Genomic DNA, 57671 nt, shown 5'->3' on the forward strand with positions numbered 1-57671 from the left:
TCCGGCAAAGAACAGTCCGTGAATAAATTTACTCTCCAGCGTCGGTTTGAGATCGCGTGGATCGAAGAAGTCATATTCAATGGCATAACCCGGACGCACAATCTTCGCATTTTCCATACCCTGCATCGACCGGACGATCTGAATCTGCACGTCAAATGGCAGACTGGTCGAAATACCGTTCGGGTAGATCTCATTGCTGGTCAGCCCTTCCGGCTCCAGGAAGATCTGATGCGAGTTACGATCGGCAAAGCGCATGACTTTGTCTTCGATCGACGGGCAGTAGCGTGGGCCGATCCCTTCAATGATCCCGGCGTACATCGGGCTGCGATCCAGGTTATTGCGGATCACGTCATGGGTTTTCTCATTGGTATGAGTGATCCAGCAAGGCACCTGCTGCGGATGCTGAGAGGCATTTCCCATAAAAGAGAATACCGGCATCGGGTTATCGCCGTGCTGTGGACTGAGCACTGAAAAATCGATGGTGCGCGCATCGATACGCGGTGGCGTACCGGTCTTGAGGCGGTTTACCCTCAGCGGCAGCGCACGAAGTCGTTTTGCCAGCGGTATGGACGGGGGATCGCCAGCGCGACCACCACTGTAGTTGTCCAGACCGATATGAATTTTGCCGTCAAGGAACGTACCGACGGTGAGGACCACGGTTTTGGCGCGGAACTTCAGACCCATCTGGGTAACGGCACCGACCACACGATCGTTTTCCACGATAAGATCGTCGACCGCCTGCTGGAAGATCATCAGATTGGGCTGGTTCTCCAGTGCCGTTCGCACTGCCTGCCGGTAGAGCACACGATCCGCCTGAGCACGGGTTGCCCGCACTGCCGGGCCTTTACTGGCGTTTAGTATCCTAAACTGAATACCTGCCTGGTCAATCGCACTGGCCATCAGACCACCCAGGGCATCCACTTCCTTCACCAAATGTCCTTTGCCAATACCACCAATCGCAGGGTTACAGGACATTTGTCCAAGCGTATCAATGTTATGGGTGAGTAACAGGGTTTGCTGACCCATTCGGGCTGCCGCCATTGCGGCTTCGGTGCCCGCATGACCACCACCAATTACGATGACGTCAAAAGGATCCTGATAAAACATGAAGTGGTACCTCGGTTGATGAACTTGCAGGATCGTTGTCCTGGGGCGTGGATTCTACTCAAATTCCACCTGGGGTGAAAGCCACGGGATCGTCCGGTTTTAAAAGAAAGGATCTTAGATCTGTATATGATCTTTCTGTTAGATCTCTTATTAGGATCCCGCTTTTCTGTGGATATGTGTCAGAAGCTTTTCATAAACAACAGGATAAAGAGGATCACTACCTGTTAGTGATCGGTGATCCTGATCCGTATAAGCTGGGATCAAAATGGCATGTTATCCACAGCTCAAAAATCATTCTATCGTTGTTATTGGGATAACTACCGGTTATACGCAGTAAAAGAGGGTAGTTATCCACAAAATAAACGAGCGGAAAAGGATAAAATCAGCATCTTTCACTGGGGATCGTCACTATTTCGCGATCCCCAGCCCCTTTCAGATCGCCTTTTTCCAGCTTTCCAGCCAGGCTTCAGCCGGATCTTCAGGGATCTCATGCTCCAGCACGTCAATTTCCAGGCGATCGCCAATCTGACGGGCACCCTGAGCAATGAGCAGCGCTTCGATCTGGCGGATCGCGCCACAAAAGAGATCGTATTCATGATTGCCGAGTCCGATGGCACCAAACCGCACCTGAGAGAGATCGGGCTGGCTTTCTGTGATGGCTTCGAACAGTGGCAGCAGGTTGTCAGGAATATCGCCAGCACCGTGAGTTGAACAGACCACCAGCCAGATACCCTCGTGCGGCACCTCATCCAGCTCTGGCCCGTGCAGCACCTGGGTTGAGAAGCCCGCTTCCTGTAATTTTTCTTCGAGATGTTCAGCCACATACTCTGCGCTACCCAGAGTACTGCCACTGATTAAGGTAATATCGGCCATCTTGCTCTCCCGGACATTAAGGCGAGCATTGTACGCTGTGATCAAGCGGTGATCCACCTGTGGACAACAGGGTTAATAGATCAAGGGAGGCGAACGCAGCCGTTGTCAGCCGCCACATTCGTCAGGGATAAAATTATGCACAAGGCGGGAAGGATCAGGGCTTGATGGTACGCATGATCGGGTTTTGCAGCGAAATAAGGGTTTCTGTCGACTGGATTTCATCAATAGTCTGGATCTTGTTGATCAGCACCTGTTGCAGAGCGTCGATTGACCGGCACATTACTTTAATAAAGATGCTGTAGTGGCCGGTGGTGTACCAGGCCTCAACCACTTCATCCAGCGCATCCAGTTTGCTCAGCGCCGCCGGATAGTCACGCGCGCTCTTGAGGATAATGCCGATAAAACAGCAGACATCAAACCCCAGCTGGCGCGGATCGATATCAACCCGGGTGCCCAGGATAATGCCTGCCTGCTTCATCTTTTCCACACGCACATGAATGGTGCCGGGGCTGACATTAAACTGTTTTGCCAGCTCGGCGTAAGCGGTGCGCGCGTTATCCAGCAGGGCATTCAGAATGCCGCGATCCAGGTTATCGAGCTGCAGATGTTCGGCCATGGCCATCCTCGTTATTGGTCTGCTTAAGTAAACAAAGGTGAATGTGCAGCAAAATAACGGTTCAGGCAACTACCGGCAGCGACGGGCGTCGCTGCCGGTTCACTTAGCGTTTGCGCCAGACGGTGACCTGCGCCAGCGTGTGCTGGAACTTGCGGGCCGTTTCGCGGATCACAAACGGTTTATCCTGCGGCTCATCGACCAGGTCGAAGTCCGCCGCCAGCAGACGCTGCAGAGCCTGCAGCGTCGTCAGTGCTTCACCATTTTCACGCACGCCGCCCAGCCAGTTCTCTTTCGGCGTGAAATCTTCCAGCCAGGTATAAGGCGATGAGAGCAGCAGAATGCCGCCCTGACGCAGCATCGGCGTGACATCACGCAGGAAGCGAGCAGGCTGACGCAGACGATCGATCAGGTTGGAGGCGAGCACAAGGTCATAACGGCCAGGCTGCGGCTTGAGGTTACAGGCGTCGCCCTGAACAAACTGAATCCGCTGCGCCAGTTCGCGCTCCAGCGCGAAATCTTTCAGGCGAACCTGACGATACTCAACCAGATCGCCTTCCTGCGGCAGCAGATAACGGAAGTCTTCGCCGCTGGCCAGCTGCAGCGCCACATCAATGAAGCGCGCCGAATAGTCCATCCCGGTAACGCGTTCAAAGTGGCGAGCCAGTTCAAAACTGGCGCGCCCGGTGGCACAGCCGATATCGAGTGCGTCGCCATGTGCAGTGGTGTAGTTCAGCGCCAGCTTCACCAGGCTTTCGGCATAGTTATCTACGCCGAAATAGCGCGGGCCATACTGGAAGTCGAGGTACTGCGACACCATCGCGTCTGATTCATACGGGTTCGGCGCCATCGTCTCCTGATGGCTGGAAACCACGTAGCGGAAACCGGCATGCTGGAAGAAGTGGCGGCGGAACGCATAGCGTGCAGATTTCAGCGCTTCGTTGCCGGTCGAGATCCAGCTGCCGCCTTTGATCAGCGAATGTTTACCATCAAACGTCGGGGTAGAGAAATCATCGTAAAGCGGGTGAACTTTGAACCCTTCAAAGCCATTGGTCGGCGTAGTCGTCCACTGCCAGACGTTACCGACGATATCGAAGAACTCGCCCTGAGCGAAGAGATCGACCGGCGACGAGGAAGCCCAGTACGCCAGGTTGATGTTGCCTGGCGCCCGATCCCAGTCCGGCTGATCGCCCGCGACCTGTTCGCGTAGCTGAGCCCACTCTGCTTCACAGGGGAGTTGAATGTTCATGCCAGTCTGATCTGCTTTCCAGCGACAGAAGGCTGCGGCTTCCAGCTGATTGACCTCAGCAGGCCAGTCCCATGGCATCGCGACTTCTTCACTCATCACACGCAGTTTAAGCTGATCGGGCATCGCAGGTGTACCGACCCAGAAAGTGGGCATCTCTGCTTTGGCAAACTGACACCAGCCCCAGCCTTCATCATCCCACCAGCGGGCGTCCTGATAACCGCCCGCCTCAACGAACGCCAGAAATTCAGCGTTGCTGACCAGCATTTTGCTCGCCTGGAATGGCTGCAGCTTCACCTGCTGGCGGCCATATTCGACATCCCAGCCGTAGGTATCGTCGGTTTTACCTAGCGTGACGGTGCCGCCGGGCATGGGCAGCAGCGTATTGGCCGGCACAGCCTCGCGCTGGTGGCGTGCCATCGGGCATGCCGGCCACGCGGCTTGTGGTCTGACCCACTCGATCGGTAACTGGCGGAGCAGCACACTGGAGGTTTCCAGATGAATACGCTCATGTTCAATGCCCATCAGGATCACCCAAGCCGGGCTCTCCCAGCTGATCGGCAGCGTGATCGGAATGGTCTGGATCAGATCGCTGACGAGCGCTTTAACACGCCCGCGGTATGCACGGACTTCTTCGATGGTGGGCCAGTCATAGTGACTGTCATTGAGATCGTCCCAGCTCATCTCATCCACACCAATCGCCATCATCGCTTCGATATGATCGTCAAGACGTGCGTCGATAAGGCGTCCGGCCATCAGCTTATTAATGTAGAAGGTGGCGGTGTGGCCAAAATAGAAAATTAATGGATGGCGCAGCGGAATGGCTTTAGTAAACCAGGCCTTTGAATCGGCCAGACAGGTGAACAGACTTTCATACTGTTCCCAGGTCTGATGAAAATAGGCCAGCAACTCGGCACGTTTTTGTTCAATGTTCTGGCCGGAGAGCAATAACGTCCGCGTTGGTGCAGGCAAATCGCGGTGAGGTTGAGCAAGCGTCACAGGAAGCTCCAGATTGCTGAGTAAGTGAAACGGTAATTTACTATAGCAAAGAAGCTTTTCTGTCAGATGACTTAACGGCGCCAGTGCCGCAACAGGCGGCTTTTCATGCCGGTATCGAAACGCCAGATATGGTCGAAGATGCGCAGAATGCCTGGTTTCCCGTGGACCGACATGGCGACGGCATGAAAACGTTGCTGATTGTGTCGCTGGCGTTTTTTAATCGCCCCGATCACCTCTTCTGGCAGACGCTGGGCGATAAAATCGGAGACGATCACCGCATCAGCTTCCTGCCACAATGCGCCTTCCATCCGGGTTACAACGGAAGAGAGACAGGCGGCCAGATCGGTGCCGCCGCGAAAACGCTGGCTCAGAAAGCGAATCGCCTGTTCCAGCCCGTCGTCACCGGTCAGCTCATAGCCAATCACCTCATGGGCAAACAGCATAATGTAGCAGCGACGGCGATCGGCCAGCGCGACCTTTAGCAATGCCAGACACAACGCTTTGGCGCAGCGCTCATTGAAGCCACCCATCGAACCGGAGGTATCAACGCAGACGATGAATGGCCCGCGCGGCTGCTCTTCATGCTGCTGGTGGCTGGCCGGACGCATTGTCACCTTTTCATGCCAGGCATCGCCCTGCAGCTTGTAGGTCAGCAGCCGTTTCTCTACCAGCCGCCGGTAAAACTCCAGCTCCAGTTCGCTGATGCTTAGCGCAGCTAACTCCGGTGGCAGCAGACGCAGCACGTCATCGCTTTGATGAATACCGCTGACCTCTTCCGGCACGGACGCAGGCTCCTGCACCAACTGATGAAAAGCCTCCATCGGGGCATCCTGCGACGGCACCGATTTTGCCTCGCGGCTGCGACCCAGCTGTTGGGCCAGTTTCAGCAGCTCTGGCTGCTGCGCCAGAAAGTCGCCATATTGCAGCATTAACTGATAGTCGCCAGGCTGCAGTGACGCTTTGCTCATATCCCACAACCGGCCAGCGGCGGCTTCATCATCGTCGCCGAGAATGGGGGTCAGTTGACCGCTCAGCGCCATGCGCTGCTGCAGTTCGGCCAGCAGGCGTTCGCGCTGCTGCTCCAGCAACTGCTGATTCAGCGTCAGGGTCTGTAAGGTCAGGCTCAGCCGCCAGCGCTGCAAAAAAAGCTGGTGCTGTGCGCTGCTGAGATGGCTGATATCGGTATGCTGCAGCAGCCGGTTAGCTTCATCAAGAAAGGGGGACGGCAGGCTTTCAAGTGCCTGAAGTGTGGCATTCAGCTGGTGGCTGAATTCACGATCGCTGAGGAGTTGTACCCGCTGGAAAAGCTGAAACTCTTCGGCCAGTGTCGACGGAACCGGCGTGGCTTTGAGGTCGGCATTGATCTCCGCTCGCCAGCGCGGCACATCGCGCAGCAGCGCTTTTTTCAGGCCGGGAAACTTTTCAAAAAACAGCGCCAGCTGTGGCGACGCCAGCAAGGCAATAATCAGCTCTTCAATCAGTTCGGTCTCACCCACTGAGAGCAGCGTACTGAGCGTCTCCACTGAGATCATTTACGCGCCTGTTTCAGCTGTTCCGCCACATCCTGCAGGCTGGTTTCCACCCGCGCCAGCCAGTCATCACTGATGAACAGGCAGCGCTGATGCTGACTGAACTGGTGTCGCTGCGACCGCAGTTCACTCTCCAGTGCATCCAGCGCTTCGGTGATCTCACCGGGCAGCGGCTCGCTATTGCTGACGCCTGGCAGTGTCAGGCGCGACGATTGCAGGCTCACATCCCGGATCGCCAGGCAGTGCTGCGCATCGACCTGTAAATCCAGGCTCTGCGCAAAGCCAATCCCATTGAGCTTGCCGCGCACTTCGCCGCCTTTTTGCAGCCACTGATTCAGTGCATCACGCGCAATCACCAGATGGCTTACCTGCATATCATGCAGCATCAGCGGCTTTTGCAGCATCAGTGTCAGTTGCTCATCGGTAAAGCTTTCCGGCAGATCGTAATGGGGTTTGCGACTGAACATGCCGCTGTGTTTTTCCAGGGTGATCGCCTGCGCGATGCTCTGCTGTTGCTGCAGGGCCATACGACGCGCTTTTATCTGATGCAGTTTTAGCAGCATCGGCTGCTGCTGCCAGGCGTGCTGCGTCATCAACTGATCGATTTCGCGTTCCAGTAATTGCATGGACGCGACGTCATGCCAGAGACAATCTTTCAGCAGAATCAGGTCAATCGGCGCAATCACGTTGCGCCCGCTGTAAAAGGCGCTGGCCTGCAGCAGATGAATCGCTTTCTTCCAGCGGCGATCGGAAATGTAAGGCGCGGCGGGCTGGCTCTCCAGCTGCTGACGCAGCTGATAAATCAGCTCAAACACTGCATCGGGCAGACTGACCTGACTGATGCCGAGCTGCCATTGCGCATATTCTTCATCGCTGATGCGCAAGGATTCTGCGACCGGATTAGTGTGCTCATCCTGCTGGTGGGTCAGCATGCTGCGAAAGTTCTGCTTCTCATGCACATTATCCAGCCACAGGCGGATCAGCATCCGGTCGTAGAGCGCTTCAAGGCCGCTATCCGCTTCCGGCAGTTCATTTGAGGCCGTGACCAGCAGCCGCATCGGGATGGTCTCTTCGCTATCGCCATTGCGGAAGCGGCGTTCGTTGATAGCCGTCAGCAGGGTATTCAGAATCGCCGGGCCGGCTTTCCAGATCTCATCCAGAAAAACAATCTCCGCGTCGGGGAGATACCCTTTGGTCAGACGCTGATAGCGCCCCTCATCCTTCAGCGCCTGGATGGAGAGTGGGCCAAACACCTCTTCCGGTGTTGAAAAACGCGTCATCAGATATTCAAAGGCGCGGGCATGCTGAAAAGCATATTTGAGGCGGCGGGCAATCAGGCTCTTGGCAATGCCAGGTGGTCCCAGCAGGAACACGCTTTCGCCACTCAGCGCTGCAAGCAGGCAAAGACGAATGGCATGATGCCGCTCATACAATCCTTTTTCTAACGCGTTGCTAAGGCGAGAAATTCTTTCTGCCAAAAGATGGGGTTGAGCCATAATCACATCAATGTCCTTACGATCGTCGGGCCGCCGCGCTTAAGCAAGCGCTTTACTCTATAGATCATCATGCGTGAAAGCGTTGATAGCTGTCAGCTTTTTTGTTTCAGAAGGTTTGCCTGATTTTAAAACGACGCTAAATAACGCTTTATCGTCAGAAACGACCCCGTTACCCTGCCAGACAGGCGAAGCGGCTATAGGAATTTTTGGTAAACCGTGCATACTGTGCGCTTTTTGATGGCCTGAGCGAGAGGTTTTTGCGCCTCTTAGACTCCAACAAAAGATAACTCTATGAGCTCGGATAATAAGCAGTCACTTCGCGGATTAACGCTGGCCGCGATTGGTGTTGTTTACGGGGATATCGGCACCAGTCCGCTGTATACCCTGCGTGAATGTCTTTCAGGACAGTTCGGCTTCGGCGTTGAGCGGGAAGCGGTGTTTGGCTTTCTGTCGCTGATTTTCTGGCTGCTGGTGCTGGTGGTTTCACTGAAGTACATCAGTTATGTGATGCGCGCAGACAACGCCGGTGAAGGCGGAATACTGACATTGATGTCGCTGGCGGGCCGCCATACTGGTGCTCGCGCTACGGCGGTGCTGGTGATCATGGGCCTGATTGGCGGCAGCTTCTTCTATGGGGAAGTGGTTATCACGCCGGCCATTTCGGTGATGTCAGCTATTGAAGGTCTGGAGATTGCCGCGCCGTCGCTGGATCCCTTTATTGTGCCCATGTCGATTGCGGTGCTGACGCTGCTGTTTGCGATTCAGAAACATGGTACCGGCATGGTGGGCAAACTCTTTGCACCGGTCATGCTGGTGTGGTTCCTGGTGCTGGCGATCCTTGGGGTCAACGGCATTATGAAAAACCCGGAAGTGCTGCATGCGCTGAATCCCGCCTATGCGGTCGAATTCTTCCTGCACTATAAATCCGTCTCCTTCTTTGCGCTTGGCGCGGTGGTGCTGGCGATTACCGGGGTTGAAGCGCTCTATGCCGATATGGGGCACTTCGGTAAAGTGCCGATTCGGCTGGCCTGGTTCTCGGTCGTGCTGCCGTCGCTGGTGCTGAACTACTTTGGTCAGGGCGCGCTGTTACTTAGCGATCCCAAATCAATTAAAAACCCCTTCTTCCTGCTGGCGCCAGACTGGGCGCTGATTCCTATGCTGATTCTGGCGACGCTGGCCACGGTTATCGCCTCGCAGGCGGTGATCTCTGGTGTCTTCTCGCTGACGCGTCAGGCGGTACGACTGGGCTATCTGCCGGGGATGCGCATCATCCACACCTCTGAGCGCGAATCGGGCCAGATTTATATTCCGGTGATTAACTGGGTGCTCTACTTCGCGGTACTGATTGTGATTATCAGCTTTGAGCACTCAAGTAATCTGGCTGCAGCCTACGGTATTGCGGTGACCGGCACCATGGTGCTGACCGCAATGCTCTCCTGCACCGTGGCGGTTAAAAACTGGCACTGGAACAAACTGGCGGTGGCCGTCATTCTGGTATTAATGCTCTGCATCGACGTGCCGCTGTTTACCGCCAACCTGGTAAAAATCTTCTCCGGTGGCTGGTTGCCGCTCTGTCTCGGCCTGGTGATGTTTATCATTATGACGACGTGGAAAAGCGAGCGTTTCCGCCTGCTGCGCCGTATGCACGAACACGGCAACTCTCTGGAGGCAATGATTGCGTCACTGGAGAAATCGCCGCCGGTTCGCGTACCAGGCACGGCGGTTTATATGTCGCGTGCGCTGAATGTCATTCCGTTTGCCATGCTGCATAACCTTAAGCACAACAAAGTATTGCATGAGCGGGTTGTGCTGCTGACGTTGCGAACGGAAGATGCGCCTTACGTGCACAACGTGCGTCGCGTCACTATTGAGCAGCTGTCGCCGACCTTCTGGCGCGTGGTGGCCAGCTACGGCTGGCGCGAAACGCCAAACGTCGAGGAGATTTTCCACCGCTGCGGGCTGGAAGGGCTTAACTGCCGCATGATGGAGACGTCGTTCTTTATGTCGCATGAGTCGCTGATCATCGGCAAACGTCCTTGGTATCTGCGCCTGCGCGGCAAACTCTTCCTGGCGCTGCAGCGCAATGCGCTCCGCGCGCCAGACCAGTTTGAGATCCCGCCAAACCGGGTGATCGAGCTGGGCACTCAGGTCGAGATTTGATCTGCAGCGCCCGCCTTACGGGGCGGGCGCTGACCAGTGCAGCATGACGCATAACCCGCCGCCGGATCGCTGACTGAAGGTGACCCGCATTCCGTGCAACTGGGCAATGTTGCGGACTATCGACAATCCCAGCCCGCTACCACTCTTCTCCTGACCTGGCGGTCGCCAGAAACGCTCACCGAGCCGTTGCAGATCCGCTGGACTCAGCCCCTCGCCGTTATCCTCCACCGACAGACTATTTGCCTGCAACCGCACATCGACTTCGCTGCCCGCAGGTGTATAGCGAATGGCGTTATCCAGCAGATTCCTCACCAGCAGTGACAGTAACAGCGGATGCCCCTGAATCTGCGGATCGGCCTCTGCATGCAGTCTCAGCGTCACACCGGCTTTGTCCGCCAGCGGCAGCTGTGCGGCGAGCATCTCCTGCACCGTGCGTTTCAGTGCCACCGGTTCGAAAGCGCTACGCGCATCGTCGGCTTCAACCCGCGAGAGCGTCAGCAACTGATCCACCAGCCGTGTTGCGCGGACAATCCCGGCATTCAGTTGCTGTAGCGCATGGGTTCGCATCACTTCATCATCCGCAGTCAGCTGGATCACTTCGCTTTGCACCTGCAGCGCCGCCAGCGGGCTGCGCAGCTCATGCGCGGCATCGGAGGTAAAGCGTCGTTCACGCTGCATCATGGCGCTGATGCGGCTGAACAGACCATTGAGCGCGACCATCAGCGGTTGAACCTCTTTTGGCACGCGGTCTGCCTGCAGCGGCGTATCATCATCCGGTGCGCGCTGTGCGAGCTGCTGTGCCAGCGTCTTCAGCGGCCGCAGTTCAGACCAGACCAGACCGATTAGCAACAGCAACATAAAGGGCAGCGCGATCAGCCAGGGCAGCACACTGGCTTTCATCACATCCCGCGTCATGTCATCACGGTATTCCGACTCCTGACCCACCACCACCCGAAACTGCTTATCGGGTGTGGTCAGCCAGACAAATCGCCAGCGATCGTCATCATTGGTGAGCTGACCCTCATGAAATCCCTGATACTCCGCCTCAAACGGCAGATAACGACCATTATCGCCATCATTCATCACCTGCCTGCCGTCACGCGTGAAGACAGCAAAGGCCAGTGCATCATCATCCTGTTCACCGCGATGGTGGCGCAGCATCTCTTTGGTTCTGGGCAGCGTGGTCTTGTCCAGCGAGGAGAAATCCAGCGTCAGCAGACGCTTGGCCAGCAGCATCTGCTGGGTATCAAAGAGCTCATCAAGCGTTTCACGCGTCTGATGCCAGGCACTCAGGCTGGCACTGGCCCAGCATATGCCGAGCAGCAGCACAAAACCGATGCCCAGCCGCAGAAACAGGCTCATTGATCGCATTCGGCGGCCCCCAGGATATAACCGACGCCGTGGAGTGTGCGGATAAACGCGCTGCCCAGCTTTTTACGCAGATGATGGATATGCACTTCCACCGCATTGCTGGAGACGTCGGCGTCCCAGCTGTAGAGCTTTTCTTCCAGCTGGCTACGCGTCAGCACCCGACCCGGGTTTCGCATAAAGAGTTCCAGTAGCGCCAGTTCACGGCTTTTCAACTCAATCGTCTCACCCTCGCGCATTACACTGTGGCTGCCGGGGGTCAGCACCACGTTACCGTGGCGCAGTTCGGGCTGCAGCTGACCGTGACGACGGCGAATTAGCGCCTGTAAGCGAGCGGCCACTTCGGTTAAGGCAAAGGGCTTACACAGATAGTCATCCGCGCCCATCTGCAGGCCTTCGACCCGCTGATCGAGCGCATCGCGGGCGGTCAGAATCAGTACCGGCACATCGTTGCCCTGTTGTCGCCACTGTCGCAGGATATCGAGTCCATCCCGCTCTGGCAGAGAGAGATCCAGAATGACTGCATCCCAGGGCGCAGCCTCCAGCGCGTTAAAGCCCGACTCACCCGATGTAAACCAGTCAATGCTGAAGCCCAGTTTGCTCAGTCCCGCTTTAATACCGTCGCCAATTAAGCGATCGTCTTCAATCAGTAAAATACGCATCACGTCTCCCTGTTCCGATAGCGCTTTATACGAAGCAACTTCCTTACTGTACAGCTGATTTCGGCGAAAATAGCTTATTTTTACCGCTTAAGAAGCTGTTAAGAACTCTATGGTCAAATGGGCATGTTCAAACCGAAAACACCACTGAGAAAGGGGTACACCATGAAAAAGCACGCTGCAATTCTGGCCGTCGTTATGCTGGCTTCCGCCCCGGTTTTCGCTGCACAGCAGGGCGGATTTGTTGATCCCAGCGCGCCAGCCGCACAGACGCAGTCAGCAACCGGTCAGGGCGGCTTCAGTGCTGATCACACCAGTGTGGTGACTGTGAAGCAGGCTGAAGAGATGAAAGATGACAGCTGGATCACGGTGCGCGGCAAGCTGGAGAAACAGATGGGCAAGGAAGATTATCTGTTCCGCGACCAGACCGGCACCATGAAAGTCGAGATTGACCACAAGCACTGGAACGGCCAGACCATCACGCCCAAAGATAACGTTGAGCTGACGGGTGAACTGGATAAAGATTTCAACAGCATTGAGATGGACGTTAAGCAGGTTAAAAAACTGCCTTAATTTTTTCCTTCAGGGCCGCATTCGCGGCCCTTTTTTCTGCCCGTTCCCCGCCTTAATGCAAATTTCCCCCCGCGTGAGCGAAACGTTTCGATGGCGATCACAGATTTCTGTTTTGCCCGTTGAGTTGATGGCGGCTTTTCATACACTCCCAGCAGCGAAACGTTTCGCTGTGGAGTGAAAAGATGAAAAAAGGTCGCCTGTTAAACGCTGAACTCTCTCATGTGATTGCCCGCCTGGGACACACGGACACGCTGACAATTGCTGATGCAGGCTTGCCCATTCCGGCAGGACCGCAGCGCATCGACTTAGCGCTCACGCCGGGTACGCCCGATTTTATGCAGGTGGTTAATGCTGTCGCACTGGAGATGCAGGTAGAGAGCGCCCTGATCGCGGAGGAGATTAAGCAGCATAATCCGCAACTTCATAGCGCACTGGTCGCCGTGCTCGAAGCCTTGCAACAGCACCAGGGGAATATCATCACCATCAGCTACACCAGTCATGAACAATTCAAACAACAAACGCAGCGTAGTCAGGCAGTCATTCGCAGCGGAGAGTGTTCTCCGTTTGCGAATGTCATCCTCAGCGCCGGTGTGACCTTCTGAGGCCGCTATGCAACCTTTACTGCAACTCGACGGCATTGAAAAATCCTTTCCGGGTGTAAAAGCCCTCAAGGGAGCGTCGCTGAATGTCCGGGCAGGACGCGTGATGGCGCTGGTGGGCGAGAACGGCGCAGGCAAGTCCACCATGATGAAAGTGCTGACCGGGATCTATCAATATGATGCCGGTACGCTGCGCTGGCTCGGCAAAGAGACCCGTTTCAGTGGACCGAAAGCGTCTCAGGAAGCGGGCATTGGCATCATCCATCAGGAACTGAACCTGATCCCTCAGTTAACCGTGGCGGAGAATATTTTTCTCGGTCGTGAATATGTGGGGCGTTTTGGCCGTATTCAGTGGCCGCGTATGTATGACGAAGCGGATGCGCTGCTTAAACGTCTTAATCTGCGCTTCAATAGCCACAAGCTGGTGGGGGATTTGTCGATTGGCGATCAGCAGATGGTCGAAATCGCCAAAGTCCTGAGTTTTGAGTCGCAGGTCATCATCATGGATGAACCGACCGATGCGTTGACCGATACCGAGACGCTGTCGCTGTTCCGGGTGATCAACGAACTGAAAGCGCAGGGCTGCGGCATCGTCTACATCTCGCATCGCATGAAAGAGATCTTTGAGATCTGCGATGACGTCACGGTGTTCCGCGACGGTCAGTTTATTGCTGAACGTCCGGTCAGCGAGCTGACCGAAGAGAGCCTGATTGAGATGATGGTCGGCCGTAAGCTGGAAGATCAATATCCTCATATTGATCAGGCGCCGGGCGACGTGCGGCTGAAAGTGGATAACGTCAGCGGACCGGGCGTGGACAACGTCAGCTTCAGCCTGCGCAAAGGTGAAATCCTCGGCGTATCTGGTTTGATGGGCGCGGGCCGTACTGAACTGATGAAAGTGCTTTATGGCGCCTTGCCGCGTCGCGAAGGCAGCCTGTGGCTCAATGGTCGGGAAGTGGTGACACGTTCGCCGCAGGATGGACTGGCTAACGGCATTGTCTATATCTCCGAAGATCGTAAGCGCGATGGCCTGGTACTGGGCATGTCAGTGAAAGAGAACATGTCGCTGACGGCCCTGCGCTATTTCAGTCATGGCAGCGGCACGCTGAAACATGCGGCAGAGCAGCTGGCTGTAGGCGATTTTATCCGGCTGTTCAACGTTAAAACGCCTTCCATGGAACAGCCAATTGGCCTGCTTTCGGGCGGTAACCAGCAGAAAGTGGCAATTGCCCGCGGTCTGATGACCCGGCCCAACGTGCTGATACTGGACGAACCGACACGCGGTGTGGATGTCGGTGCGAAGAAAGAGATCTATCAACTGATTAACCAGTTTAAAGCCGAAGGGCTGAGCATCATCCTGGTCTCCTCGGAAATGCCGGAAGTACTGGGCATGAGCGATCGGATTCTGGTGATGCATGAAGGCCGTATCAGCGGCGAATTTACCCGAGAAGAAGCCACTCAGGAAAGCCTGATGGCAGCCGCCGTAGGCAAGCAACACAGCGAGGATTTAGTGGTATGACGACCCAAACTTTACCGGCCAGCCGTCGCTGGTTTAGCAAAAGCTGGCTACTGGAACAGAAGTCGCTGATTGCGCTGATGGTGCTGATCGCCGTGGTGGCAAGCCAGAGCCCGAACTTCTTTACTGTGGCAAACCTCTTCAACATTCTGCAGCAGACCTCGGTTAACGCCATTATGGCGGTCGGGATGACTCTGGTGATCCTGACCTCCGGTATCGACCTCTCTGTGGGGTCGTTGCTGGCCCTGACGGGCGCGGTCGGTGCATCGCTGGTGGGCATGGAAGTCAATGCCCTGGTTGCGGTGGCGGCTTCGCTGGCGCTGGGGGCGGCAATCGGTGCCCTGACCGGGACCATTGTGGCGCGCGGCAAGGTACAGGCGTTTATCGCTACGCTGGTCATGATGCTGCTGCTGCGCGGTGTCACCATGGTCTACACCGACGGCAGCCCGATTAACACCGGCTTCAGTGCCAATGCCGATCTGCTGGGCTGGTTTGGTATTGGTCGCCCGCTGGGTATCCCTGCGCCGGTCTGGCTGATGGCGCTGGTCTTTATCGCCGCCTGGTACATGCTGCAACACACCCGCCTGGGCCGCTACATCTATGCGCTAGGCGGCAATGAAGCGGCAACGCGTCTCTCAGGCATTAATGTGAACCGCGTCAAAATCATCGTCTATTCACTGAGTGGCATGCTGGCAGCGCTGGCGGGCACCATTGAAGTGGCGCGTCTCTCTTCGGCACAGCCGACAGCGGGCACCGGCTATGAGCTGGATGCGATTGCTGCGGTCGTACTGGGCGGAACCAGCCTGGCAGGCGGCAAAGGCCGTATTTTCGGCACCCTGATTGGCGCGCTGATCCTCGGCTTCCTGAACAACGGCCTGAACCTGATGGGCGTCTCTTCGTACTACCAGATGATCGTTAAAGCGGTAGTCATCCTGCTGGCGGTGCTGGTGGATAATAAAAGCAGTAAATAACTCTGACCTTACACAGGATAACAAGATGAAAAAGTTAACCGCACTGGCCATGATCCTCGGCGCAACGCTCAGTACCAGCGCTATGGCAAAAGATACCATCGCGCTGGTGGTTTCAACCCTTAACAACCCGTTCTTTGTCTCCCTGAAAGAGGGTGCACAGAAAGAAGCCGACAAGCTGGGCTACAACCTGGTCGTGCTGGATTCACAGAACAACCCGGCGAAAGAGCTGGCGAACGTGCAGGATCTGACCGTTCGCGGCACTAAGCTGCTGCTGATCAACCCGACTGACTCTGATGCCGTAGGCAACGCAGTGAAGATGGCTAACCAGGCGAACATTCCGGTTATCACTCTGGATCGCGTTGCTGCACAGGGCACCGTGGTCAGCCACGTCGCTTCTGATAACCGTTTCGGCGGTAAAATGGCCGGTGACTTCATCGCCAAAAAAGTCGGCGAAAACGCCAAAATTATTGAGCTGCAGGGCATTGCTGGTACCTCTGCTGCACGCGAACGTGGCGAAGGCTTCAAACAGGCCGCTGATGCGCATAAATTCCAGATCCTCGCCAGCCAGCCTGCGGACTTTGACCGTACTAAAGGTCTGAACGTCATGCAGAACCTGCTTCAGGCGCATCCGGATGTTCAGGCGGTATTCGCTCAGAACGACGAAATGGCACTGGGTGCACTGCGTGCACTGCAGACCGCCGGAAAAACAGGTGTGATCGTGGTTGGTTTTGACGGCACTGCTGATGGCGTTAAAGCCGTAGAAGCTGGCAAACTGTCTGCGACCGTGGCACAGATGCCAGACAAAATTGGCATGATCGGCGTGGATACCGCTGATAAAGTGCTGAAGGGTGAAAAAGTGAAGGCGATCAATCCGGTCGACCTGAAGCTGGTCACTCAATAACTCAAAGAAAAGCAGGGCACCGCGCCACCCTCCCGGTGGCGCACTTATTCCGGACTCCCCTAATGAGCAAAAACGCAAAACTGGCCGTTCTTGGCAGTATTAACGCTGACCACATCCTTAATCTGGCGCACTTCCCTCGTCCCGGTGAAACGGTGATCGGGCAGAAGTATCAGATTGCGTTTGGCGGTAAAGGTGCAAATCAGGCAGTAGCCGCTGGTCGTGCTGGTGCCGATATCGCGTTTATCGCCTGTGTAGGCGCGGACGACATTGGCGAACGTATTCGCGAGCAGCTCACACAGGACAATATTGATACCTCGCCGGTCGAGGTCGTCGAGGGTGAGTCGACCGGTGTCGCGATGATTTTCGTCAACGGTGATGGTGAGAACAACATCGGCATCTACTCGGGTGCAAACGCGGCGTTAACACCCGATTGCGTAGCGCGTCATCAGCAGGTTATCGCCGATGCCGATGCACTATTAATGCAGCTGGAATCGCCACTGGAAAGCGTGCTGGCCGCCGCGACCTTCGCCCGGCAGCATCAGACGCAGGTTATTCTCAATCCGGCACCCGCTTCCCGTCTCTCAGATGAGCTGCTGGCGCTGATCGACATTATTACGCCGAATGAGACCGAAGCCGAGAGTCTGACCGGCATTGCGGTCAACAACGATGAAGATGCGGCTCGCGCTGCGGAAGTGCTGCATGCCAAAGGCATCGGCACGGTACTGATTACGCTCGGTCGACGCGGTGTCTGGCTAAGCGAGCAGGGTGACGGTCAGCGCATTGCGGGCTTCAGCGTTAAAGCTATCGACACCATCGCGGCGGGTGACACTTTTAACGGTGCCTTTATTACCGCGCGACTGGAGCAGAAACCCATGTACGACGCGGTGCGATTTGCCCATGCCGCCGCCGCTATTGCCGTTACCCGCTCGGGTGCGCAGCCCTCCGTGCCGTGGCGCGCGGAGATCGATGATTTTTTGCAGCAACAGGGCTAAGCACTTGAGCACCATGAAAGATGTCGCTCGCCTGGCGGGCGTATCTACCTCCACTGTCTCGCACGTGATCAATAACAATCGCTTTGTCAGTGAAGGCGTGCGGGAAAAAGTTGAGCAGGCCATCCGCCACCTTAACTACGCCCCTTCTGCGCTGGCGCGCAGTCTGAAGATCAATCAGACGCACACCATTGGTATGCTGCTGACCACCAGTAGTAACCCCTTTTATGCCGAAGTGGTGCGAGGCGTGGAGGAGAGCTGTTATCAGCGTGGCTACAGTCTGATTCTTTGTAACACGGCAGGTAATGAGGAGCGGATGAACCGCAGCCTGGAAACGCTGATGCAGAAGCGCGTCGATGGTTTACTGATCATGTGTACTGAAAGTCACCTGCCCTCGGCAGACATTTTGAACCGTTATCCTTCTATACCTGCGGTGATGATGGACTGGGCTCCCTTTGAAGGCCGCGGTGACATTATTCAGGATAACGCGCTGCTGGGCGGAGAGCTGGCGACGCAGCATCTTATCGACAGCGGTTATACCCGCATCGCCTGTATCGCCGGTCCGCAGGATAAAACCCCGGCACGTATGCGTCTGGAAGGTTATCGCAACGCCATGACAAAAAGTGGCCTGGAGATTCTTCCCGGCTATGTAGTCAATGGGGACTTTGAATTTCAGGGGGGTTACAACGGGATGGTCGAGCTGCTGGCGCTGGAAACGCCGCCGGAAGCCGTATTTACCAGTAACGATGCGATGGCAGTCGGCGTTTATCACGCGCTCTATCAGGCCGGGATGCGGGTTCCGCAGCAGATGGCGGTCATGGGATATGACGATATTGAACTGGCGCGTTATCTCACTCCGCCACTGAGTACCATCCATCAGCCGAAAGATGCGCTGGGTGAACTGGCGATAGACACCTTAATTCATCGTCTCAGCGATCCCGACGCCAGCCAGCAAACGCTGGTGCTGACGCCGGAACTGGTGGTGCGGGGTTCGGTTTAGCGCTTCTTCTTGTCGCGATTACTAATCAGGTTACGTCCATCCCCGTTTTTCAGCAGCATAAAGGTCAGCGCCGAAAGTACGGTGACGATACCCATGGTCAGAAACGTAGCGTGGAACTGTGAAATGGTGCTGGTTTCAAACTCCTGATAGAAGCGCAGCACCGCAGCGCTCACGGCTACACCAAAACTGATCGCTAATTGCTGTGTCACGGCCAGCACGCTGTTACCCCCGCTGGCGTTATCATCATCCAGGTCGGCCAGAGTAATGGTATTCATGGCAGTGAACTGTGTAGACATGGCCATACCGAGAACAAATAGCGGAAGTAGTAGTACAAAGATACTTTCAGCGGGTGACTGCAGGGAGAAGCTGGCGATCAGAATACCAATAATAGCGGTAATGCCAATCAGCAGGCGGCGATAGCCCAGCCAGCGGAGCAGCTGTGTCACCGTGGACTTCGCCAGAATTGAACCCACAGCGATAGGTGCCATCATGCAGCCGGCGATAATCGCTGAATAGCCAAAGCCAACCTGCAACATGAGCGGCATCAAAAAGGGCACGCAACCGGTGCCGAGACGAGAGGCAATGTTGCCGCCGATGCCAACGGAGAAAGTCCGGGTTTTAAACATCGGCAGGTTGATCAGTGGTGAAGGGTGATTTCGGGCATGCACTATATAGAGAAGTAAAAGCACAATTCCGCTGACTAATATCCCGCCAGCCAGCCAGGCGGAAACAATCCGCTCACCGAACAGTTCAATCCCAATCGAGATCATCACCAGTCCAGCTCCGAATAATATGAAACCGAAAAAGTCGAAGCGGCGCTTGGGTGTGGTGAAGTCGGGCATATATTTGCGTGCATAGATAATGCCGAGAATGCCAATCGGGATATTAATCAGGAAGATCCAGTGCCAGGTTGCGTAGGTGACCAGCACGCCGCCCAGCATCGGTCCCAGTATCGGGCCAACCAGTCCCGGCATAGTGACAAAGTTGAGCACCGGCAGCAGTTCACTGCGCGGATAGGCACGTAACAGCGCCAGTCGCGCGACCGGCATCATCATTGCGCCACCGACGCCCTGTACGATGCGCGACATGACGAGCACCGAAAGCGTCGGTGACAGCGCACAAGCCAGCGAACCCAGGGTAAACAGCGAAACCGCAATGATAAAGACTTTGCGCGTGCCGAAGCGATCGGCGAGCCAGCCGCTGACCGGAATCAACATCGCGACAGTCAGGGTGTAACTGATGACGGCGGATTGCATGGCCAGGGGAGAACGATCGAGGCTGGTGGCGATAGCGGGTAAGGCAGTATTCAGTATCGTGGCGTCGAGTGACTGCATGAAAAAGGCCATTGCAGCTATCCATGGCAAACCAGCCATGCTGCGCGAGGATTTTATCATTGAGTGTCCTTCCTGGGTTATCCTGCGAGAAGAAGCAAAATAATAGCATCCGTAATTGGCAACGGCAGGCCTCTTTACAACGTTTAGTAGCCACTTTTGTGCGTTATTCGGCCATGAAACGTCTCTTTTTAAGCCGTTCGTTTAAAAAAGATGCGCTCAGTAAATTAATTCGAAGAAACACTTGTCAGGCTGAGGAAACTCCCTATAATGCGCCTCCATCAACACGGAACACCGGCAACGGGAAACGGGCTGAGAGGCGCAGGAGACTGGGCCGCCGGAGAAAAACTTCTGAAAAAGAGGTTGACTCTGCAGGAGGGAAGCGTAATATACGCCACCTCGCGACAGGACGCTAACGCACTGTTCGCACTGCTCTTTAACAATTTATCAGACAATCTGTGTGGGCACTCGCAGGATTGATATCAGCGTCTCCGGACGTAAAAAATATCAAGCCTCACGAGTGAACACATAATGAAATTCATTATGACGTTTTACAGATGAGCACAGCTTAACTTGTTTAAGCAAATCAAACTTAAATTGAAGAGTTTGATCATGGCTCAGATTGAACGCTGGCGGCAGGCCTAACACATGCAAGTCGGACGGTAGCACAGAGGAGCTTGCTCCTTGGGTGACGAGTGGCGGACGGGTGAGTAATGTCTGGGGATCTGCCCGATAGAGGGGGATAACCACTGGAAACGGTGGCTAATACCGCATAACGTCGCAAGACCAAAGAGGGGGACCTTCGGGCCTCTCACTATCGGATGAACCCAGATGGGATTAGCTAGTAGGCGGGGTAATGGCCCACCTAGGCGACGATCCCTAGCTGGTCTGAGAGGATGACCAGCCACACTGGAACTGAGACACGGTCCAGACTCCTACGGGAGGCAGCAGTGGGGAATATTGCACAATGGGCGCAAGCCTGATGCAGCCATGCCGCGTGTATGAAGAAGGCCTTCGGGTTGTAAAGTACTTTCAGCGGGGAGGAAGGCGATGCGGTTAATAACCGCGTCGATTGACGTTACCCGCAGAAGAAGCACCGGCTAACTCCGTGCCAGCAGCCGCGGTAATACGGAGGGTGCAAGCGTTAATCGGAATTACTGGGCGTAAAGCGCACGCAGGCGGTCTGTTAAGTCAGATGTGAAATCCCCGGGCTTAACCTGGGAACTGCATTTGAAACTGGCAGGCTTGAGTCTTGTAGAGGGGGGTAGAATTCCAGGTGTAGCGGTGAAATGCGTAGAGATCTGGAGGAATACCGGTGGCGAAGGCGGCCCCCTGGACAAAGACTGACGCTCAGGTGCGAAAGCGTGGGGAGCAAACAGGATTAGATACCCTGGTAGTCCACGCCGTAAACGATGTCGACTTGGAGGTTGTTCCCTTGAGGAGTGGCTTCCGGAGCTAACGCGTTAAGTCGACCGCCTGGGGAGTACGGCCGCAAGGTTAAAACTCAAATGAATTGACGGGGGCCCGCACAAGCGGTGGAGCATGTGGTTTAATTCGATGCAACGCGAAGAACCTTACCTACTCTTGACATCCACGGAATTTGGCAGAGATGCCTTAGTGCCTTCGGGAACCGTGAGACAGGTGCTGCATGGCTGTCGTCAGCTCGTGTTGTGAAATGTTGGGTTAAGTCCCGCAACGAGCGCAACCCTTATCCTTTGTTGCCAGCGAGTAATGTCGGGAACTCAAAGGAGACTGCCGGTGATAAACCGGAGGAAGGTGGGGATGACGTCAAGTCATCATGGCCCTTACGAGTAGGGCTACACACGTGCTACAATGGCGCATACAAAGAGAAGCGACCTCGCGAGAGCAAGCGGACCTCACAAAGTGCGTCGTAGTCCGGATCGGAGTCTGCAACTCGACTCCGTGAAGTCGGAATCGCTAGTAATCGTGGATCAGAATGCCACGGTGAATACGTTCCCGGGCCTTGTACACACCGCCCGTCACACCATGGGAGTGGGTTGCAAAAGAAGTAGGTAGCTTAACCTTCGGGAGGGCGCTTACCACTTTGTGATTCATGACTGGGGTGAAGTCGTAACAAGGTAACCGTAGGGGAACCTGCGGTTGGATCACCTCCTTACCTGAAGATACCTTCCCGCGCAGTGTCCACACAGATTGTCTGATAAAAAGTAATGAGCAGGACGGCTGCGAAGTCGTGACACGATCGTGTCCCCTTCGTCTAGCGGTTAGGACTCCGCCCTTTCACGGCGGCAACAGGGGTTCGAATCCCCTAGGGGACGCCACCTGCTTGGTGACAGGTGAAAGGTGTCTCCATACAGTATCTCAAAACCGTTCTGGTTGCGTAAGCAGCCGTGGCGCGTTTGAGATATTTGCTCTTTAACAATCCGGAACAAGCTGAAAATTGAAACGACGCGTCGTTTTCATTCTCCGTAATAAGAATGAAAAGCACGATGCGTTCGAGTCTCTCAAATGCTCGTGACTTACAAGCGTTGTAAAACGCCTGTGGGTTGTGAGGTTAAGCGACTAAGCGTACACGGTGGATGCCCAGGCAGTCAGAGGCGATGAAGGACGTGCTAATCTGCGTAAAGCGACGGTAAGGTGATATGAACCGCTACAGCCGTCGATGTCCGAATGGGGAAACCCGGTGCACTCTGTGCATCATTGCAGCATGAATACATAGTGCTGCAAGGCGAACCGGGGGAACTGAAACATCTAAGTACCCCGAGGAAAAGAAATCAACCGAGATTCCCCCAGTAGCGGCGAGCGAACGGGGAGCAGCCCAGAGCCTGAATCAGCATGTGTGTTAGTGGAAGCGTCTGGAAAGTCGCAGGGTACAGGGTGATACTCCCGTACACAAAAGCACACGCGCTGTGAGCTCGATGAGTAAGGCGGGACACGTGGTATCCTGTCTGAATATGGGGGGACCATCCTCCAAGGCTAAATACTCCTGACTGACCGATAGTGAACCAGTACCGTGAGGGAAAGGCGAAAAGAACCCCGGCGAGGGGAGTGAAACAGAACCTGAAACCGTGTACGTACAAGCAGTGGGAGCCTTGATTTATCAGGGTGACTGCGTACCTTTTGTATAATGGGTCAGCGACTTATATTCTGTAGCAAGGTTAACCGTATAGGGGAGCCGCAGGGAAACCGAGTCTTAACTGGGCGTTAAGTTGCAGGGTATAGACCCGAAACCCGGTGATCTAGCCATGGGCAGGTTGAAGGTTGGGTAACACTAACTGGAGGACCGAACCGACTAATGTTGAAAAATTAGCGGATGACCTGTGGCTGGGGGTGAAAGGCCAATCAAACCGGGAGATAGCTGGTTCTCCCCGAAAGCTATTTAGGTAGCGCCTCGTGAACTCATCTTCGGGGGTAGAGCACTGTTTCGGCTAGGGGGCCATCCCGGCTTACCAACCCGATGCAAACTGCGAATACCGGAGAATGTTATCACGGGAGACACACGGCGGGTGCTAACGTCCGTCGTGAAGAGGGAAACAACCCAGACCGCCAGCTAAGGTCCCAAAGTCATGGTTAAGTGGGAAACGATGTGGGAAGGCACAGACAGCCAGGATGTTGGCTTAGAAGCAGCCATCATTTAAAGAAAGCGTAATAGCTCACTGGTCGAGTCGGCCTGCGCGGAAGATGTAACGGGGCTAAACCATGCACCGAAGCTGCGGCAGCGACACTATGTGTTGTTGGGTAGGGGAGCGTTCTGTAAGCCGTCGAAGGTGGCCTGTGAGGGCTGCTGGAGGTATCAGAAGTGCGAATGCTGACATAAGTAACGATAAAGCGGGTGAAAAGCCCGCTCGCCGGAAGACCAAGGGTTCCTGTTCAACGTTAATCGGAGCAGGGTGAGTCGACCCCTAAGGCGAGGCCGAAAGGCGTAGTCGATGGGAAACAGGTTAATATTCCTGTACTCGGTGTTACTGCGAAGGGGGGACGGAGAAGGCTATATCGGCCGGGCGACGGTTGTCCCGGTTTAAGCGTGTAGGCGGAGGGTCCAGGTAAATCCGGTCCCTTATCAACGCTGAGGCGTGACGACGAGGCACTACGGTGCTGAAGTGATAAATGCCCAGCTTCCAGGAAAAGCCTCTAAGCATCAGGTAACACAGAATCGTACCCCAAACCGACACAGGTGGTCAGGTAGAGAATACCAAGGCGCTTGAGAGAACTCGGGTGAAGGAACTAGGCAAAATGGTGCCGTAACTTCGGGAGAAGGCACGCTGGCGCGTAGGTGGAGGGACCTGCTCCCCGAGCCGAAGCCAGTCGAAGATACCAGCTGGCTGCAACTGTTTATTAAAAACACAGCACTGTGCAAACACGAAAGTGGACGTATACGGTGTGACGCCTGCCCGGTGCCGGAAGGTTAATTGATGGGGTTATCCGCAAGGAGAAGCTCTTGATCGAAGCCCCGGTAAACGGCGGCCGTAACTATAACGGTCCTAAGGTAGCGAAATTCCTTGTCGGGTAAGTTCCGACCTGCACGAATGGCGTAATGATGGCCAGGCTGTCTCCACCCGAGACTCAGTGAAATTGAACTCGCTGTGAAGATGCAGTGTACCCGCGGCAAGACGGAAAGACCCCGTGAACCTTTACTACAGCTTGACACTGAACATTGAGCCTTGATGTGTAGGATAGGTGGGAGGCTTTGAAGCGCGGACGCCAGTTCGCGTGGAGCCAACCTTGAAATACCACCCTTTAATGTTTGATGTTCTAACGTAGGCCCGTTACCCGGGCTGCGGACAGTGTCTGGTGGGTAGTTTGACTGGGGCGGTCTCCTCCTAAAGAGTAACGGAGGAGCACGAAGGTCAGCTAATCACGGTCGGACATCGTGAGGTTAGTGCAATGGCATAAGCTGGCTTGACTGCGAGAGTGACGGCTCGAGCAGGTGCGAAAGCAGGTCATAGTGATCCGGTGGTTCTGAATGGAAGGGCCATCGCTCAACGGATAAAAGGTACTCCGGGGATAACAGGCTGATACCGCCCAAGAGTTCATATCGACGGCGGTGTTTGGCACCTCGATGTCGGCTCATCACATCCTGGGGCTGAAGTAGGTCCCAAGGGTACGGCTGTTCGCCGTTTAAAGTGGTACGCGAGCTGGGTTTAGAACGTCGTGAGACAGTTCGGTCCCTATCTGCCGTGGGCGCTGGAGAATTGAGGGGGGTTGCTCCTAGTACGAGAGGACCGGAGTGAACGCACCACTGGTGTTCGGGTTGTCATGCCAATGGCATTGCCCGGTAGCTAAGTGCGGAAAAGATAAGTGCTGAAAGCATCTAAGCACGAAACTTGCCCCGAGATGAGTTCTCCCTGACTCCTTGAGAGTCCTGAAGGGACGTTGAAGACTACGACGTTGATAGGCCGGGTGTGTAAGCGCAGCGATGCGTTGAGCTAACCGGTACTAATGACCCGTGAGGCTTAACCTTACAACGCCAGAGGCGTTTTTGAGAGACACGATTTTCAGCCTTGTACCGGATAATCTGCGCGGCCTTAACGGGCGGCGCGGAGACAGAATTTGCCTGGCGGCTTTAGCGCGGTGGTCCCACCTGACCCCATGCCGAACTCAGAAGTGAAACGCCGTAGCGCCGATGGTAGTGTGGGGTCTCCCCATGCGAGAGTAGGGAACTGCCAGGCATCAAATAAGTGAAGAAGCCCCGCACGGAAGTGCGGGGCTTTTTTACGTCTGCAGATCGTGAAAAAAAAATTCTAATTACCTGATTCAGAACTTTTTCAGCCAGCCAGCAATGAAATCTGCAACGCTATCCGGACGATTTATATCCAGTACCGGCACGCTCAACGCTAATTTCTGGTCGCTGGCGACGGCGATCACCTGCTCATCCAGCAACTCATCGATCCCTCCCTTGATCCCGGCACGCCATAGAACAATTTTAGGCACCGGTTCCTCTTTAAAGCCCTCGACCAGCACTATCTCCAGCGTAGAGTGATCCATGCGGCTGAGCAGATAAGGCAAATCAATCGACGTTTTTTCCGGCGTTTCACACATCAATGCCCATCGCTCTGAACTGGCTACCATCACCTGACTGGCCCCGGCTTTTCTTAGCAGATAGCTGTCTTTACCTGGCGTATCCACATCCATCTGATGATGCGTGTGCTTAATCAGTCCGGCGCGAATACCCCGACTACTAAGAATTGGTATAACCTGCTGCAACAACGTCGTTTTGCCGGTTCCACTCCAGCCAGCAATCGCGAGTAAGGGGACTGACATATTAACCTCTCTCATTCAGATCATCAGGCGTATTGATATTGCGGAAGGCGGCTTCATCATCATCGAGCTGAACAGCATGACCGCCGTGATCGCGCAGGAAGTGCATCAGACGTCGTTCACCAGCCTCAAGGTATTCATAAAGAGGTGCAGCCAAATCACGGTGAATCAGAGCAAGCGTCGGGTGATCACGCAACTGTGAGCGAACCCAGACGGCCGGTGCTTCTCCGCGTTGTTCGACCAGTTGTTCAACGAAGTTAAGAGGAATGGCAGGCGTATCACAGGAGCAAAAAACAGCCCATTCGCCGTCGATGGCGAGCAACGCACTGTAGATACCAGCCAGCGGACCCGGATAATTATCAAAAACATCCTGAACAACCCGATACCCGCTTAACTGATAACGATCAATATTGCGATTGGCGTTAATCATGACAATGTCGACTTGTGGCCTGAGCCGTTCAAGGACATGCTGATAAAGCGGCCTGCCCTCCAGTTGCACTAATCCTTTGTCCTGACCACCCATACGGCGGCCCAGACCACCGGCCAGAATGATGCCGGTTAATATTGTCATGACTATACCCTCGCTGATGACACACTGTGAATACGGGAGAAACCTGAATGAAATGCCATCGTTTAAACGAATTGATCGAGTTGCTACAACCCGCCTGGCAAAAAGAGCCTGACCTGAATCTGGTCACATTTTTACAGAAACTGGCTCAGGAATCTGGATTCCGTGGCCCGTTAAGTGAATTAACTGACGATGTATTAATTTACCATCTCAAAATGCGTGACTCAGCCAGCGATGATGAGATCCCTGGGCTGAAAAAAGACTATGAAGTTGATTTCAAAACAGCCCTGCTCCGCGCAAGGGGGGTCATTAAACAGGACGAGTAGTGTTATCCTTGGCTACTATTTGCAAGGGCAACCACAGGTAACATGATGAGCGACGCTGCTTTTAACTTCCAGACATTGAATCCCGACGTATTGCTTGATGCGCTGTGGGATACAGGAATTCGCGTCGAATCAGGTCTGACAGCCCTGAACAGCTATGAGAACCGGGTTTATCAATTCAGCGATGATGAAAAACGTCGCTATGTTGCGAAATTTTATCGCCCGCAGCGCTGGCGTGCTGAACAGATTGCTGAAGAGCATCAGTATGCACTCGATCTGCTAGCTGACGAGGTGCCCATCGCGGCGCCACTGCGGCTAAAGGGCGAGACACTGCACAGCCACGCAGGCTTCTTCTTTGCCGTATTTCCCAGCCTGGGTGGACGGCAATATGAGACAGACAATGAAGATCAGATGGAATGGGTAGGCCGCTTTCTGGGCCGCATTCATCAGACCGGGCGTAAAGCGCTGTTTAGCCAGCGGCCGACGATGGGACTGGATGAGTACCTGCATGAGCCCCGGCAGGTGCTGGAGCAATCACTATTAGTGCCTGCATCGCTTAAGGCTGCATTACTACAGGCGATTGATAAGCTGGGTAACGCGCTGCAGCAACAATGGCACACGACGTGGGAGCCGCTACGATTACATGGCGACTGCCATCCGGGTAATATCCTGTGGCGTGATGGACCGCTGTTCGTCGATCTGGATGATGCCCGTAATGGCCCGGCGGTACAGGATCTGTGGATGCTGATCAGCGGCGACAGACAGGAACAGCGTATTCAGTGGGATATTCTGCTGGAGGCTTACAGTGAATTCAGTGATTTTGATATTAATGAATTGTCACTGATTGAACCTTTACGCGCTATGCGCATGGTTTATTATCTGGCCTGGGTTGTCCGACGCTGGCAGGATCCCGCTTTTCCTCGCGCTTTCCCCTGGATGACAGATGAAGATTTCTGGCGCAGGCAAATTTCACTCTTTACCGAGCAGGAGAAGCTGTTGCAGGAACCTCCTCTGCAGCTGACACCGCAATATTAATGACGTAGTCAGGAGAATTTTTCACGATGAAAAAAATTTGGTTTGCACTGATGGGTTTAGTGCTGGCATTCAGCGCGTCTGCTGCCCAGTTCACTGAAGGTAAACAATATGTAAGTCTGCCGAAACCCGTGGCCGGCGAACCTCAGGTGATGGAGTTCTTCTCTTTCTTCTGCCCGCACTGCTATCAGTTTGAACGTATTTATCACGTCAATGACGCGGTGAAAAAGAATCTGCCTGCTGACACTAAACTGGTGAAATACCACGTCGATTTCCTCGGTGGTGACCTGGGACCGGTTGTGACTCAGGCCTGGGCTGTGGCGATGGCGCTGGGCGTTGAAGATAAGGTGACAGTACCGATCTTTGATGGCATTCAGAAAACACAGACCATCACCGATCCTGCCAGTCTGAAGGAGACCTTTGTCAAAGCGGCCGGTATCTCCGCTGCTGACTACGATGCGGCATGGAACAGCTTTGCTGTAAAAGCGCTGGTTGCACAACAGCAGAAAGCCGCTGCGGATGTTGATCTGCGCGGTGTGCCAGCGATGTTCGTGAATGGTAAATATATGGTGAACAACGGCGGCCTCGATACCAGCTCTATGGATAATTTCGTCGCAGACTATGCCAACGTGGTTAAATTCCTCGTAAGCCAGAAGTAATCAGCCTTACCATCCCATTTAACGCCAGCTCTGCTGGCGTTTTTTTATGCCATTGAACAGAGACGCAAATTTTGTCCATCTCCAGGGCATAAATTTAATATCCACACAAGGGATCACGTAATTAAAATTGCCGATCGGGTCACGGAAATTAAATAAGCATATGAAAAATATAGACTTTATCCGGGGTTAAAATCTTTAAGATCCTGAAATACAGCGCGTTATAATTTTTACGCACAAAGTTATCCACAGAATGATCGTTGCGATCTTACCTCCAGAACCGTCAAAAACGCTACATATCCTGCGCCTTAGTTCACCATTTCCGCCAGCTTGTGGCATCCTTATAGACCAACCCATAGCAACGAAGACTACACAGACTTATGGCGCAAATAGCAGAAAATCCCCTCATTCTGGTTGATGGCTCATCCTATCTTTATCGCGCGTATCACGCGTTTCCGCCGCTGACCAATAGTGCAGGTGAACCCACTGGCGCCATGTACGGCGTGCTTAACATGCTGAAAAGCCTGCTGGCGCAATACAATCCGAGTCACGTTGCTGTGGTGTTCGATGCCAAGGGCAAAACCTTCAGGGATGAGTTGTTCGAGCATTACAAATCTCACCGTCCGCCGATGCCAGACGATCTGCGGGCGCAGATCGAGCCGCTGCATGAAATGGTACGGGCGATGGGGCTGCCGTTGCTGGCTGTGAGCGGCGTTGAAGCCGATGATGTCATCGGTACGCTGGCGCTGGAAGCGGAGAAAAAAGGCCTCTCAGTACTAATCAGCACCGGCGACAAAGATATGGCTCAGTTGGTCACCCCAGCCATCACGCTGATTAACACTATGAGCAATACCATTCTGGGCCCGGAAGAGGTTGAGCAGAAATATGGTGTGCCGCCCGCCTTGATCATCGATTTTCTGGCCATGATGGGCGACAGCTCAGATAACATCCCAGGCGTGCCGGGTGTGGGTGAGAAAACCGCACAGGCTCTGCTACAGGGTCTGGGCAGCATGCAGACGATCTATGACAATCTGGACAAAGTGGCCGATCTCGGATTTCGTGGTGCTAAAACCATGGCGACCAAACTTGAGCAGAATCGTGATGTGGCGTTTCTCTCCTATCAGCTGGCGACCATCAAGACGGACGTTGAGCTGGCGCTGCCCTGTGAAGAGCTCACGGTCACTGAACCCAATGTCGAGGCACTGCAGACCCTGTTCAGTCGTTATGAGTTCAAACGCTGGCTGAGTGACCTGCAGGACGGTAAATGGCTGCAGGGCAAAAAGAGTCATACTCAGGCGCAAACGGCGCTGTCCGATGAACCCGTTGCTGTAGTTGAAACCAGCAGCGTGTTACCGACCGAGGGTTATGTCACGATCCTGGATCAGGAACACTTTGATAGCTGGCTGGAGAAGCTGAAAAAAAGCGAAGTGTTTGCCTTTGATCTGGAGACCGACGCGCTGGATACCCTGAGCGCTAACATCGTCGGTATCAGCTTCGCGGTGGCGCCCGGTGAAGCCGCCTACCTGCCGGTTGCTCACGACTATCTTGATGCGCCTGATCAACTGGATCGTGCAGCCGTTCTGGCACAGCTCAAGCCCTTGCTTGAAGATGAAAACGCCTGGAAAGTGGGCCAGAACCTGAAATACGATCGTGGCGTCCTGAAGAACTACGACATTGAACTGGCCGGTATCAAATTCGACACCATGCTTGAGTCCTATATTCTCAACAGCGTGGTGGGTAAGCATGACATGGATAGCCTGGCCGCTCGCTGGCTTAACCATAAAACGGTCACCTTCCAGGAGATCGCCGGTAAAGGCAAAAATCAGCTGACGTTCAATCAAATCGCGTTAGAGCAGGCATCGCATTATGCTGCCGAAGATGCTGATGTGACCCTGCAATTGCATCTGAAGATGTGGCCAGAGCTGGAGAAAGAAGCAGGCCCGAAAAAAGTTTTCGAGCAGATTGAGATGCCGTTACTGACGGTGATTTCCCGGATAGAGCGCAATGGCGTGTTGATCGATCAATCAATTCTGGCGCAGCATTCGAAAGAGCTGACTGCCCGACTGGCGGAGCTGGAGTTAAAGGCGCATGAGCTGGCAGGCGAACCCTTTAATCTCTCATCCACCAAACAGCTTCAGGTGATCCTGTTTGAAAAGCAGGGGATTAAACCCACGAAGAAAACACCCGGCGGTGCGCCGTCAACCAGTGAAGAGGTGTTAGCTGAGCTGGCACTGGATTATCCGCTGCCTAAGGTGATTCTGGAGCATCGCGGCTTATCCAAACTCAAGTCGACCTATACGGATAAACTACCGCTGATGATTAATCCGATAAGCGGGCGCGTGCATACCTCATATCATCAGGCTGTTACTGCCACCGGACGCTTATCTTCTGCCGATCCGAATCTGCAAAACATCCCGGTGCGTAATGACGAAGGACGCCGAATTCGTCAGGCATTTGTGGCGGCCAAAGGCCATCGCATTGTGGCAGCAGACTATTCACAAATTGAGCTGCGTATCATGGCGCATCTCTCGCAGGATAAAGGATTGCTGGACGCGTTTGCTCAGGGCGAAGATATTCACCGCGCCACGGCATCCGAAGTGTTTGGTGTGGCGCTGGATAAGGTCAGCGGCGAACAGCGTCGCAGCGCCAAGGCGATCAATTTTGGTCTGATTTATGGCATGAGCGCATTTGGTCTGTCGCGTCAGCTAAATATCGGTGCGGGCGAAGCGAAGAAGTATATGGACCTCTACTTTGAACGCTATCCGGGTGTACTGCGCTATATGGAGAACACCCGCCAGCTGGCCGCAGGTAAGGGCTATGTCGAAACGCTGGAAGGCCGTCGTCTGTGGCTGCCAGATATTAAATCCAGCAACGCGATTCGTCGGAAAGCCGCAGAACGCGCCGCGATCAATGCGCCAATGCAGGGAACGGCAGCAGATATTATCAAGCGCGCGATGATTGCCGTGGATAACTGGCTGGAACAGCAAAAAGATAAAGACGTCCGAATGATCATGCAGGTTCACGATGAACTGGTATTCGAAGTGAAAACGGAGGCGGTTGAAGAGGCTAGCCAGAAAATTCGTGCGCTGATGGAAGGCAGCGTTCAGCTTGACGTCCCTTTGCTGGTCGAAGTCGGGGTAGGCAACAACTGGGATGAAGCCCACTGATTCACGTCCTGAGGTCGGTTCCGCAGGGCGGGATCGGCCAGTGATCAGGTATAAGAAAATCGTTTGATTAACCGGTTTAGCGTGGTGAAAACGGGCATTGAGAGAAAGTGCTTTTCTAACTACTTATCGTCTAAACACTTTTTTCGTCATTAAACTACATCGCAACGCTATTTTTGTGATGTGCATGGTAAAAAAAGCCCTGTTTGATGTAAGTAAGCAACAAAAAAGCCTTTGTCACGCACAGAAAATCAGGTAAAGTTCGTCGCGTAGGGTACAGAGGTAAGATGTTCTATCTTTCAGACCTTTTACTTCACGTAATCGGATTTGGCTGAATTTAGCCGCCCCAGTCATTCTGTGACTGGGGCGTTTTTTATTGGGCTTTTTGCATCGCTAGCTTCAGCGGCACAGGGCTGCCACTTACTCTTCCGCGTCCTGATCCTCAACCGCAGGTTCAAGCGTATTAAACCAGCTGTCCAGCTTCTGACGAACCTTATCCACACCGATTTTCTTCAGCGATGAAAAGAGTTCTACCTGCACATCACCAACAAAATCGAGTGCGGCTTCACGCACGACATTGAGCTGTGCTTTACGAGCACCTGAAGCCAGTTTGTCTGCTTTAGTCAGAAGCAACAGCACCGGAATGCCGCTTTCTACTGACCACTGAATCATCTGCCGGTCGAGATCTTTCAACGGGTGACGGATATCCATCAGGATTACCAGGCCTTTCAGCGCCTGACGTTTTTGCAGGTATTCACCTAGCGCGCGCTGCCACTTCAGCTTCATCTCTTCCGGGACTTCGGCATAACCGTAACCGGGCAGATCGACCAGACGCTTACCCTCTTTAACTTCAAACAGGTTAATCAACTGCGTACGCCCTGGCGTTTTACTGGTACGCGCCAGACCCTTCTGATTGGTTAACGTATTCAGCGCACTCGATTTTCCCGCGTTCGAGCGGCCAGCGAAAGCCACTTCAATTCCGGTATCGGCAGGCAGATGGCGGATGTCCGGCGCGCTCATGACAAAGTGGGTAACGTGATAATTCAATTCAGACAAGGTGACACTCCAGAAAACGCATTAATGCAATGCGGGCGATTATACGCGTTATGGCGCTAAAGTGCTCAACAGCGTCTCATTAGCCACCTTTGTAAGAGATTTGCCATTGAGGCTGCAGGTTATTTCGCTTTTTACCTGAATTATTAAAAATAAAAATAATTACAATTCAATCCCTTAACATGAATCGTTCTTTTTTCGAACAAACTATTTGCGGCGCTGACTTGAGGCTTTTACCAGTTGGTCTACATTAATGTGCAGTGCACGGCAGCACCCATCAGGATGATGTGCTCAGGGATACCAGGAGGGTTTTGAGCGTTGGAATGGACCAGGTCAGGGATTGCGGACCAGACAGGGATAAGGAAAAGCTCAGGAGTTGAGCAGGCGCGGGATTGACTGGGATGTTACGAGCCGAAAAGGATTTAAAACATGATTCCTTCCTGTGAAGGTATGAAATAAGGCGACAGCTTGAGCTGTCGCCTTTTTTCTTTGTCTACTTTCTGCTAGATTTCGCCGCAATTCTATACTGAATAAAAAAAGCCGGGACCGAATACTATGAAGCAACCTGCACGAGCTGCTCACGGCAAACCTGCCGTTAAAGCCAAACGCAAATCGCGTGACGATATCAACCATGAAGCACGCGATCGTAAACGTGATAAAAAGCATCGCGGACATGCATCTGGTAGCCGTGCTAATCCGACGGCATCCGAAAACAATGGCGGAAGTCAGACGAATAATGTGAAAGATCCGCGCATCGGGAGTAAAAAACCGGTGGCGCTGATTGCTGACGGGAAAACCACAGCCGTTAAGCCAAAGAAAAGCGTTGAAAAACCAGCCGCTGAGAAGAAAGTACGCCTGACGCCAGAAGAAGAACTGGCGAAGCTGGAAAATGATGAGCGTCTGGATACGCTGCTGGATCGGCTGGAAAATGGCGAAACGCTGTCGGCTGAAGATCAGGGTTGGCTGGATGCCTCGCTGGACCGTATCGACGAACTGATGGAGCAGTTGGGCATTGTGATGGATGATGCCGAAGATGAGCAGGCTGAAGAGGATATGTATCGTCTGCTGAAGGGCAACTAAGCAAATTTGATCGGCATGCGGTTTCCGCATGCCGCGCTTATCAGGTAAACGACAATGTTTTGGCCTGGATCAATTTTCGTGCTGCTGGCGACATGTTATCTGCTGTGGTTATTGTTTAAACTACGACGCCTGTCGCGGCTGAAGCAACATTTACGTCGGGTCTCATCCCGCTTACCTTTCATCTCCTCTTCTTCGCGACCTTCTCTCAGACGACGTCACCGGAAGGAGTGAGCATGCCATCGCAGCAGATTGAGTGGGATCAGGCGTTAATTGAAAAGTACAATTACGCTGGCCCGCGTTATACCTCTTATCCCACCGCGCTGGAGTTCAGCGAGCAGTACACGGAAACTGATTTCCAGCACGCCGTCGCGCGTTATCCTGATCGTCCGCTATCGCTCTATGTTCACATTCCCTTCTGCCATCGTCTCTGCTACTTCTGCGGCTGCAATAAGATTGTGACGCGCCAGCGCCACAAAGCAGACCGCTATCTGGATGTGCTTGAGCAGGAGATTATTCAGCGTGCGCCGCTGTTTCGTGAGCGTAAGGTCACACAGCTTCACTGGGGGGGCGGCACACCCACCTTCCTCGACAATGCGCAGATTTCGCGGCTGGTGGGTTTGCTGAAGCAGCACTTCAGCGTAACCGATGATGTTGAAATGTCGATCGAGGTTGATCCCCGGGAAATTGAGCTTGATGTGATCGATCACCTTGGATCGCTGGGATTTAATCGTCTGAGCATGGGCGTGCAGGATTTCAATAAATCGGTGCAGGAACGGGTTAACCGGGTACAGGACGAAGAGGTAATTTTCGGCCTGATGGCGCGCGCGCGTGAACAGGGCTTCAGCTCAACCAGCATCGACCTGATCTATGGTTTGCCCCTGCAGACGCCAGCCAGCTTTGCCTGGACGCTGGAGCGGGTCATGGCGCTGAATCCGGATCGCCTTAGCGTGTTTAACTATGCGCATCTGCCGGCCATGTTCGCAGCACAGCGCAAAATCAAAGAGGATGAACTGCCCTCCGCTCAGCAAAAGCTGGATATTCTGCAGCAGACCATCTCGACCCTGACTCAGCAGGGCTACCAGTTTATCGGAATGGATCACTTTGCGAAGCCGCAGGATGAGCTGGCCATCGCGCAGCGTGAAGGGCAGTTGCATCGCAATTTCCAGGGATATACGACGCAGGGCGACAGTGACTTACTGGGGCTTGGCGTCTCAGCCATCAGCATGATTGGCGACAGCTATGCGCAGAACCAGAAAGACCTTAATACCTGGTATAGTCGTGTGGAACAGCAGGGAAATGGCCTGTGGCGCGGTATCGCCCTAACCGACGATGATTGCCTGCGTCGTGATGTGATTAAAACGCTGATTTGTAACTTCTCGCTGGATTTTGCCGCGACAGAAGCGCGATGGCGAATTCGCTTCAGCGACTATTTTGCTGAGGATCTGGCGCTGCTGAAACCGTTAATCGCTGACGGGCTGGTGGTACAAACGGCTGGCGGGCTTGAGGTGACGGGAATTGGCCGGTTACTGATTCGTAATATCTGTATGTGCTTTGATCGCTATCTGCGTCAGAAAGCGCATCAGCAGCAGTTTTCGCGCGTTATCTGAAGAAACGGGCTGGCAGGTCATGCCAGCCCGAACCGAACCGCTTATTCCATGCCAAGCTCTTTCAGCTTGCGCGTCAGGGTGTTTCGTCCCCAGCCCAGCAAACGTGCCGCTTCCTGCTTGTGGCCTTGCGTATGACGCAGCGCAGTGGTGAGCAGCGTACGCTCCATCTCCGGCTGTGCCTCCGACAGTAGATTCTGATGACCGGAACGCAGGGCGCGGTCGGCCCACTGTGCCAGCAGCGTTGCCCAGCTGTCAGGCAGCGACTGCACCGGATTTTCAGGGGTGCTGGATTCAAACAGTTCGCCGGGCAGATCCTGAATCAGCACTTCCTGACCCGCAGCCATTACCGTCAGCCAGCGACAGGTGTTCTCCAGCTGACGCACGTTACCGGACCAGTGCAGCCGGGTTAAGGCTGTTTCGGTTTCCGGATGCAGAATCTTCGCTTCCACGCCCAGCTCACGTGCCGCCACCTGCAGGAAGTAACGCGCCAGACGCGGGATATCTTCGCGACGCTCACGCAGCGGCGGCAGATGCACGCGGATCACATTCAGGCGATGGAACAGGTCCTCACGGAACTTGCCTTCCTGCACCCGTAATTCCAGGTTCTGGTGGGTTGCGGCGATAATACGCACATCCACTTTGACTGGCGCATAGCCACCGACGCGATAGAACTGACCATCGGCCAGCACGCGCAGCAGACGGGTCTGCACATCCAGCGGCATATCACCGATTTCATCCAGAAACAGCGTGCCGCCATCCGCCTGCTCAAAACGGCCCTGACGTATCTGGTTCGCCCCGGTAAAGGCGCCTTTCTCGTGACCAAACAGTTCTGACTCAATCAAATCTTTGGGTATTGCCGCCATATTCAGCGCGATAAAGGGCGCTTTAGTGCGTGGGCTATGGCGATGCAGCGCATGGGCTACCAGCTCCTTACCGGTACCGGACTCACCGTTGATCAACACGCTGATCGAAGAGCGTGATAACCGTCCGATGATGCGGAACACATCCTGCATCGCAGGGGCTTCACCAATGATATCGGTGGTCGGTCCGCTGACCGGCTGATTACGCGGCTGCTGCTGCTCCTGATAATGACTGATAGCACGTTCTACCAGCGCCACCGCTTCGTCAATATCAAACGGTTTAGGCAGGTAATCAAAGGCACCCTGCTGATAGGCACTGACGGCAGCATCCAGGTCCGAATGCGCTGTCATTATGATGACCGGAAGCATCGGATGACGTTGTTTAATCTGTTTCAGCAGCGCCAGGCCATCCATACCGGGCATGCGAATGTCTGACAGTAAAACGTCCGGGGTTTTGGTTGAGAGGGCATCCAGCACCTCGCTTGCGCTATCAAAAGTCGCACAGCTCAAACCGGCTCCAGTGAGCGCGCGTTCAAGCACCCAGCGGATGGAGCTATCGTCATCGACGATCCAGACTATCCCTCGTTGCATAGAAACCTCACTGGCGAATAGGCAGGTAAACCGAAAATTCGGTGTGTCCTGGCCAACTGTTAAATTCAATTTTTCCTGAATGTTGATCAATCAGGCTACGGGCGATGGAGAGGCCTAAACCGGTTCCGCCTTCACGTCCGCTGACCATCGGATAAAACAGCGTATCCTGCAGCTGGGCCGGAATGCCGGGACCATCATCTTCAATATCTATACGTGCCACCAGGCGATAACGCGTGCCGTGCAGCGTGAGCTGGAAAGCTGTGCGGGTGCGGATAATAATGGTGCCGCCATCGTCTCCCAGCGCCTGAAGCGCATTGCGCACCACGTTAAGCAGCACCTGTTCGATCTGATCGGGGTCGTGCGGCAGTTCTGGCAGGCTGGGATCGTAATCCCTTACCAGCGAGACATTATCCGGCAGCTCCATCGACACCAGATTAACCACCCTTTCAGCGACCTGATGAATGCTCTGCGTGATGTGCATGCCAGGCTGCTGCGGCCCTAAAAGGCGATCCACCAGATTCCGCAACCGGTCGGCCTGTTCAATAATCACTTTGGTGTATTCGTTCAGCGAGGGATCGGGCAGGGCGCGGGATAAAAGCTGTGCCGCACCGCGCAATCCGCCCAGCGGATTTTTAATCTCATGGGCCAGACCGCGAACCAAATCGCGAGCGGCTACCTGCTGGGCGTGCTGTAACTGCTCCTGACTAAGCCGGCGCTGATTATCCATCGGCGCCATTTCCATCAGAATTAAACCATCGGGTAACCGCTGGGCGGTCAGCGACATAATGTGTGCGCGACCATCAACGACCAGCGTAACCTCACTGTCAGTAAATCCCTGGCCAGCCTCAAGACTCTCGCGCATCACCTCAATATTCAGCGAAAAGTAGCCGGTTAACTCCGGTAACGGCGTGCCGAACAGTTTGCGTGAGCTTTGCGCCAGTAATTGCTGCGCCGCCGGGTTGGCGTAATGAATAACCAGATCGTTATCCACCAACAAAATACTGTTGATTAAAGCGTTGAGTATCTGCCCTGCATCGGGCAGAGAGCCAGTTGCCATAAAACGTTCCTCTGCACCAACCCGGTGCATTTTAGTCTTAAAGCCGAAAGGAGGGCGAATGAACGGTGAATTCGCGGAGAAAAAAGCCCATCCGAAGATGGGCTAAAAGTTTCCACGGCAACAAAATCGTTTGACCAGTTAAACGCTGTAGTAAAGCTCGAACTCAACCGGATGAGGCGTCATGCGAACGCGATCCATCTCTGCTTTACGCAGTTCGATGTAAGCCTCGATCGATTCGTCAGTGAATACACCGCCACGGGTCAGGAACTCGCGGTCTTCGTTCAGTGCATTCAGCGCTTCTTCCAGAGAGCCTGCAACTTTTGGAATCTCAGCTTCTTCTTCCGGTGGCAGGTCATACAGGTTCTTATCCATCGCATCGCCAGGATGGATTTTGTTGATGATGCCATCCAGGCCAGCCATCAGCAGAGCGGTAAACGCCAGGTATGGGTTAGCCGCTGGATCCGGGAAGCGCGCTTCGATACGACGAGCTTTCGGGCTGGCAACAACCGGAATACGGATTGATGCTGAGCGGTTACGGGCAGAATAAGCCAGCATAACCGGTGCTTCGTAACCCGGGACCAGACGCTTGTAAGAGTTGGTGGTCGGGTTCGCCAGTGCGTTGATTGCTTTAGCGTGCTTGATGATACCGCCAATGTAGAACAGCGCCATTTCAGACAGGCCGCCGTACTTATCGCCGGCAAACAGGTTCTGGCCACCTTTAGAGAGTGACATATGGCAGTGCATGCCTGAACCGTTGTCGCCAAACATGGGCTTCGGCATAAAGGTCGCCGTTTTGCCGTAAGCGTGGGCAACGTTATGAACGACATATTTGTAGATCTGAATTTCGTCTGCTTTTTTAGTCATGGTATTGAAGCGGGTTGCCACTTCGTTCTGACCCGCAGTCGCCACTTCGTGGTGATGCGCTTCAACAACCAGACCCATCTGCTCCATCGTCAGACACATGGCAGAACGGATGTCCTGTGATGAGTCGACTGGTGGAACCGGGAAGTAGCCGCCTTTCAGACCTGGACGGTGACCTTTGTTACCGCCTTCGTACTCTTTACCGGTGTTCCATGCCGCTTCGATATCGTCGATAGCCACATGTGAACCGGACGTCGATGAACCGAAACGAATGTCATCGAACAGGAAGAATTCTGGTTCTGGTCCAAACAGCACCGTATCCGCGATGCCGGAAGAGCGCAGGTAATCTTCAGCGCGCTTAGCGATAGAGCGTGGGTCGCGGTCGTAGCCCTGCATAGTGCCTGGCTCAAGAATGTCACAACGGATAATCAGCGTAGAATCTTCGAAGAACGGGTCCATGACCGCCGTGGTGGCGTCAGGCATCAGCACCATGTCTGATTCGTTAATGCCTTTCCAGCCGCCAATAGACGAACCATCGAACATTTTGCCTTCTTCGAAGAAGTCAGCATTAACCTGGTGAGCAGGGATCGTAACGTGCTGTTCTTTACCTTTGGTATCGGTAAAACGCAGGTCAACAAACTTAACTTCATGCTCGTTCATCATCGAGAGAACGTGTTCAGCGGACATACTCAACTCTCCTGGAAATGGTCTTTCATTATCTACATGGCGAGGAAACGTCGTTTCCGGAATCCGTGGCAGGAAAAAATTCCCTGACCCACATCTTCCGGCACGCTCTTCAACCGACAACTGACTGGCGTTTACGCTTGATTTAGATAAAGCGAATTCTGTGCCAACTTTCCTGATGTTGCTTAAATCGCCTTGTGCTGCACCTTTATGTCATAACACGGCTGCACCATGATGATTTTTGCGCACCATAATGGTGCTTTTTGATGATCGCCTAGCACCATTTTGGTGCACAAGACCAACTTAGTGCATTTTCTGCACCGGGAATAGGGCAAATATGCATCTATCTAATAAACTTTCAGTGAAAAGTGTGATGGTGTTCAGTCTTCCGCTTAATCAGTGTACAATAACGCGCTATTTCTAATGCCTGAGGCAAAGCTGTGATCGAAAATTTGCGTAACATCGCCATCATCGCGCACGTTGACCATGGAAAGACCACCCTGGTTGACAAACTGCTGCAACAATCCGGTACTTTTGATGCCCGTACCGAAGCAACAGAGCGCGTGATGGACTCCAATGATTTGGAGAAAGAGCGTGGGATTACCATCCTCGCAAAAAACACCGCCATTAAGTGGAATGACTACCGTATCAACATCGTTGATACCCCGGGACACGCCGACTTCGGTGGTGAAGTTGAGCGCGTCATGTCCATGGTGGACTCGGTGCTGCTGGTTGTAGATGCGATGGATGGCCCTATGCCGCAAACCCGCTTCGTGACCAAAAAAGCGTTCGCGCATGGTCTGAAGCCGATTGTGGTTATCAACAAAGTAGACCGCCCTGGTGCGCGTCCGGATTGGGTTGTAGATCAGGTATTTGACCTGTTCGTTAACCTGGATGCCACTGACGAGCAGCTCGACTTCCCTATCATTTTCGCCTCTGCGCTGAATGGTATTGCAGGTCTTGAGCACACCGACATGGCTGACGATATGACCCCGCTGTATCAGGCAATCGTTGACCATGTTGCGCCGCCGAAGGTTGAGGCTGATGCCCCACTGCAGATGCAAATCTCTCAGCTGGACTACAACAACTATCTGGGCGTGATCGGCATCGGCCGCATCAAGCGCGGTAAAGTTAAGCCTAACCAGCAAGTCACTATCATCGATAGCGAAGGCAAAACCCGTAACGGTAAAGTCGGTAAAGTTCTGACTCACCTGGGTCTTGAGCGTATCGACAGCGATCTGGCAGAAGCGGGTGATATCATTGCTATCACCGGTCTGGGCGAGCTGAACATCTCTGACACTATCTGTGATCCACAGAACGTGCAGGCGCTGCCAGCACTGAGCGTCGATGAGCCAACCGTAACCATGTTCTTTAACGTCAACACCTCACCGTTCTGCGGTAAAGAAGGCAAGTACGTGACTTCACGTCAGATCCTTGAGCGTCTGAATAAAGAACTGGTTCACAACGTGGCACTGCGTGTTGAAGAAACCGAAGATTCTGACGCCTTCCGCGTATCAGGTCGTGGTGAGCTTCACCTCTCTGTTCTGATCGAAAACATGCGTCGTGAAGGCTTCGAGCTGGCAGTATCCCGTCCGAAAGTTATCTTCCGTGAAATCGATGGCCGTAAACAAGAGCCATTCGAGAACGTCACGCTGGATATCGAAGAGACGCATCAGGGTTCTGTTATGCAAGCCATGGGTGAGCGTAAAGGCGATCTGAAAAACATGGATCCGGATGGCAAAGGCCGCGTACGTCTCGACTACGTGATCCCAAGCCGTGGCCTGATTGGCTTCCGTAACGAATTCATGACCATGACTTCCGGTACCGGTCTGCTCTACTCTACCTTCAGCCACTACGACGATATCCGTCCGGGCGAAGTGGGCCAGCGTCAGAACGGCGTCCTGATCTCTAACGGTCAGGGCAAAGCTGTAGCGTTCGCGCTGTTCGGTCTGCAGGATCGCGGTAAGCTGTTCCTGGGCCACGGTGCAGAAGTCTATGAAGGCCAGATCATCGGTATTCACAGCCGTTCTAACGATCTGACAGTGAACTGTCTGACCGGTAAGAAACTGACCAACATGCGTGCTTCAGGTACCGATGAAGCAACAACACTGGTTCCACCGCAGAAAATGACGCTGGAGCAGGCGATCGAGTTCATCGATGATGACGAACTGGTAGAAGTGACGCCACTGTCGGTGCGTATCCGTAAACGTCATCTGACTGAAAACGACCGCAAACGTGCTTCACGTGGTCCTAAAGAGGCATAACTGTCTCTTTAAATGATAAAGAGCCCCGCATGCGGGGCTTTTTTTTGCCTGAAATTCGGGCTTCTCAAGCCGGGCCAGCCAATATTTGTGCGAGTTGCTGCGCGCTTAACCCACCTCCTGCCGTTTGCGCTTTTCTCTCCCCGAGTGCCTGTTCAGCCTGCACTTTTGCCGCTAGAGTGAATACTCCAGGGAACAGAAGGAGAGACACCATGCTGTATATCTTTGATTTGGGCAATGTGATTATCGATATCGACTTTAACCGCGTGCTGGGTGTCTGGAGTGACTTTAGTCGTGTACCGCTGGCTTCGCTGCAAGGCCATTTCCAGATGGATGAAGCGTTTGAGCAACACGAACGTGGCGAGATCAGTGATGAAGATTTCGCGCTGGCGCTGTGTGAGAAGCTCGAAATCGCGCTGAGCTATGAGCAGTTCGCGGCGGGCTGGCAGGCTGTCTTCGTTGACGTGCGTCCGGAAACCCTGGTGCTGATGAACCGGCTGCGGCTGGAAGGTCATCGCGTGGTCATCCTCTCTAACACTAACAAGCTGCATTGCGAATTCTGGCCGACCCAGTACCCGGATGTGCAGCAGGCGGCAGATAAAATCTATCTCTCTCAGGAGTTAGGCATGCGTAAACCGGAAGCCCGGATTTATCAGCATGTGCTGGACGCAGAAGGTGTGACTGCCGATCAGGCGGTGTTCTTTGATGATAATCCACAGAATATTGAGGCGGCCCGCGCTCTGGGTATTGAAAGTGTACTGGTTACTGACAGTAAAACGGTACCCAACTGGTTTGCAGGTTTACAGTAACTCATGATGTCACGTAAATTTCGTCCTGGGCTGCACGCGTTCTGGTTATGGCTCAGGTTGTTGTGGAAACGCATTGATGAGGATGGCATGACGACCCAGGCCGGTAATCTGGCTTATGTCTCACTGCTGGCGCTGGTACCACTGATTGCAGTGGTATTTGCCCTGTTTGCGGCGTTTCCGGTCTTCTCTGATATCAGCGTGCAGTTAAAGCAGTTTGTCTTCAACAATCTGATGCCCGCTGCCGGTAACACGCTGCAACGCTATCTTGAGCAGTTTGTGGCTAACGTAAACCGGATGACAGCGGTCGGGGCGGTTGGCCTGATCGTGACCGCCTTACTGCTGATGCATTCGGTCGATACCGCGTTAAATACCATCTGGCGTAGCAATAAGAAGCGGCCAATGGTTTACTCCTTTGCGGTCTACTGGATGATCCTGACGCTCGGCCCATTGCTGGCTGGTGCCAGCCTGGCGATCAGCTCCTATCTGCTGTCGCTACGGTGGATTAATGCGACTGGCGTCACCAGCCTGGTCGATCAGATGCTGCGCATTTTCCCGCTTCTGCTGTCGTGGCTCGCCTTCTGGTTGCTCTACAGTATTGTTCCTACCCAGCGTGTGCCGCCGCGGGATGCGCTGATTGGCGCGCTGGTAGCCGGTGCGCTGTTTGAGCTGGGTAAAAAGGGCTTTGCGCTCTATGTTACTATGTTCCCTTCATATCAGCTGATCTACGGCGTACTGGCCGTGATCCCTATTCTGTTTCTCTGGGTCTACTGGACCTGGTGTATTGTGTTGTTAGGCGCTGAAATAACCGTCGCGCTCGCCGACTATCGGGCGTTAAAAAAACAACACAGAGAAGAGCAACGCGAGGAAACATGATTGCATTGATTCAGCGCGTGCAGCGCGCCAGCGTCAGCGTTGACCAGACAGTGATTGGCGAAATCGGTGGCGGGTTACTGGTTTTGCTGGGCGTGGAAAAGGGGGATGACAACGCACGTGCGGAGCGTCTCGCAGAACGCGTACTGGGCTATCGCATCTTTAGTGATAAGCAGGGAAAAATGAACCTGAGTGTTCGCCAGGCGGGCGGAAGCGTGCTGGTGGTGTCGCAGTTTACGCTGGCCGCAGATACGCAAAAAGGGATGCGCCCCTCATTTTCGGGTGGCGCTGAGCCTGCTGAAGCCGAACGTCTGTATAACTATTTCAGCGACTACTGTCGTCGTCAGCAGGGGATTACCACGGCGAACGGCCGTTTTGCTGCAGACATGCAGGTCTCGCTGGTGAATGATGGTCCTGTGACGTTCTGGTTGCAGGTGTGAGATCGTCAGCTGAGCGGCAGGGAACGGGCCACATATCCGAGCGGGAGAAACATTACATGTATCACCTTCGCGTGCCACAGACGGCGGAAGAGCTGGATATCTATTATCAGTTCCGCTGGGAGATGTTACGTAAACCTTTGCGTCAGCCACAGGGATCGGAACGTGATGCCTGGGATGCCCTGGCGCATCATCAGATGGTGGTTGATGAACAGGGAGATCCGGTTGCCATTGGCCGTCTCTATATCAATGCCGATAATGAGGCCGCTATCCGTTTCATGGCCGTTCACCCTTCGGTGCAGGGGAAAGGGCTGGGTACGCTAATGGCGATGACCCTGGAGTCCGTGGCGCGTCAGGAAGGGGCTAAGCGGGTGACCTGCAGTGCCCGCGAAGATGCTGTCGCGTTCTTTGCTAAACTCGGCTACATCAACCAGGGCGAGATTACCGCGCCACAGACGACGCCGGTACGCCACTTTCTGATGATCAAGCCGGTCGTCACGCTCGATGATATCCTGCATCGTGCCGACTGGTGCGGGCAGCTGCAGCAGGCCTGGTATGATCACATCCCGCTCAGCGAGAAGATGGGAGTCCGTATTCTGCAGTTTACCGGCCAGAAATTTATCACCACCATGCCGGAAGCCGGCAACCAGAATCCACACCAGACACTGTTCGCCGGCAGCCTGTTCTCGCTGGCAACGCTGACCGGCTGGGGATTGATCTGGTTGCTGCTGCGTGAGCGCCATCTCGGCGGTACCATTATTCTGGCGGATGCACACATCCGCTACAGCCATCCTATCAGTGGACGGCCTGGCGCGATTGCCGACCTCGGCTCACTAAGTGGCGATCTCGATCGTCTGGCGCGTGGACGTAAAGCGCGCGTGCAGCTTGAGGTGGAGCTTTTTGGCAATGATGAGTGTGGCGCGGTGTTTGAAGGGGTCTATATCGTCCTGCCCGCCGATCCGGATGGGCCGCTGGAAGAGGGCGGTTCCGGCGCACGTATCAATTAATCATAAGGGCCGCATCTGCGGCCCTTAATGTTGTTAATGTACCTGGCCTGCCTGCATGGTCTGCTGTACCTGCTGATTGTCCGTTGTCACCGACAGCGTGCCATTAACAGTCGGGCGTAATGGCTGGCCTGCGGCTAATGCGCCGCTCAGTTGCAGCTGAATATTGCTGTCACCGGTTAACGGCAATGCGGGCCATCCCCAGTTCTGCAATACATTCACCGGCACCGCGCGACCCGTCAGTTGCAGCGTCAGCGGACGGGCTGGCTGCTGGCCTACGGTAGCCGTTCCTTCAAGCAGTCCTTTGTTACTGAACGCACTCAGCTCGGTAACCTGAATCTGCTGCGGGTCAGCACTCAGCGCAATCGACGGGTGACGCAGATCGGTGCGGTTAAAGGTCGACTCTGCCGCGTTCAGGCTGAGTTTACCCGACCAGATCCCCCACTGATGCTGCTGCGCCAGCAGCAGGTTCTCGCCGGAGCCATCCAGTGAGGTCAGCTGGAAGGGAAAGGCCGGATTGATGTCGATAATCAGGTTACGGTTAGAGGTGAAACGCGTCACCTCTACGCTATCCAGCCACTCAGGCAGTGTCGCCTGCCAGCGGTCACGCCAGTCCTGCGGCAGGGTGTATTCCAGTCCGGCAACGGCCAGATTTTTCAGCGTCAGGCGTTTATTGCTGCGTGACCAGTCACCGTCAGCCCGAATTACCCCATTCGCCCAGCGCGAACTGAACTGCGTCAGCGCCAGACCCTGCGGGGAGAAATCCAGATTAACGATGGGATCATTAAGCTCGAATCCACCGTTGATAAAATTGCTGGCATTCAGCGCCAGCGAACCATCGTTACTCTGCCAGTCATCTCCCTGCCAGCTAACGTTTCTCAGTGTCAGATCCAGATCCGTCACCGCCCAGTCAGGCCCCTGCAGACGGGCATCGGTCATGTCGAGTCGTGTAATGGCAATAGAGGGAACAACCTGCAGGCTACGCAGGAAATCTTTCAGGCTGCTGGTGGTCTGCAGACGAATGTCGTTCAGTCGCAGCTGATTAATTTTCCAGTTGCCCTGGGCATCGCGCTCACCGTTACCGGTCATGGAGCCACGCGCCAGATCGGCACCAATATTGTCAAAGCGCATCCGCCCCTGAGAAACACTCCCCTGAATCAGGACGTTTTCACCCGGTACCTTATTCAGCGTCATGCTACCTGCACTCATCTGGAAGCGGGCATCGCGACCCAGCATATCCAGGGCTGTGGGTTTCCACGGCAAAATGCCGCCATTAACCTGCTGAGCAAACAGCGGTAATGCGCTGTTGGGGCTGTCGATGCGCATATTATTAAGTTGCAGGCGATCGGCTTGAATCGGTAGCGCGCTGCCTGGTGCGAGATTGGCCAGATTGACTTCTCCATCGCGCAGCTCAAGACTGCTGAAATGGAACGGATCGCTGAACTGAATCAGTGCCAGACCGAGATCAACACGTTTCGCAACCAGCACCGCAGGCTGCCCATCATGACCAAAGCTGAAGTCATCCAGAATGATGTGAGAGGGAGAGGAGAAATTGTGTTCAATTTTACTCAGGGAGAGATGCCATTCGGTTTTGTCGCTCACCCAACGGCTAAACCAGCCTGCACCCCACTGTGTCTGCAGCAGTACATAGATCACGACCAGGGTGAAAAGCAGCAGCAAAAGTAAGGTGAGGAAAAACTTTCCAAGAAATTTCATAGCATCCTTCCCGAGTTAAATCCGGTGAGAGGTTGTTATGCCTGAATTACCGTTACAGCTCAACAGCCTGGATGTAAATCCGAATAATTAGCAGGCAGGCCGAAGCCTGCCTGTGGCCTTACTTCTCTTGCGGAAAAATCAGGTTAAGCACGATTGCGGTAATGCCACCTGCCGCAATGCCTGAAGAGAGCAGGGTTTTCAGCCAGTCAGGCGCAAACTGCAGGATCAGCGGCTGCTGGGAAACGCCCAGGCCTACCGCCAGTGACAGCGCGATAATCATAATGGCGCGGCGGTTAAGCGGCTCGCGTGACACAATGCGAACACCCGAGGCGGCGATGGTACCGAACATCACAATGGTTGCGCCGCCGAGTACCGGTTCAGGGATCATCTGCACCAGACCGCTCACCGCCGGGAACAGCCCCAGCACAATCAGCATCAGCGCAACAACAAAGCCCACGTAGCGGCTGGCTACGCCGGTTAACTGAATCACACCATTGTTCTGACCAAAGCAGGAGTTAGGGAAGGTATTAAACAGCGCGGAGACAAAAGAGTTGAGGCCGTTCGCCAGCACGCCGCCTTTCAGGCGTTTCATATAGAGGGGGCCGCTGACTGGCTGCTCTGACACATCTGAAGTGGCGGTGATATCACCGATGGTCTCCAGGGAGGTCACCATAAACACCAGCATCAGCGGGATGAGGAGATTCCAGTCGAATCCCAGTCCGTAATAGAGCGGGGTCGGCACTACAATCAGCGGCTGATTATCGGGGATACCGGCTGCAGGCAGCATGCCCATCGCCCAGGCCAGCAGATAGCCCACGGCCATCGCAATCACCAGGGAGGCAACGCGCAGGTAGGGGTTCTTCTGCCGGTTAAGTAGCACGATCACCAGCAGCACGGCGCCGGCCAGCATCAGATTTTTTGGCGCGCCAAAAGTATGGTCGTTCATCGCGCTGAAACCGCCGCCAATTGAGGTCAGTCCCACCTGAATCAGCGACAGCCCAATAATCATCACCACGATACCGGAAACCAGTGGCGTAATAATCCGGCGAGCCAGATGCAATACGCGTGACAGCACCATTTCGGTACAGGAAGCCACCATCAGCGTGCCAAATAGCGCCGCCATCATGGTGGGCACGTCAGCGCCGCCATTTTTCAGCGCCATACCACCCATTATCAAAGGCGTGACGAAGTTGAAGCTGGTGCCCTGAATCGACAGCAGGCCCGAACCCACCGGCCCCCAGGTTTTGATTTGCAGCAGTGATGCCACGCCCGAAGCAAACAGCGACATGCTGATAACGTGCCGGGTATCTTCTGCGGGCAGGCCCAGCGCCTGACAGATCAGAATGGCGGGTGTGATAACCGCAACAAACATCGCCAGCAGATGCTGACCCGCGGCAAACAATGTTTGCGGCAGAGGTGGACGATCTTCAAGACGATAAATCAGTTCGCTTTGCGTGGCGGAAGGCTGGTCTGGCTGAGGATTGGTGGACATCGTCTGTTCTTCCCAAAAAATAATGTGGCGATTGTAATCATCCGCCGGGCAAAAGCAATCGTTTGCCCGGCATGGATATAAAAGCCGACTCGAAGGGATATCATTCAGACGTTGGTAAAACGGGTGTTTTCTGGCAGCCAGCGTTCGATCAGGGCGCTGGCCTGCTCGGGATAGTGCTGGTGGATGTGGCGCGCCACACGCTGAACTTCCGGCACCATCGCCGCATCGCGCAGCAGGTCGGCCACTTTAAATTCGGCATTACCGGTCTGACGTGTGCCCAGCAGTTCACCCGGTCCGCGAATCTCCAGATCGAACTGGGCAATAACAAAGCCGTCATTGCTGTCGCGCAGCACCTGCAAACGCTTCTGCGCTGTCTTGCTCAGCGGCGCTTTGTAGAGCAGCACACAGTGCGATGCCACAGCACCACGACCCACACGGCCTCGCAACTGATGCAACTGCGCCAGCCCTAATCGCTCAGGGTTTTCGATAATCATCAGGCTGGCATTCGGCACGTCCACGCCGACCTCAATTACGGTCGTCGCGACCAGCAGCTGGAGTTCATTCGCTTTAAACGCCTGCATTACCGCCTGTTTTTCCGCAGGCTTCATGCGGCCATGCACCAGTCCGATGTTTAAGTCGGGCAGCGCGGTTTTCAGGGATTCCCAGCTGGCTTCTGCCGCCTGTGCTTCCAGTAGTTCTGACTCTTCAATCAGCGTGCAGACCCAGTAAGCCTGACGCCCTTCGCGGCAGGCATGCTCAACACGCGCCACAATCTCGTCACGTCGGGTATCGGGGATGGCCACGGTGGTCACCGGAGTACGTCCCGGCGGCAGCTCATCGATGGTTGAGGTGTCGAGATCAGCGTAAGCGGTCATCGCCAGGGTGCGCGGAATAGGTGTGGCGGTCATGATCAACTGATGCGGATGGAAACCCTGCTCCTCGCCTTTTTCCCACAAGGCCAGTCGCTGGTGGACGCCGAAGCGGTGCTGCTCATCAATAATGACCAGCGCCAGACCATTGAACTGTACCTGCTCCTGAAAAAGAGCGTGTGTGCCCACGACCATCGCCACCTGACCGCTGGCTATCGCTTCCTGCTGTGCCTGGCGGGCTTTGCCTTTCTGTTTTCCGGCCAGCCAGCCCACTTCAATCCCCAGTGGCGCAAACCACTGGCGGAAGTTACTGGCGTGCTGTTCAGCCAGCAGTTCGGTCGGCGCCATCAGCGCAACCTGCTTGCCATGGGCGATAACGTTCAGCGCAGAGAGCGCAGCAACCAGTGTCTTACCCGAGCCGACGTCGCCCTGCACCAGTCGCATCATCGGGAAATCATTGGCCAGATCTTTCTCTATCTCCGCCACCACGCGTTTCTGCGCATGGGTTGGTGAGAAAGGCAGCGCGGCCAGCAGCTGATCACTGAGATTGTGTCGCGGCGGCATCGGCAATGCGTAATAGCGCTGAGCACCGGCACGCACCGCCAGCATGCTGAGGTTGTGCGCCAGCAGCTCTTCCAGAATTAATCTGCGCTGTGCCGGATGACGGCCACTTTCCAGCTCGCTGAGTCTGAGATCGGGCGGCGGACGATGCAGTGTGCGCAGCGCATCAGGCAGACTGATTAAGCCGCCGCTTAACTCCTTCGGCAATAGCTCGGCAATCGGGCAGCTTTCCAGCAGCGTGAGTGCCTGGTCAGTGAGATTACGCAGTGTGGCCTGTCGAATGCCTTCGGTGGTGGGATAAACCGGCGTTAAGGTCTCTTCCAGCGCCACATTGCTCTGTTCACCCTGAATACGGTATTCAGGGTGAATAATCTCAGCGCCACGCTGACCGCGCTTAATCTCACCATAGGCGGTGACGCGACGTCCCGGCGACAGGTTGTTCTTCATCCCGGCATTGAAATTAAAAAAGCGCATCGTCAGTACGCCGCTACCATCGCTGATCTGGCACACCATCATCCGGCGGCGCCCAAAGGTGATATCAGTGTGCAGCACTTCGCCTTCTACTGTGGCCCAGATACCGGGCAGCAGATCGTCAATGGCATAGAGTTGGGTGCGATCTTCGTAGCGAAGGGGGAGATGGAGCAGGAGATCCTGAATGGTGTGCAGGTCAATTTTGGCCAGTTTAGCTGCCTGGCTGGCACCGACGCCGGTCAGGGTACTGAGCGGGATGGCATCCAGCAGACGGCCTTTCATCTTCTTTTACCCGTCGACTGCATGGTTGCCCACCAGGTGGGGTCGGCGTCGACTTCACCCTGTGCATTAATGCGCGGATAGGGTAGACCTTTCTGCTTTGCGACCCGCGCCAGCACCGGGAATCCACCTTCGAACAGCAGGCGTTGCTGTTCATCTTCATCCAGCAGGCTGTAATCGCGCAGGTAAAGACCGGCGTTCTGCCGCTGCCGCTGGGCTTCATAGAGGATTAGCGCGCAGGCGACCGAGACATTCAGCGACTGCACCATACCTACCATTGGAATCACGATCTGCCGATCGGCCAGCGCCAGGGCTTCTTCAGTGATGCCGGTTTTTTCCTGACCCATAAGGATGCAGGTCGGAAGGGTATAATCGATCTCACGGAAATCCACAGCATCGGCGGAGAGATGGGTGGCTAACACCTGCATCTTCTGCTGTTTCAACTGTTTTACGGCATCGCCGATGGTGGGATGGGTGACCACTTTCACCCAGCTGTTGCTTCCGGCAGATGCGGAAGCCTGAGTACGCATCCGCTGGCTCGGCCAGACGGCATGCACTTCATGGATGCCGACGGCGTCAGCTGTGCGGATCACCGCTGAAACATTATGTGGCTTATGCACCTGCTCCATGCAGACCGTCAGGTCGTGCTGGCGGAGTGCCAGCATCGCCTGAATTCGGGCAAAACGTTGATCGTTCATGCCTAATTACGGTTACGGTGGACTTTGATCACATCGGGCATCACGCGAATTTTACGCATGATATTCGCCAGATGGACGCGATCACGTGCGGTCAGGCGGATGAAAGCACTGTAGACGCGGCCATCACGCTCTTCAGTATTCAGGCTCTGAATATTGGAACCGGCCGTGTTGATTGCTGCCGTCAGATTAGCCAGCGCGCCCTGATGGTTAAACATGTCGACTTTAATTTCCGCCACGAACTCCTGCTCGGTAACGATATCCCACTCGACCGGCATGAATTTTTCCTGCTCTTTCTGGTAACCACGAATATTCCGACAGGATTCATGATGCACCACCAGACCTTTTCCGGGACTGACATGGGCAACAATCGGGTCACCAGGAATCGGTCGGCAGCATTTGGCGAAGGTAATCAACACGCCATCTGCGCCTTTGATTGGCAGTTTACCCCGTTTGCTGTTACTGCTGATGACGTTGCTGTCAGACTGCAGCAGGTTCTTCGCCACCACCACGCTCATCGCATTACCCAGACCGATTTCCGCCAGCAGATCGTCAAGCGAGGTCAGCTTCATACGATCCAGCTCCTGCCTGATATTCTCAGGTGGAATTTCAGCCAGTTTTCGGCTTCCGCCCAGCGCATGACTGAGCAGGCGGCGACCCAGATTGACGGAGTCTTCACGCTTGAGGTTTTTCAGCAGCTGGCGAATTTTGGCGCGGGCTTTGGAACTGACAACAAAGTTGAGCCAGGCAGCGTTAGGACGGGCGCCCGGCGCGGTGATGATCTCAATCGTCTGACCGCTGGTCAGGGATTGCGACAGCGGATAAGGCTGGCGATCAACGCGTGCGCCGACGCAGGCATGGCCAATATCGGTGTGAACCGCATAGGCAAAGTCTACCGGTGTCGCACCGGTTGGCAGCTCAACAATGCGGCCTTCAGGCGTAAAGACGTAGATCTCATCCGGGAAGAGATCGGACTTCACGCTTTCAATAAATTCAAAGGAACTGCCCGCACTCTGCTGTAGTTCCAGCAGGCTTTGTAACCAGCGCTGAGCACGAATCTGTGCGGTGGTGCCACTTTCGCCCGCCTGTTTATAAGCCCAGTGCGCAGCGACCCCCATTTCCGCCATCTGATCCATATCCTCGGTGCGAATCTGCACTTCAACCGGCACGCCGTGCGGGCCGATCATCGAAGTATGGAGTGATTGATAGCCGTTAGCTTTGGGGATGGCGATGTAATCTTTAACGCGGCCCGGACGCGGCTTATACAGGCTGTGCATCTGGCCCAGAACGCGATAGCAGGTATCCAGATCTTTCACGATGACGCGAAAGGCATAGATATCCATGATCGAGTGAAAACGCTGCTCTTTCAGCGTCATTTTGCGGTAGATCGAGTAAAGATGCTTTTCGCGACCACTGACGCGGCAGGGAATACCCGCTTCCTGCAAACGGCCATCGATCTCAGAAAGAATCTTCTGGATCATCTCTTTACGATTACCGCGCGCGGCTTTCACCACCTCTTTAATTACCCGATAACGATTCGGATAAAGTGCCTCAAAACCAAGCTCTTCCAGCTCTGTTTTAAGATGGTGAATACCCAGTCGGTGCGCCAGCGGACTGTAAATCTCTAACGTCTCCAGCGCGATGCGGCGACGCTTGTCCGGGCGTAATGCACCAAGGGTGCGCATATTGTGGGTGCGGTCAGCCAGCTTGATGAGAATGACGCGGATATCCTGCACCATCGCCATAATCATCTTGCGGAAGTTTTCTGCCTGCGCTTCTTTCTTGTCGCGGAACTTCAGCTTATCCAGCTTGGAAACGCCTTCGACCAGCTCTGCCACACTTTTACCGAACAGCTGTTCCATGTCCTGATAAGTGGCAGGCGTATCTTCGATCACGTCATGCAGCAGCGCGGCCATGAGGGTTTCATGGTCGAGCTTCATTTCCGCCAGAATACAGGCCACGGCAACAGGATGGGTGATATAAGGCTCACCGCTGGAGCGTGTCTGTCCCTCGTGGGCATCACGTGCGACAAGGTAGGCTTGCTGGAGGCGCTTGATCTGCTCCTCTGGCAAGTATTTTTCAATCAGTTGATTGAGACTTTCAAACAGATACAAGGGCGACCTGCAGGTGGCTGTTAACGACGACCTTCAGCGATAGCGGTAACGGCCTGTAACTCAGCGGCTTCCTGCTCTTGCTGTTCCTGACGATCACGCACATCTAAAATCTGATTGGTGACCAAACCTTCTTCGATCTCGCGCAGGGCGATAACGGTAGGTTTATCGTTCTCTTCCGGAACCAGCGGATCTTTGCCGCCAACCTGCATCTGACGTGCACGACGTGCAGCGACCAACACCAGGTCAAAACGATTACCAACTTTTTCTACTGCGTCCTGAACGGTTACGCGTGCCATAGGTGTGCTACTCCACAGATGAAGAAATGACTGCGCATCATACTGAAACTGTATTCAGACTGCCAACAGTTTGCTGATTAACGCATCGTGACGCGCCTTCTGGCGCGCCATACGCAGACGTTCTGCGCGAATAATGGTTTTCAGATCGGACAGCGCCAGATCGAAATCATCATTCACAATTAAATAATCATACTCGGCGTAGTGGCTCATTTCCGCTACTGCCTGAGCCATGCGACGCGCGATCACTTCTTCGCTGTCCTGGCCACGACCGCGCAGACGGCGATCGAGCTCTTCTTTCGAAGGCGGCAAAACAAAGATGCTGCGTGCGCCAGGCATTTTAGCGCGGATTTGCTGCGCACCCTGCCAGTCAATGTCGAGAAACACGTCAACGCCGGTTGCCAGCACCTGCTCAATAGCATGGCGTGACGTACCGTAGTAGTTGTCGAAAACTCTGGCATGTTCGAGGAAAGCGTCTTCCGCGATCATCTGCTCAAATTCATGTTTCTCAACGAAAAAGTAATGTTCGCCATGGGTTTCACCCGGACGCATACCGCGCGTCGTGTGCGAAACAGAGACCTGCGTATCATACAACGGCTGGGTCTTTAACAGAGCCTGAATCAGGCTGGATTTTCCTGCACCGCTGGGAGCAGAAACAATATAGAGCGTGCCTTGAGCCATGATTTTCTTGAATTGATTAAAAGCGGAGTTGATTTCCTGCACAGTATACACAGCTTCCCATTGCCACGCAGCGTTTGCGCAGCGACAACACCCAATCTTTTGCGCATCTGCGCGCAAATCACTGTCGGACCGCTGAAATTAAACCTTTATTGTCACGGCCTCCCTTCCGAAACCTGACATCACTCCTGGCTGACGCTAACTCATTAATATTGAATACAGCAAAACGTCAGAGGAGAGATTATGAAAGGATTCGGCTGGCCGCTGTTTGCGGTTGTTCTTTGGTTTGCCCTGTGGCCTGCGCATAGCGCCGTTTGTCCGGTCTGGACACCCTCCCGGGCGACAGAAGAGATCCATCATCTGCAACAACAACTGCAACACTGGGATGACGCTTATTATCGACAAGGGCAGAGTCCGGTGGCTGACGCTGATTATGACGCGCTGCAGCAGCGCCTGAATCAGTGGCAGCACTGCTTTAGCTCTTCTCCGATCGCTTACGCACCGCAACTGCCGGGCAATGGTAAGCACCTGCATCCGGTCGCCCATACTGGCGTAAAAAAGATGCACAACAAGCTGGCACTGGCTTACTGGATGCAGGGGCGGCACGATCTCTGGGTGCAGCCGAAAGTTGATGGTATTGCTGTTTCACTGGTGTATCGCCACGGCAGGCTGGTCTCGCTGTTAAGCCGTGGCGACGGATTGCGTGGTGAGGAGTGGCTGGCTAAAGCCGCCTGGATCCCGGCAATTCCGCTGCACATCGAGACCCGTCTCGATGAAGTTGTGCTGCAGGGTGAGTTATTTCTGGTGATGACCGGTCATCAACAGGCGGTTGATGGCGGTAAAAATGCGCGCTCACAGGTGGCCGGAGCCATGATGAGTAAGCAGCGGGTTCCTCTGCTTAATTCGCTCGATGTTTTCATCTGGGCCTGGCCTGACGGCCCCGCCACGATGAAAGAACGCCTTGAACAACTCAGCCACTGGGGGCTGGGCGTTGCCGCAAAATGGAGTTACAGCGTCAAAGATGAAGAGGACGTCGCACGCTGGCGGGAGCGCTGGTTTCATGCTGCGCTGCCCTTTGTCACTGACGGCGTGGTGGTTCATCAAAGCCTGCGACCTGCGGGCAAAAACTGGCTGCCGGGAGAGGGAACCTGGGCCGTTGCCTGGAAATATCAGCCTCCTGAAGTCAGCGCTGAAGTCCTCTCCGTCGATTTTCCCATTGGCCGCACCGGGAAAATAGCCGCAGTACTTAATCTGCAGCCGGTGCAACTGGATGATAAGACGGTCAGGCGGGTCAATGTTGGATCGCTTCGTCGCTGGCAGGAGAGTGATATTGTGGCGGGCGATGTGATCACGCTGAGTCTGGCGGGTCAGGGGATTCCCCGGCTGGAGCGGGTAATCTGGCGCGTGGCAGAGCGGCACTATCCTCAGCCTCCCGACGCGTCGCGTTATACCCCGTTGAGCTGCTACACCTTTAGTCCAGAATGCCAGAAGCAGCTACTGGCAAAATTACGCTGGCTCAGCCAGAAAACGGTGCTGAATATCCCGGGCGTAGAGCGTGGCACCTGGCTTCGCTTACTGGAAACCGGCAGTGTGATGCATCTTTTCGACTGGCTGACGTTAACACCGGAACAGATTGCCGCCGCAACGAGCCTTTCTCCGGAGCGGGCGGGGCAGCTCTGGCATCGCTTTAATCTCACCCGGCAGCAGCCGCTTCGTCGCTGGGTGGATGCCTTAGGCATTTCACTGCCACGAAAGGCCCTGAAGTCACTGCCCGATCAGCAGTGGCAGAGCTTAACCCAGCGGGATGCCAGGGGGTGGCAGGCTTTGCCGGGCATCGGTGCGTCGCTGGCAAAGCGCCTGGTTGCGCAGTTTCATGATGCCCGCGTACAGGCGCTGATTACGTTCCTGCAACAGCAGGGTATTCCCGCTGCCTCAGTGCTCGGGATGGGGATAGTTGAAAATGGGCAACCCGAGGCGGAAGCGCAGCGCCAGTAAACGGGCAGAGAAGCCGAACAGCAGGGTGATGATAATCACTGCTTCATGCGCCAGCGTGGTTTTCAGCAGCAGGATATACATCCAGCCAGAGGCGAAAGCGATACCGGCATAAATTTCTTTCTGAAACACCAGCGGAATGCGATTACAGAACATATCGCGTAGTACGCCGCCAAAGACGCCGGTAATCACCGCGCTTATCGCAGCAATAATCATGGCGTGTCCGGAATCGAGCGCAACCTGTGCACCAATAATTGAGAAGACCACCAGCCCCAGTGCGTCCAGAACCAGGAACACTTTGCGCAGGTGTGTCATCAGCGGCGCCAGGAAAGTGGTAAGCACTGCCGCTGCCGCAACAATCATGATGTACTCAGGATTTTTTACCCAGCCTAGTGGATAGTGACCCAGCAGGATATCGCGCACCGAACCACCGCCAATGGCGGTCACTGACGCAATAATAATTACGCCAAAGAGATCCATTTTGCGGCGACCCGCTGCCAGCGCACCTGTCATCGCTTCAGCAGTAATACCAATGATATAGAGAACGGTCAGTAACATAGCAGACTCCGGTAAGGCGACGGCATTAATCAGGAGACGGCGACTGAGGTTTTCTGCCGATCGGCGTCCGGGATGAGCGCAGTTTATACCAGCCAGCCCCGGCTTCGGCATAGAAAGTCTTTTTTGCAGAGGTGATGCCGTAAACGCATGAGATTAAGGAGTGGAAAAGTGTGCAGCGGGTTTGTAAATCGCGCTGATGGTATCTGGCTCGGGACTGGCGGGGCTTGACTGACCGTAACCGTCAGACAGGAACTTGAGGCAAATCAGTTTTTAAAGGAGATAAAAAAGGCTGTATACAACGGATAAATAAACAATTCAGCAGGGAAATAAAAGACAGGTTCAAAAAAAGAAAAGGCGTGCTGGTTAACAGCACGCCAACGCATCATTTCGGATGCTCAGAGCCCACCATACAGACTTATTTTATTATTTGTTTCTTGCACGCACTTTAGTAAACGCATTCAGACTAAAGTGGTATTCCGGCTGGAACCATGAACGACCATAGTAGCAGTAAATCAGCATGCGAATAGAGGCCATCGCAAGGTAACCCCAAATCGCACATAATACTGAAGGTGTCAGCCAGACGGTAAATAAGGTTACCGCAAGCCCGGCTAATACTGAGGACGTTTCAGCAAAAGCGATACGGGTATATTGTTTTTCGCGCTGTAATATCGCACGGTAATGCTGGCCCTGTGGGATGATAATAAACACCACTGAGACCATCTGCAACATTAATGCCAGTTGCGGTTGATCAAACAGGCTGTTCGGCAAGTGGCTGGCCGTAAATAACAGACCAAACACAGCGATACCCATCAACATATTACCCCAATAGATCGTGGAGAGATCATTGATAGAGAGCATGCAGCGGCGGA

General features: G+C 54.4%; 44 protein-coding genes, 1 tRNA gene and 3 rRNA genes (2 of these 48 cut by a window edge). 24 read left to right on the forward strand and 24 right to left on the reverse strand.

The features are described 5' to 3' along the window. The 6 genes from mnmG to ravA form a co-directional block, all read right to left on the reverse strand. Nucleotides 1-1107, reverse strand: partial view of a tRNA uridine-5-carboxymethylaminomethyl(34) synthesis enzyme MnmG gene (gene mnmG / locus ACR8BF_RS00275; protein WP_434152530.1) — the 5' portion only. 783 nt of this gene lie to the left of the window's left edge; 1107 of the gene's 1890 nt are visible here — the first part of the coding sequence; it begins with the start codon at nucleotides 1105-1107; its stop codon lies off the left edge, out of view. A 432-nt stretch (nucleotides 1108-1539) separates the two neighbouring features. Then, nucleotides 1540-1980 carry an FMN-binding protein MioC gene (mioC, locus tag ACR8BF_RS00280; protein WP_292987466.1) on the reverse strand — a complete coding sequence of 147 codons (441 nt, stop codon included), beginning with the start codon at nucleotides 1978-1980 and terminating at the stop codon, nucleotides 1540-1542. 154 nt (nucleotides 1981-2134) lie between these two features. Further along, the gene (asnC, locus tag ACR8BF_RS00285) at nucleotides 2135-2596 is read right to left on the reverse strand and encodes a transcriptional regulator AsnC (protein ID WP_003849496.1); all 462 of its coding nucleotides are present in this window, start codon (nucleotides 2594-2596) and stop codon (nucleotides 2135-2137) included. 103 nt (nucleotides 2597-2699) lie between these two features. Next, a complete protein-coding gene (gene ovoA, locus ACR8BF_RS00290) occupies nucleotides 2700-4838 on the reverse strand; it encodes a 5-histidylcysteine sulfoxide synthase (RefSeq protein ID WP_434745407.1) in 2139 nt (712 codons plus the stop codon). A gap of 71 nt (nucleotides 4839-4909) precedes the next feature. Beyond that, on the reverse strand, nucleotides 4910-6370 hold the full coding sequence (gene viaA, locus ACR8BF_RS00295) for an ATPase RavA stimulator ViaA (protein ID WP_434745408.1): 1461 nt from the start codon (nucleotides 6368-6370) through the stop codon (nucleotides 4910-4912). Next, nucleotides 6367-7863, reverse strand: coding sequence for an ATPase RavA (gene ravA, locus ACR8BF_RS00300; protein ID WP_434745409.1), 1497 nt, complete (start codon nucleotides 7861-7863; stop codon nucleotides 6367-6369). Before ravA ends, viaA begins: the two co-directional genes overlap by 4 nt. A 291-nt stretch (nucleotides 7864-8154) precedes the next feature. Between ravA and kup the strand changes: the two genes are divergently transcribed. Then, the gene (gene kup / locus ACR8BF_RS00305; RefSeq protein WP_179898904.1) at nucleotides 8155-10023 is read left to right on the forward strand and encodes a low affinity potassium transporter Kup; all 1869 of its coding nucleotides are present in this window, start codon (nucleotides 8155-8157) and stop codon (nucleotides 10021-10023) included. Nucleotides 10024-10038: 15 nt separating this feature from the next. Here kup and qseC read toward each other — a convergent pair whose 3' ends face one another. Together qseC and qseB are read right to left on the reverse strand one after the other, a co-directional pair. Then, the gene (gene qseC, locus ACR8BF_RS00310; RefSeq protein WP_434745410.1) at nucleotides 10039-11394 is read right to left on the reverse strand and encodes a quorum sensing histidine kinase QseC; all 1356 of its coding nucleotides are present in this window, start codon (nucleotides 11392-11394) and stop codon (nucleotides 10039-10041) included. Beyond that, the gene (qseB, locus tag ACR8BF_RS00315) at nucleotides 11382-12053 is read right to left on the reverse strand and encodes a quorum sensing response regulator transcription factor QseB (protein ID WP_434745411.1); all 672 of its coding nucleotides are present in this window, start codon (nucleotides 12051-12053) and stop codon (nucleotides 11382-11384) included. The genes qseC and qseB overlap by 13 nt, the downstream gene beginning before the upstream one ends. A 162-nt stretch (nucleotides 12054-12215) precedes the next feature. Here qseB and ACR8BF_RS00320 point away from each other — a divergent pair, with 162 nt between their 5' ends. The 7 genes from ACR8BF_RS00320 to rbsR all read left to right on the forward strand — a co-directional run bounded on the left by ACR8BF_RS00320 (nucleotide 12216) and on the right by rbsR (nucleotide 18599). Then, nucleotides 12216-12623, forward strand: coding sequence for a YgiW/YdeI family stress tolerance OB fold protein (locus ACR8BF_RS00320; RefSeq protein ID WP_179898901.1), 408 nt, complete (start codon nucleotides 12216-12218; stop codon nucleotides 12621-12623). 182 nt (nucleotides 12624-12805) lie between these two features. Next, entirely contained in the window at nucleotides 12806-13225 is a 420-nt protein-coding gene (gene rbsD, locus ACR8BF_RS00325) for a D-ribose pyranase (RefSeq protein WP_003849483.1), read from the forward strand. 7 nt (nucleotides 13226-13232) lie between these two features. Next, nucleotides 13233-14741 carry a ribose ABC transporter ATP-binding protein RbsA gene (gene rbsA / locus ACR8BF_RS00330; protein ID WP_434745412.1) on the forward strand — a complete coding sequence of 503 codons (1509 nt, stop codon included), beginning with the start codon at nucleotides 13233-13235 and terminating at the stop codon, nucleotides 14739-14741. Continuing rightward, entirely contained in the window at nucleotides 14738-15709 is a 972-nt protein-coding gene (rbsC, locus tag ACR8BF_RS00335; RefSeq protein ID WP_013359547.1) for a ribose ABC transporter permease, read from the forward strand. The genes rbsA and rbsC overlap by 4 nt, the downstream gene beginning before the upstream one ends. A gap of 25 nt (nucleotides 15710-15734) precedes the next feature. Continuing rightward, nucleotides 15735-16610, forward strand: coding sequence for a ribose ABC transporter substrate-binding protein RbsB (gene rbsB / locus ACR8BF_RS00340; RefSeq protein ID WP_098051971.1), 876 nt, complete (start codon nucleotides 15735-15737; stop codon nucleotides 16608-16610). Between the two features lie 62 nt (nucleotides 16611-16672). Beyond that, entirely contained in the window at nucleotides 16673-17602 is a 930-nt protein-coding gene (gene rbsK / locus ACR8BF_RS00345; RefSeq protein WP_434745413.1) for a ribokinase, read from the forward strand. A 13-nt stretch (nucleotides 17603-17615) separates the two neighbouring features. Then, nucleotides 17616-18599, forward strand: coding sequence for a ribose operon transcriptional repressor RbsR (rbsR, locus tag ACR8BF_RS00350; protein ID WP_179899054.1), 984 nt, complete (start codon nucleotides 17616-17618; stop codon nucleotides 18597-18599). On the opposite strand, the gene mdtD is transcribed toward rbsR, so the two are convergent. Further along, nucleotides 18596-19993 (reverse strand): multidrug transporter subunit MdtD, encoded by a 1398-nt coding sequence (mdtD, locus tag ACR8BF_RS00355; RefSeq protein ID WP_313700740.1) that lies wholly within the window; start codon nucleotides 19991-19993, stop codon nucleotides 18596-18598. The genes rbsR and mdtD overlap by 4 nt on opposite strands. A 531-nt stretch (nucleotides 19994-20524) precedes the next feature. Here mdtD and ACR8BF_RS00360 point away from each other — a divergent pair. The 4 genes from ACR8BF_RS00360 (at nucleotide 20525) to rrf (ending at nucleotide 25578) form a co-directional block, all read left to right on the forward strand. Further along, a 16S ribosomal RNA gene (locus ACR8BF_RS00360) occupies nucleotides 20525-22067 on the forward strand. An 88-nt stretch (nucleotides 22068-22155) separates the two neighbouring features. Continuing rightward, nucleotides 22156-22230: transfer RNA gene (locus tag ACR8BF_RS00365), tRNA-Glu, on the forward strand. Nucleotides 22231-22461: 231 nt separating this feature from the next. Next, nucleotides 22462-25370 (forward strand): 23S ribosomal RNA (locus tag ACR8BF_RS00370). A gap of 92 nt (nucleotides 25371-25462) precedes the next feature. Then, nucleotides 25463-25578: ribosomal RNA gene (rrf, locus tag ACR8BF_RS00375) — 5S ribosomal RNA — on the forward strand. The 16S, 23S and 5S rRNA genes sit together here with 1 tRNA gene alongside, the layout of an rRNA operon. An 85-nt stretch (nucleotides 25579-25663) precedes the next feature. Here the strand turns inward: rrf and mobB are convergent. Further along, entirely contained in the window at nucleotides 25664-26170 is a 507-nt protein-coding gene (gene mobB / locus ACR8BF_RS00380) for a molybdopterin-guanine dinucleotide biosynthesis protein MobB (protein WP_179899188.1), read from the reverse strand. Between the two features lies 1 nt (nucleotide 26171). Next, complete coding sequence (gene mobA / locus ACR8BF_RS00385; protein WP_179899189.1) at nucleotides 26172-26738, reverse strand: molybdenum cofactor guanylyltransferase MobA; 567 nt, start codon at nucleotides 26736-26738, stop codon at nucleotides 26172-26174. Nucleotides 26739-26785: 47 nt separating this feature from the next. Here mobA and ACR8BF_RS00390 point away from each other — a divergent pair, with 47 nt between their 5' ends. From ACR8BF_RS00390 to polA, 4 genes are all read left to right on the forward strand, one after another. Then, a complete protein-coding gene (locus ACR8BF_RS00390) occupies nucleotides 26786-27061 on the forward strand; it encodes a YihD family protein (RefSeq protein ID WP_033759287.1) in 276 nt (91 codons plus the stop codon). A gap of 45 nt (nucleotides 27062-27106) precedes the next feature. Further along, entirely contained in the window at nucleotides 27107-28093 is a 987-nt protein-coding gene (locus tag ACR8BF_RS00395; protein ID WP_179899272.1) for a serine/threonine protein kinase, read from the forward strand. 26 nt (nucleotides 28094-28119) lie between these two features. Further along, nucleotides 28120-28749 carry a thiol:disulfide interchange protein DsbA gene (gene dsbA, locus ACR8BF_RS00400; protein ID WP_003850731.1) on the forward strand — a complete coding sequence of 210 codons (630 nt, stop codon included), beginning with the start codon at nucleotides 28120-28122 and terminating at the stop codon, nucleotides 28747-28749. Nucleotides 28750-29126: 377 nt separating this feature from the next. Further along, nucleotides 29127-31913, forward strand: a complete 2787-nt coding sequence (gene polA / locus ACR8BF_RS00405) for a DNA polymerase I (protein ID WP_314985743.1) — start codon at nucleotides 29127-29129, stop codon at nucleotides 31911-31913. Nucleotides 31914-32330: 417 nt separating this feature from the next. On the opposite strand, the gene yihA is transcribed toward polA, so the two are convergent. Next, a complete protein-coding gene (yihA, locus tag ACR8BF_RS00410) occupies nucleotides 32331-32966 on the reverse strand; it encodes a ribosome biogenesis GTP-binding protein YihA/YsxC (protein WP_179899192.1) in 636 nt (211 codons plus the stop codon). Between the two features lie 552 nt (nucleotides 32967-33518). Here yihA and yihI point away from each other — a divergent pair. After that, nucleotides 33519-34043 (forward strand): Der GTPase-activating protein YihI, encoded by a 525-nt coding sequence (yihI, locus tag ACR8BF_RS00415; protein ID WP_179899193.1) that lies wholly within the window; start codon nucleotides 33519-33521, stop codon nucleotides 34041-34043. A gap of 233 nt (nucleotides 34044-34276) precedes the next feature. Continuing rightward, a complete protein-coding gene (gene hemN / locus ACR8BF_RS00420) occupies nucleotides 34277-35650 on the forward strand; it encodes an oxygen-independent coproporphyrinogen III oxidase (protein ID WP_434745414.1) in 1374 nt (457 codons plus the stop codon). Nucleotides 35651-35691: 41 nt separating this feature from the next. On the opposite strand, the gene glnG is transcribed toward hemN, so the two are convergent. The 3 genes from glnG to glnA form a co-directional block, all read right to left on the reverse strand. Further along, on the reverse strand, nucleotides 35692-37101 hold the full coding sequence (gene glnG / locus ACR8BF_RS00425; protein ID WP_010258440.1) for a nitrogen regulation protein NR(I): 1410 nt from the start codon (nucleotides 37099-37101) through the stop codon (nucleotides 35692-35694). A 7-nt stretch (nucleotides 37102-37108) separates the two neighbouring features. Next, on the reverse strand, nucleotides 37109-38158 hold the full coding sequence (gene glnL, locus ACR8BF_RS00430; RefSeq protein ID WP_179899195.1) for a nitrogen regulation protein NR(II): 1050 nt from the start codon (nucleotides 38156-38158) through the stop codon (nucleotides 37109-37111). 138 nt (nucleotides 38159-38296) lie between these two features. Then, entirely contained in the window at nucleotides 38297-39706 is a 1410-nt protein-coding gene (gene glnA, locus ACR8BF_RS00435) for a glutamate--ammonia ligase (protein ID WP_179899196.1), read from the reverse strand. A 437-nt stretch (nucleotides 39707-40143) separates the two neighbouring features. On the opposite strand from glnA, the gene typA reads away from it, so the two are divergent. The 5 genes from typA (at nucleotide 40144) to fabY (ending at nucleotide 45087) form a co-directional block, all read left to right on the forward strand. Then, nucleotides 40144-41967, forward strand: a complete 1824-nt coding sequence (typA, locus tag ACR8BF_RS00440) for a ribosome-dependent GTPase TypA (protein WP_179899197.1) — start codon at nucleotides 40144-40146, stop codon at nucleotides 41965-41967. A 209-nt stretch (nucleotides 41968-42176) separates the two neighbouring features. Continuing rightward, nucleotides 42177-42773, forward strand: a complete 597-nt coding sequence (gene yihX / locus ACR8BF_RS00445; protein WP_313701213.1) for a glucose-1-phosphatase — start codon at nucleotides 42177-42179, stop codon at nucleotides 42771-42773. Nucleotides 42774-42776: 3 nt separating this feature from the next. Beyond that, complete coding sequence (locus tag ACR8BF_RS00450; protein WP_292987376.1) at nucleotides 42777-43646, forward strand: virulence factor BrkB family protein; 870 nt, start codon at nucleotides 42777-42779, stop codon at nucleotides 43644-43646. Continuing rightward, complete coding sequence (gene dtd, locus ACR8BF_RS00455) at nucleotides 43643-44083, forward strand: D-aminoacyl-tRNA deacylase (RefSeq protein ID WP_313701211.1); 441 nt, start codon at nucleotides 43643-43645, stop codon at nucleotides 44081-44083. The genes ACR8BF_RS00450 and dtd overlap by 4 nt, the downstream gene beginning before the upstream one ends. A gap of 56 nt (nucleotides 44084-44139) precedes the next feature. Then, complete coding sequence (fabY, locus tag ACR8BF_RS00460) at nucleotides 44140-45087, forward strand: fatty acid biosynthesis protein FabY (RefSeq protein WP_090967234.1); 948 nt, start codon at nucleotides 44140-44142, stop codon at nucleotides 45085-45087. A gap of 33 nt (nucleotides 45088-45120) precedes the next feature. On the opposite strand, the gene ACR8BF_RS00465 is transcribed toward fabY, so the two are convergent. The 7 genes from ACR8BF_RS00465 to gmk all read right to left on the reverse strand — a co-directional run bounded on the left by ACR8BF_RS00465 (nucleotide 45121) and on the right by gmk (nucleotide 54255). Then, nucleotides 45121-46800: an AsmA family protein gene (locus ACR8BF_RS00465; protein ID WP_434745415.1), complete on the reverse strand. Its 1680-nt coding sequence runs from the start codon at nucleotides 46798-46800 to the stop codon at nucleotides 45121-45123. 118 nt (nucleotides 46801-46918) lie between these two features. Beyond that, nucleotides 46919-48292 (reverse strand): nucleobase:cation symporter-2 family protein, encoded by a 1374-nt coding sequence (locus tag ACR8BF_RS00470; RefSeq protein WP_179899202.1) that lies wholly within the window; start codon nucleotides 48290-48292, stop codon nucleotides 46919-46921. Between the two features lie 104 nt (nucleotides 48293-48396). Beyond that, complete coding sequence (recG, locus tag ACR8BF_RS00475; RefSeq protein WP_313701207.1) at nucleotides 48397-50475, reverse strand: ATP-dependent DNA helicase RecG; 2079 nt, start codon at nucleotides 50473-50475, stop codon at nucleotides 48397-48399. Continuing rightward, the gene (gene trmH, locus ACR8BF_RS00480) at nucleotides 50472-51170 is read right to left on the reverse strand and encodes a tRNA (guanosine(18)-2'-O)-methyltransferase TrmH (protein ID WP_179899204.1); all 699 of its coding nucleotides are present in this window, start codon (nucleotides 51168-51170) and stop codon (nucleotides 50472-50474) included. Before trmH ends, recG begins: the two co-directional genes overlap by 4 nt. A gap of 2 nt (nucleotides 51171-51172) precedes the next feature. Continuing rightward, on the reverse strand, nucleotides 51173-53281 hold the full coding sequence (gene spoT, locus ACR8BF_RS00485; protein WP_179899205.1) for a bifunctional GTP diphosphokinase/guanosine-3',5'-bis pyrophosphate 3'-pyrophosphohydrolase: 2109 nt from the start codon (nucleotides 53279-53281) through the stop codon (nucleotides 51173-51175). A 20-nt stretch (nucleotides 53282-53301) separates the two neighbouring features. Then, complete coding sequence (rpoZ, locus tag ACR8BF_RS00490; protein WP_003851346.1) at nucleotides 53302-53577, reverse strand: DNA-directed RNA polymerase subunit omega; 276 nt, start codon at nucleotides 53575-53577, stop codon at nucleotides 53302-53304. A 54-nt stretch (nucleotides 53578-53631) separates the two neighbouring features. After that, complete coding sequence (gene gmk / locus ACR8BF_RS00495) at nucleotides 53632-54255, reverse strand: guanylate kinase (RefSeq protein WP_292987351.1); 624 nt, start codon at nucleotides 54253-54255, stop codon at nucleotides 53632-53634. A 240-nt stretch (nucleotides 54256-54495) separates the two neighbouring features. Here gmk and ligB point away from each other — a divergent pair, with 240 nt between their 5' ends. Next, entirely contained in the window at nucleotides 54496-56247 is a 1752-nt protein-coding gene (gene ligB, locus ACR8BF_RS00500) for an NAD-dependent DNA ligase LigB (protein WP_434745416.1), read from the forward strand. On the opposite strand, the gene ACR8BF_RS00505 is transcribed toward ligB, so the two are convergent. Further along, nucleotides 56185-56802 (reverse strand): trimeric intracellular cation channel family protein, encoded by a 618-nt coding sequence (locus tag ACR8BF_RS00505; RefSeq protein WP_179899208.1) that lies wholly within the window; start codon nucleotides 56800-56802, stop codon nucleotides 56185-56187. The two genes, ligB and ACR8BF_RS00505, sit on opposite strands and share 63 nt — an antisense overlap. A 423-nt stretch (nucleotides 56803-57225) precedes the next feature. Then, on the reverse strand, nucleotides 57226-57671 hold the 3' portion of the coding sequence (locus ACR8BF_RS00510) for an oligosaccharide flippase family protein (protein WP_434745417.1). The gene runs 199 nt beyond the window's last position; 446 of the gene's 645 nt are visible here — the last part of the coding sequence; the start codon falls outside the window, past its right edge; it ends in the stop codon at nucleotides 57226-57228.

The organism is Candidatus Pantoea rara (assembly GCF_051136265.1).
Taxonomy (GTDB): Bacteria; Pseudomonadota; Gammaproteobacteria; order Enterobacterales; family Enterobacteriaceae; genus Pantoea; species Pantoea rara.

Excerpts from the sequence above, each read along its gene's own strand:
- mioC (WP_292987466.1), bottom strand. The coding sequence starts at position 1,980 with ATGGCCGATATTACCTTAATCAGTGGCAGTACTCTGGGTAGCGCAGAG.
- asnC (WP_003849496.1), bottom strand. The coding sequence starts at position 2,596 with ATGGCCGAACATCTGCAGCTCGATAACCTGGATCGCGGCATTCTGAAT.
- viaA (WP_434745408.1), bottom strand. The coding sequence starts at position 6,370 with ATGATCTCAGTGGAGACGCTCAGTACGCTGCTCTCAGTGGGTGAGACC.
- ravA (WP_434745409.1), bottom strand. The coding sequence starts at position 7,863 with ATGGCTCAACCCCATCTTTTGGCAGAAAGAATTTCTCGCCTTAGCAAC.
- kup (WP_179898904.1), top strand. The coding sequence starts at position 8,155 with ATGAGCTCGGATAATAAGCAGTCACTTCGCGGATTAACGCTGGCCGCG.
- qseC (WP_434745410.1), bottom strand. The coding sequence starts at position 11,394 with ATGCGATCAATGAGCCTGTTTCTGCGGCTGGGCATCGGTTTTGTGCTG.
- qseB (WP_434745411.1), bottom strand. The coding sequence starts at position 12,053 with ATGCGTATTTTACTGATTGAAGACGATCGCTTAATTGGCGACGGTATT.
- ACR8BF_RS00320 (WP_179898901.1), top strand. The coding sequence starts at position 12,216 with ATGAAAAAGCACGCTGCAATTCTGGCCGTCGTTATGCTGGCTTCCGCC.
- rbsD (WP_003849483.1), top strand. The coding sequence starts at position 12,806 with ATGAAAAAAGGTCGCCTGTTAAACGCTGAACTCTCTCATGTGATTGCC.
- rbsA (WP_434745412.1), top strand. The coding sequence starts at position 13,233 with ATGCAACCTTTACTGCAACTCGACGGCATTGAAAAATCCTTTCCGGGT.
- rbsC (WP_013359547.1), top strand. The coding sequence starts at position 14,738 with ATGACGACCCAAACTTTACCGGCCAGCCGTCGCTGGTTTAGCAAAAGC.
- rbsB (WP_098051971.1), top strand. The coding sequence starts at position 15,735 with ATGAAAAAGTTAACCGCACTGGCCATGATCCTCGGCGCAACGCTCAGT.
- rbsK (WP_434745413.1), top strand. The coding sequence starts at position 16,673 with ATGAGCAAAAACGCAAAACTGGCCGTTCTTGGCAGTATTAACGCTGAC.
- rbsR (WP_179899054.1), top strand. The coding sequence starts at position 17,616 with ATGAAAGATGTCGCTCGCCTGGCGGGCGTATCTACCTCCACTGTCTCG.
- mdtD (WP_313700740.1), bottom strand. The coding sequence starts at position 19,993 with ATGATAAAATCCTCGCGCAGCATGGCTGGTTTGCCATGGATAGCTGCA.
- mobB (WP_179899188.1), bottom strand. The coding sequence starts at position 26,170 with ATGTCAGTCCCCTTACTCGCGATTGCTGGCTGGAGTGGAACCGGCAAA.
- mobA (WP_179899189.1), bottom strand. The coding sequence starts at position 26,738 with ATGACAATATTAACCGGCATCATTCTGGCCGGTGGTCTGGGCCGCCGT.
- ACR8BF_RS00390 (WP_033759287.1), top strand. The coding sequence starts at position 26,786 with ATGAAATGCCATCGTTTAAACGAATTGATCGAGTTGCTACAACCCGCC.
- ACR8BF_RS00395 (WP_179899272.1), top strand. The coding sequence starts at position 27,107 with ATGAGCGACGCTGCTTTTAACTTCCAGACATTGAATCCCGACGTATTG.
- dsbA (WP_003850731.1), top strand. The coding sequence starts at position 28,120 with ATGAAAAAAATTTGGTTTGCACTGATGGGTTTAGTGCTGGCATTCAGC.
- polA (WP_314985743.1), top strand. The coding sequence starts at position 29,127 with ATGGCGCAAATAGCAGAAAATCCCCTCATTCTGGTTGATGGCTCATCC.
- yihI (WP_179899193.1), top strand. The coding sequence starts at position 33,519 with ATGAAGCAACCTGCACGAGCTGCTCACGGCAAACCTGCCGTTAAAGCC.
- hemN (WP_434745414.1), top strand. The coding sequence starts at position 34,277 with ATGCCATCGCAGCAGATTGAGTGGGATCAGGCGTTAATTGAAAAGTAC.
- glnG (WP_010258440.1), bottom strand. The coding sequence starts at position 37,101 with ATGCAACGAGGGATAGTCTGGATCGTCGATGACGATAGCTCCATCCGC.
- glnL (WP_179899195.1), bottom strand. The coding sequence starts at position 38,158 with ATGGCAACTGGCTCTCTGCCCGATGCAGGGCAGATACTCAACGCTTTA.
- glnA (WP_179899196.1), bottom strand. The coding sequence starts at position 39,706 with ATGTCCGCTGAACACGTTCTCTCGATGATGAACGAGCATGAAGTTAAG.
- yihX (WP_313701213.1), top strand. The coding sequence starts at position 42,177 with ATGCTGTATATCTTTGATTTGGGCAATGTGATTATCGATATCGACTTT.
- ACR8BF_RS00450 (WP_292987376.1), top strand. The coding sequence starts at position 42,777 with ATGATGTCACGTAAATTTCGTCCTGGGCTGCACGCGTTCTGGTTATGG.
- dtd (WP_313701211.1), top strand. The coding sequence starts at position 43,643 with ATGATTGCATTGATTCAGCGCGTGCAGCGCGCCAGCGTCAGCGTTGAC.
- fabY (WP_090967234.1), top strand. The coding sequence starts at position 44,140 with ATGTATCACCTTCGCGTGCCACAGACGGCGGAAGAGCTGGATATCTAT.
- ACR8BF_RS00465 (WP_434745415.1), bottom strand. The coding sequence starts at position 46,800 with ATGAAATTTCTTGGAAAGTTTTTCCTCACCTTACTTTTGCTGCTGCTT.
- ACR8BF_RS00470 (WP_179899202.1), bottom strand. The coding sequence starts at position 48,292 with ATGTCCACCAATCCTCAGCCAGACCAGCCTTCCGCCACGCAAAGCGAA.
- recG (WP_313701207.1), bottom strand. The coding sequence starts at position 50,475 with ATGAAAGGCCGTCTGCTGGATGCCATCCCGCTCAGTACCCTGACCGGC.
- trmH (WP_179899204.1), bottom strand. The coding sequence starts at position 51,170 with ATGAACGATCAACGTTTTGCCCGAATTCAGGCGATGCTGGCACTCCGC.
- rpoZ (WP_003851346.1), bottom strand. The coding sequence starts at position 53,577 with ATGGCACGCGTAACCGTTCAGGACGCAGTAGAAAAAGTTGGTAATCGT.
- gmk (WP_292987351.1), bottom strand. The coding sequence starts at position 54,255 with ATGGCTCAAGGCACGCTCTATATTGTTTCTGCTCCCAGCGGTGCAGGA.
- ligB (WP_434745416.1), top strand. The coding sequence starts at position 54,496 with ATGAAAGGATTCGGCTGGCCGCTGTTTGCGGTTGTTCTTTGGTTTGCC.
- ACR8BF_RS00505 (WP_179899208.1), bottom strand. The coding sequence starts at position 56,802 with ATGTTACTGACCGTTCTCTATATCATTGGTATTACTGCTGAAGCGATG.